Here is a 57671-nt window from a genome sequence, read left to right as displayed (position 1 = left end):
ACGACTGGCCGCTCGACGTGGACGCCATGAACGAGGCGGCCCGGGCGCTGCTGGGGGAGCACGACTTCGCCGCGTACTGCAAGCGGCGGGAGGGGGCGACCACCATCCGTACGCTGCAGGAGCTGAGCCTGGTGCGCGGGGACGACGGGATCATCACCGCCACCGTGCGGGCCGACGCGTTCTGCCACAACATGGTGCGCTCGCTGATCGGGGCCCTGCTGTTCGTGGGGGACGGCCACCGGGGGACCGACTGGCCCGGGAAGGTGCTGGCCGCCGGGGTACGGGACTCCGCCGTGCATGTCGTACGGCCGCACGGGCTGACCCTGGAGGAGGTCGGGTACCCGGCGGACGAGCTGCTGGCCGCGCGGAGCAGGGAGGCGCGGAACCGGCGGAGTCTGCCGGGGGTGCCCGGGGGCGGCTGCTGCTGACCCCGGGCGGCGGGGGACTGGGGACCCGGGTTACTGGCCGTTGGCCGCGGCGGCGGCCTGGGTCTCGCCGCGGCGGCGGATCTGTCCGTACGTGGACGTACTGAGGTCGTCGCCGGCGGTGAAGACGGTCTTGTCCTTCTCCGTCACGTCCCGGCCGTCGGTGAAGCCGGAGAGGGTGAAGTAGGTGTAGCGGCCGTAGGAGTTGGCGGTCGTCCGGCACACCGTCGTACGGCAGAAGACGGGGACGCCCTCACCGGAGAGGGAGACGATGGTGCTCACCTTGTCCCAGTCCTCCTTGACCTTGGTCGCCTGGGCCTCGGTGTCGAACAGGGCGACGCCGATGGTGGTCGCGACCTTGTCCCGGGAGTAGGTCACGCGCATGAAGCGGGTGCAGTCGTTGCTGGTGAGGAGCTTGTCGAGGGTGCCCTGGACGGCCGAGGCGCAGTCCTTCGTCGAGGCCGTGGCGCCCTTGCGGTAGACGACACCCTCGCGCTTGGTCAGCTGGGAGCCCGGGAAGAGGATGTCCGGGCTGATCGGCGCCTTGTCCTTGCCCGAGCTGGAGATGAAGTCCTTCGGGTTCAGCGGGGGCGGGGCCGAGGTCGGCGCGAACGACGGGTCCGTCTTGGCGCTGGCGCTCGGGATGCCCGCCGTGGCCGGCAGGTCGTTCGGGCCGTTCGCCGTGGTGGAGCCGTTGTCGGTGTTGACGACGGCCACCGCCACGGCGACGCCTATGCCGACCGTGGCGAGGGCGCCGCCGACGATCAGCAGGAGTCTGCGGCGCCTGTTGCGTGTTTCGGACTGCTCGGCGAGTGACGCCCAGTCCGGGGTCTGGTTACTGGAGGAACTCCACTGATTGTCCCACGGATCGCGGGAACCCCCGGGGCTCCACTGAGACCCCCCCTGCCCAAAGCTCATGGGGCGCAGTTTAGACGGGCGAGGGGAGGCCGTTGTCAGTTCCAGGTCACGCCCTGATACCGGGTTACCCCTCGGTACCGGGGCCGTTTTGACCCGTCCGGGGCCGCCCCGGTACGCTTGCCGATTGTTATGCGTATTGGCTTGGTCGCTCTCAGGCGAGAAGCCGTGCGTAGGTTCCCTGGAGCAGTTACCAGTGGGCGGCATACGGGCAGCGTTCCCGGCACTGTCGTCCCCAGCTGCACGATCGCTTCAGTGATGCCATGTGTCACCACCCATCCACTGAAGAAGAAGGCTGCGAAGTGCGTACGTACAGCCCCAAGCCCGGCGATGTGACTCGCCAGTGGCACGTCATCGACGCACAGGACATCGTCCTGGGTCGTCTGGCTACCACTGCCGCGAACCTCCTCCGTGGCAAGCACAAGCCGACCTATGCCCCTCACATGGACATGGGCGACTTCGTCATCATCATCAACGCCGACAAGGTTCACCTGTCCGGCAACAAGAAGACCCAGAAGCTGGCGTACCGCCACTCCGGCTACCCGGGTGGTCTGCGCTCCGTCCGTTACGACGAGCTGCTGGCGAAGAACCCCGAGAAGGCCGTCGAGAAGGCCATCAAGGGCATGATCCCCAAGAACACCCTGGGCCGTCAGATGCTCTCGAAGCTGAAGGTCTACTCGGGCGACCAGCACCCCCACGCTGCCCAGCAGCCGGTGCCGTTCGAGATCACCCAGGTCGCGCAGTAGTTCCGGCCACACCCCCAAACAGAAAAGATCTGAGGAGAATCGTGGCCGAGACCACTGCCGAGCAGCCGCTCGAAGAGCTTGACATCGACAGCTACACCACGGAGTCGGACGTCCCCGTCGAGGGCGAGTACACCTCCGAGTCCACGGCCTCCCGCTTCGGCGACCCGCAGCCGGCCGCCGGCCTGGGCCGTCGCAAGAACGCCATCGCCCGCGTCCGGATCGTCCCGGGCACCGGCAAGTGGAAGATCAACGGTCGCACCCTTGAGGACTACTTCCCCAACAAGGTGCACCAGCAGGAAGTCAACGAGCCCTTCAAGGTGCTGGAGCTCGAGGGCCGTTACGACGTCATCGCCCGCATCTCCGGTGGCGGTGTCTCCGGTCAGGCCGGTGCGCTCCGTCTCGGTGTCGCCCGCGCGCTGAACGAGGCCGACGTCGACAACAACCGTGGCGCCCTCAAGAAGGCCGGCTTCCTCCGCCGCGACGACCGTGCGGTCGAGCGCAAGAAGGCCGGTCTGAAGAAGGCCCGCAAGGCTCCGCAGTACAGCAAGCGCTAATCGCGCTCGCGCCGCTGGGCGCGATTCGCGTGCGTCGCGCATTGCGCGTATCGCCCCGGTGGCACGTATCCGTGCCACCGGGGCGGTTTGCTTAGCAGGGCTTTTTCGTTCATCGCAGGCTTATACACAGACTGTCGGTACAACCCCGAAAGGGGGAGGACAGTCTCAGGGGATGTACTTGGTCAGGGGAATGCCGGGACACTCGTGACCATCAGTACGAGCCGCACATTCTGAGCAATTCGGAGGACACCACAGTGGGACGACTCTTCGGCACGGACGGCGTGCGCGGTGTCGCCAACGCGGATCTGACGGCCGAGCTCGCGCTCGGACTCTCCGTCGCGGCGGCACACGTACTCGCCGAGGCGGGAACGTTCGAGGGCCACAAGCCGGTGGCGGTGGTCGGGCGGGATCCGCGAGCGTCCGGGGAGTTCCTGGAGGCGGCCGTCGTGGCCGGCCTCGCCAGCGCGGGCGTCGACGTGCTGCGCGTCGGTGTGCTGCCGACCCCCGCGGTCGCGTTCCTCACCGGCGAGCTGGGCGCCGACCTCGGCGTGATGCTCTCCGCCAGCCACAACGCCATGCCGGACAACGGCGTCAAGTTCTTCGCCCGCGGCGGTCACAAGCTCGCCGACGAGCTGGAGGACAGGATCGAGGGCGTCTACGAGGAACACCGCACCGGGGCCCCCTGGGAGCGGCCCACGGGTGCGGGCGTCGGGCGCGTCCGGTCCTACGACGACGGCTTCGGGCAGTACGTCGAGCATCTGCTCTCCGCCCTCCCCAACCGGCTCGACGGACTCAAGATCGTCCTCGACGAGGCGCACGGCGCCGCCGCCGGGGTCTCGCCGGAGGTGTTCACCCGCGCCGGCGCCGAGATCGTCACGATCGGGGCCGAGCCGGACGGGCTCAACATCAACGACGGGTGCGGGTCGACGCACCTTGGGCCGCTGAAGGCCGCAGTCCTGGAGCACGGGGCGCACCTCGGCATCGCGCACGACGGGGACGCGGACCGGTGCCTCGCGGTGGACCACGAGGGCAACGAGGTCGACGGGGACCAGATCCTCGCGGTGCTCGCGCTGGCGATGCGGGAGCGCTCCGCGCTGCGGGCCGACACGGTCGTGGCGACGGTGATGTCCAACCTCGGGTTCAAGCTGGCGCTGGAGCGGGAGGGGCTGCGCCTCGTCCAGACGGGGGTCGGGGACCGGTACGTGCTGGAGGAGATGAAGGAGCACGGGTACGCGCTCGGGGGCGAGCAGTCCGGGCACGTGATCATCTCCGACCACGCGACGACGGGTGACGGCACGCTGACGGGGCTGCTGCTGGCGGCGCGGGTCGCGCAGACCGGCCGTACGCTGCAGGAGCTGGCCGGAGTCATGGAGCGGTTGCCGCAGGTGCTCATCAACGTGCCGGACGTGGATCGGTCGCGGGTGTCCACGTCCACGGAGCTGGCGGCGGCGGTCGCCGAGGCCGAGGGTGAACTCGGGTCCACGGGGCGGGTGTTGTTGCGGCCGTCCGGGACCGAGCCGTTGGTTCGGGTGATGGTGGAGGCCGCGGACATCGAGCAGGCGCGTTCGGTTGCGGGGCGGCTTGCTGACGCGGTGAAGTCCGCGCTCGGGTAGGTCTGGGGGGCTGTGCGTTCCGGGTAGGGGCGTGGGGTTCTGTGTGTTGCGGGGCGCGGGTGATTCGTGGCTTGTCGCGCAGTTCCCCGCGCCCCTTTTCTGTGTGCCCCTGGTTATGAGGTGCTGCGTTGCCTTGACCACAGCCACTTCTGGAGGAGCAGGGTGAGGGTGCCCGCCAGGATGATGCCCAGCAGGTTCAGGAGCAGTTGCTCCGTGGAGCCCACCGTCTGCTTGGTGTCGCCGTAGGCCAGGGCCACTGCCGCGTTCGCCGCCGCCGGGACCGTGGTGACCGAGATGGCGACGCCCACCAGGGCTCCCGACTTGGCTGAGGTCAGGGAGAGGGTGCCCGCGATGCCCGCGAGGACCGCCACGATGAAGGAGAAGGCGTCGGGGGCGTAGACGAAGGCGGTGTTGGGGCGGTCGGCCTCCAGCTTCGCCTCGGTGAAGTAGCCGAGCGCGTCCATGAAGAGGCTGAAGGCGACCGTCGCCGCCATGGCCACCGCGAAGCCCACGAGCAGGGCCACCAGGGAGCGCAGGGCGAGGCGCGGATGGCGTTGGACGATGGACGTGCTGATGCCGGCCAGGGGACCGAACTCCGGGCCGACCGCCATCGCGCCGACGATCAGGATCGCGTTGTCGAGGACCACGCCGCAGGCCGCGATCATCGTGGCGAGGGTGATGAAGGCGACGTAGGTGATGGAGAGCGTCGACTCCTCGTGGGTCGCGTCCGTCAGGTGCTCCCAGAGGACCGCGTCGGCGCCCTCGCCGGGCGCGTCCTTCTCGGCCTTGTCGGCACGCTGGGAGAGCGACAGGTCGATGTTCTCGACAGCGATGGAGCCGGTGCGGTCGAGGTCCAACGCCCTTAGCTCGCCGATCAGTTCGTCGCCCGCCTCACGTGCCACGTCGCACATGACGACGTCTCCGGCGGGGTCGCGGGCGGCACCCGGCATGACGACGAGGTGGGTCGTCCCGACCGTCCTCTCGATCAGGTGCACCACCTCGTCGGTCTTGCCCGGCGGGGTGATCAGGCGCAGATGCAGCATGCCCGCAGGGTAGCCGGGACAGGTGAAGGCGCTACAGCTTGCGCAGGCTGAGGCGGCGGACCTTGTGGTCGGCGCCCTTGCGGATGATGAGGGTGGCGCGGCCCCGGGTGGGGGCGATGTTCTCGATGAGGTTGGGCTTGTTGATGGTGCGCCAGAGCGTGCGGGCGTAGTCGAGGGCGTCGTCCTCGGAGACCTGGGTGTACTTGCGGAAGTACGAGTCGGGGTTCTGGAACGCGGTCTGGCGGAGCTTCTTGAAGCGGTTGAGGTACCAGCGCTCGATGTCGTCGGCGCCGGCGTCGACGTACACGCTGAAGTCGAAGTAGTCGGCGAGACCGACGCGGGTGCGGCCGTCGCTGCCGGGGAGGGCGGGCTGCAGGACGTTCAGGCCCTCGACGATGAGGATGTCGGGGCGGCGGACCGTCAGCTTCCGGTCGGGGACGATGTCGTAGATGAGGTGGGAGTAGACGGGGGCCGTCACCTCGTCCTTGCCTGCCTTGATGTCGGCGACGAAACGGGTCAGGGCCCGGCGGTCGTACGACTCGGGGAAGCCCTTGCGGGAGACCAGGCCGCGTTCCTGGAGGTCCTTCATGGGGAGCAGGAAGCCGTCGGTGGTGACCAGTTCGACGCGCGGGTGCTCGGGCCAGCGGGCCAGGAGGGCCTGGAGGAGGCGGGCGACGGTGGACTTGCCGACGGCCACGGAGCCGGCGACGCCTATGACGAACGGGGTGCCGGACTGGGAGCCCTGCTCGCCGAGGAAGGTGTTCAGGGCGCCGCGCAGGCCGTCGGTGGCGCCCACGTAGAGGTTGAGGAGCCGGGACAGCGGCAGATAGATGTCCCGGACCTCGTCGAGGTCGATGACATCGCCCAGACCGCGCAGCTTCTCGACCTCCTCGGCGTTCAGCGGGAGCGGCGTCTTTTCGCGCAGCGCGCTCCACTCGGCACGGGTGAGGTCGACGTAGGGAGTCGCCTCCGGCCTGGGCCGGTGGGCGCTCCGCGGCAACGAGGAGACCGGTGAGATCACAGTCCATTGTTAACGGAGTTTGAACGGGGTGGCGGGGTGGGGGCCGGTGGGCTCCGTCACGCCGGGCGAAGAGGCACGGTAGGGGGTTCTCCCTTCGCTGTGCGTGAACTGCGGCGAAGGTATGGACCTGGGGTGTGGGGAGGACTAGCGTCCGGGCGGTCGGGAGGGAGCCGCCTCCCGGTCGACCAGGGGGAAATGGGGGATGGGGATGGCTTTTGGCGTGCGTCTGCGGTTACGGGACGCCGTTCGACGGGGGTCTGCGCGCGGGGACGCGGAGCTCGCCGGACGGGTGTGCAGCGAACTCTCGGCGGACCTGCCGGACGAGGATCTGGGCGAGCACCTCGACGACGCGATCGACATGTACCGAATGGGCAGCAAGCCGCGGTGCGAGGAGGTCGAGTATCTGGGTCTGGTGCGGGAGGCCATCGACCGGATCGAGGAGGGGAGTTGAGCCAGGTCGGCGGGGTGATGCCATGAGGTGGCGGGGCGGTGTCATGAGGTGATGTCCCGCCAGGCCCTCGGGATGGCCTCCGCCACGTCGTGGGCGCTGGTGGGGGCGCCGTCGGCGGCGTAGCGGCCTGCCAGGCCGTGGAGGTACGCCGCCGCGCTCGCCGCGTCCAGGGGGGAGAGGCCCGCTGCCAGGAGCGAGCCTGCCAGGCCCGAGAGAACGTCGCCGCTGCCGGCGGTGGCGAGCCAGGGGGTGCCGGTTGCGTTGACGCGGACCGGGGTCGCGGGGTCCGGGGTGGCGACGAGGGTGGTGGAGCCCTTGAGGAGGACCGTGGCGTCGTAGGCGCGGGCCAGGTCGCGTACGGCGGTGAGGCGGGCGGCCTCGACCTCCTCCCGGGAGATGCCCAGGAGGGCGGCCGCCTCTCCCGCGTGCGGGGTCATCAGGGTCGGGGCCTCGCGGGTGCGGACCGTGTCGCGGTCGGCGAGGCGGAGGCCGTCCGCGTCGAGGAGGACCGGGACGTCCGAAGCGAGGGCCTCGGCGACCGGGGTCGGGTCGTCGCCCGCGCCGGGGCCCGCGACCCAGGCCTGCACCCGGCCCGCCTTCTTCGGGCCCGTGTTCGAGACGAGGGTCTCCGGGTAGCGGGCGAGGACCGCTTCGGTGGCGGCGCCCACGTAGCGGACGGCGCCCGCGCCGCCGCGCAGGGCGCCCGCGACCGCGAGGACCGCCGCGCCCGGGTAGCGGGTCGAGCCTGCCGCGATGCCCACGACTCCTCGGCGGTACTTGTCGCTCTCGCCGGTGGGGCGGGGGAGGAGGGCGGCCACGTCCGCGTGCTGGAGGGACTCCAGGGCGGGGGTGGACGGGAGGGTCTCCGCGAGGCCGATGTCGATCAGGCGGACCGAACCGGCGTACTCGCGGGCCGGGTCGATGAGGAGGCCCGGTTTGTGGGTGCCGAAGGTGACGGTGAGGTCGGCGCGGACGGCTGCGCCGTGCACCTCGCCGGTGTCCGGCTCGATGCCGCTCGGGAGGTCCACGGCGACGACCGCGGCGGGGGAGTCGGCGAGGAGGGCGGCGAGGCGGGCGGCGTCGGGGCGGAGGCCGCCCTTGCCGCCGATGCCGACGATGCCGTCCAGGACGAGGTCGGCGCGGGCGAGGGCGGTGGGGGTGGTGGTGGCGTGGGGGGTGGTCGTGGTGCCGCCCGCCCGGCGGAGGGCCTTGAGGGCGGCCGGGTGGGTGCGGTCGGGGGAGAGCAGTACGGCGGTGACGCCCGCGCCTCGCCTTGCCAGGCGGGCGGCCGCGTACAGGGCGTCGCCGCCGTTGTCGCCGCTGCCGGTGAGGACGACGACGCGGCTGCCGTACACGCGGCCGAGGAGGTCGGCGCAGGCTGTGGCCAGGCCGGCGGCGGCGCGTTGCATCAGGGCGCCGTCGGGGAGGCGGGCCATGAGGGTGCGTTCGGCTGTGCGGACGGTTTGTACACGGTGGGCTGAGCGCATGGGACGAGTCTGCCTTGCCTTTGGGGGCGGTTGGGGGTGGGCCGGGGGTTCTTGGGTGCCCCTCTGTCGTCGCTGGCCGGGGGTGGGGTCCGCTGCTCGGCGGTTGCGAGGCGCCGCCTGCGCCCACCCTCCCCCACTCTTGGCTTCGCTCGAGCGGGAGGTGCCCCCATCGCCCCAGCGGCACGATTGCCCGCAGGGGGGTGGGGGCGGGGTGGGGTGGGGAAGGGGCAGGGGCGAAGCCCCTGCTTTTTTAGGGGCGCGGGGAACTGCGCGATCAGCCACGCACGGCCCGCAGCCGCCCGATGACGCGCACCCCCGAGCCATGAGGCGCCCTAGACCGCACCCCCGAGCTACGAGGCGCCGACACCGCCCTCACCCCTCCGCGATCACCACCGCCGAGGCCACCCCCGCGTCGTGGCTCAGGGAGATGTGCCAGGACTGGACGCCCAGTTCCGAGGCGCGGGACGCGACCGTGCCGGTGACGCGGAGGCGGGGTTGGCCGGAGGGTTCGACGTAGACCTCCGCGTCGGTCCAGCGCAGGCCGCTGGGCGCGCCGAGGGCCTTGGCCAGAGCCTCCTTCGCGGCGAAGCGGGCCGCGAGGGAGGCGATGCCCCGGCGTTCGCCGCTGGGGAGGAGGAGCTCGCTCGGGAGGAAGAGGCGGTCGGCCATGCTGGGCGTGCGCTCCAGCGAGGCACGGAAACGGTCGATCTCGGCGACGTCGATGCCGACTCCGATGATGGGCATGATCCGCACCCTAGCCCCAGCGGCGCGGGCCCCGGCCGCTCACTCCACCGTCACCGACTTCGCCAGGTTCCGCGGCTGGTCCACCTCGTTGCCCCGGGCCGTGGCCAGTTCGCAGGCGAAGACCTGGAGGGGGACCGTGGCGACCAGGGGCTGGAGCAGCGTCGGGGTCGCCGGGACGCGGATCAGGTGGTCGGCGTACGGGACCACCGTCTCGTCGCCCTCCTCCGCGATGACGATCGTGCGGGCACCCCGCGCGCGGATCTCCTGGATGTTGGAGACGATCTTGTCGTGGAGCAGGGAGCGGCCCGCCGGGGAGGGGACCACGACGACCACCGGGAGGTCCTCCTCGATCAGGGCGATCGGACCGTGCTTCAGCTCGCCCGCCGCGAAGCCCTCCGCGTGCATGTAGGCCAACTCCTTGAGCTTCAGGGCGCCTTCGAGGGCGACGGGATAGCCCACGTGCCGGCCCAGGAAGAGGACCGTGTTCTTGTCGGCCAGGGTGCGCGCCAACTCCCGTACCGGCTCCATCGTTTCGAGGACCCGCTCCACCTCGTGGGAGATACGGGACAGGTCGCGGATCACGGCCCGGATCTCGTCGCCCCACTTGGTGCCGCGTACCTGGCCGAGATACAGGGCGACCAGATAGCAGGCCACCAGCTGCGTCAGGAACGCCTTCGTCGAGGCGACCGCGACCTCCGGGCCCGCGTGGGTGTAGAGGACCGCGTCGGACTCGCGGGGGATCGTCGAGCCGTTGGTGTTGCAGATGGCGAGGACCCGGGCGCCCTGCTCGCGGGCGTGCCGCAGCGCCATCAGCGTGTCCATGGTCTCGCCGGACTGGGAGATGGCGATGACCAGGGTGCGCGGTCCGAGGATCGGGTCCCGGTAGCGGAACTCGCTGGCCAGCTCCACCTCGCAGGGGATGCGGGTCCAGTGCTCGATGGCGTACTTGGCGATGAGGCCCGCGTGGAACGCCGTACCGCACGCCACGATGACCACCTTGTCCAGCTCGCGCAGTTCCCGGTCGGGGATGCGGACCTCGTCCAGGGAGAGCGAGCCCGCCGCGTCGATCCGGCCGAGGAGCGTGTCGGCGACCGCCTTGGGCTGTTCGGCGATCTCCTTGAGCATGAAGTAGTCGTAGCCGCCCTTCTCCGCCGCCGACACGTCCCAGTCGACGTGGTACGGGCGGACGTCGGCGGGGCGGCCGTCGAAGGTGGTCACCGTCACGCCGTCGCGGCGCAGTTCGACGACCTGGTCCTGGCCCAGCTCGATCGCCGAGCGGGTGTGGGCGATGAACGCGGCGACGTCGGAGGCGAGGAAGGCCTCGCCCTCGCCGACGCCGACCACCAGGGGTGAGTTGCGGCGGGCGCCCACGACCACGTCCGGCGCGTCTGCGTGCACCGCGACCAGCGTGAACGCGCCCTCCAGGCGGCGGCACACCAGCCGCATCGCCTCCGCGAGGTCGTCGCAGGAGGAGAACTCCTCGGCGAGGAGGTGGGCGACGACCTCGGTGTCCGTCTCGGACGTCAGGGTGTGGCCCCGCTCGGCCAGTTCGGTGCGCAGCGCGGCGAAGTTCTCGATGATGCCGTTGTGGACGACGGCGACGCGGCCCGCGTTGTCGAGGTGCGGGTGGGCGTTGGTGTCCGTGGGGCCGCCGTGGGTGGCCCAGCGGGTGTGGCCGATGCCGGTCGAACCGGTCGGCAGGGGGCGGCCGACCAGCTCTTTCTCCAGGTTGACCAGTTTCCCGGCCTTCTTCGCGGCGGCGAGGCCCCCGTCGGCCGCCACCGCCACGCCGGCGGAGTCGTACCCGCGGTACTCCAGCCGCTTCAGTCCGGCGAGGACCACGTCGAGGGCGGACTGCGAGCCGATGTATCCCACGATTCCGCACATAGCAACCCCTGTGTCGTGCCGTTTGCGACCTGTCGTGTGTCGTGGGTGACTGTACGTGACAAGGGGGTGGCGGGTGAATGAGGCGGGTTCGGGGTGGGGGTTCTGAGCGTCGCGGGGTGCGGGTTCGTCGTGGCTGGTCGCGCCCACGCGGCGGAGCCGCAGAGTGATACAGCCCCGCGCCCCTACGGGGCGCTTCCGGTGGCTCTGCGACACTGGGGCTGACATGAGTGAGACAGCACCTGTGCCGCACGCGCCTCTTCGGGCCCGTGCGGAGATCGATCTGGACGCCCTGCGGGCCAATGTGCGGACGCTGCGCGCGTCGGCGCCGGGCGCCGAGCTGATGGCCGTCGTCAAGTCGGACGCCTACGGCCACGGGGCGGTCCGGTGTGCGCGCGCCGCGGTCGAGGCCGGGGCGACCTGGCTGGGGACGGCCACGCCCGAGGAGGCGTTGGCGCTGCGCGCGGCGGGGCTGCCGGGTCGGCTGATGTGCTGGCTCTGGGCGCCGGGCGGGCCCTGGCGCGAGGCGGTCGAGGCGGATCTCGACGTCGCGGTCAGCGGGTTGTGGGCACTGCGGGAGGTCACCGACGCGGCCCGGCAGGCGGGCCTGCGCGCCCGGGTGCAGCTCAAGGCCGACACCGGGCTCGGGCGCAACGGCTGCCAGCCCGAGGACTGGCCGGAATTGGTCGCCGAGGCGCTGCGGGCGGAGGCCGAGGGGCTCGTGAAAATCACCGGGCTCTGGTCGCACCTCGCGTGCGCCGACGAGCCGGGGCACCCCTCCATCGACGCCCAGCTCACCCGCTTCCGCGAGATGGTCGCGTTCGCCGAGGGCCGGGGCGTCCGCCCCGAGGTACGGCACATCGCCAACTCGCCCGCCACACTCACCCGGCCGGACGCGCACTTCGACCTCGTCCGGACGGGCATCGCCGTCTACGGCATCTCGCCCAGCCCGGAACTGGGCAGTTCGGCCGACCTCGGGCTGCGGCCGGTGATGCGGCTCAGCGCCTCGCTCGCGCTCGTCAAGCACGTCTCCGGGGGCCACGGCGTCAGCTACGGCCACCACTACGTCACGCCCGGCGCCACGACCCTCGGTCTGGTCCCCGTCGGCTACGCGGACGGCATCCCCCGGCACGCCTCCGGCAGCGGGCCCGTCCTGGTCGGCGGCAAGTGGCGCACGGTCGCGGGCCGGGTCGCCATGGACCAGTTCGTCGTCGACCTCGGCGGGGACGAACCCGCCGCCGGGGACGAGGTCGTGCTGTTCGGGTCCGGTGACGGCGGTGAACCGACCGCCGAGGACTGGGCGAAGGCGGCCGGGACCATCGCGTACGAGATCGTGACGCGCATCGGAACCCGCGTTCCACGCGTCTACGTCGACACGGGTGAGTGAGCGGGCGCGGACGACCGGGGCCCGTGAGGATGGGAATCCCGGGCACCTGAGCAGCAGCGAGCGCACGAGTAGGCGCACGAGTAAGTGAAAGACGAACGAGACGGGTAACTCCGTACAGGCGTGCGGAGCGACAGTGGTACCGGACAGGTCGGCGAAGAGGAGCGGGACGTGAGCGAGAGCAGCGCCGAGGCCGTGGAGGCCGTCGCGAGCGCGGCCGCCGCCACGGCCGCGTCCGGCGACGGGATCTGGCGCAGAGCCGGGGTCGCGGGGGCGGCGATAGGCGTCGTCGCGGCGGGCGCGGCGGCCGGTGTCGCCATAGAGCGGCTCACCGTCGGGCGCGGCATGCGCCGGAAGGCCCGCCTGGCGCTCGACTCCACCGGCCCGTACGGGGCGCTGCGCGGCGTCCCCGGCAAGGCGGTCGCCGACGACGGCACCGAGCTGTACTACGAGGTCGACGACGTCGAGCCCGAGGCGGGCCTGTCGCCCCGCAGACGCCGTCTCTTCGGCCGCAAGGCCCCGGCCCCCGTCACCGTAGTCTTCAGCCACGGCTACTGCCTCAACCAGGACTCCTGGCACTTCCAGCGGGCCGCGCTGCGCGGGGTCGTGCGGACCGTGCACTGGGACCAGCGCAGCCACGGCCGCTCCGAGCGCGGGGTGTCCGGGGTGCGCGACGGGCTGCCGGTCACCATCGACCAGCTGGGCCGCGACCTCAAGGCCGTCATCGACGCGGCGGTCCCCGAGGGGCCCATCGTGCTGGTCGGCCACTCCATGGGCGGCATGACCGTGATGGCGCTGGCCGCGCACTACCCGGAGCTGATCCGCGAGCGGGTCGTCGCCGTCGCGCTGGTCGGTACGTCGTCGGGGCGGCTCGGCGAGGTCAACTTCGGGCTGCCCGTCGCCGGCGTCAACGCGGTGCGGCGGGTGCTGCCGGGGGTGCTGAGGGCGCTCGGGCAGCAGGCCGCGCTGGTGGAGCGGGGGCGGCGGGCGACGGCCGATCTGTTCGCCGGGATCATCAAGCGGTACTCGTTCGCGTCGCGGGACGTCGACCCGGCGGTCGCGCGGTTCGCCGAACGGATGATCGAGGGCACGCCCATCGACGTCGTCGCCGAGTTCTATCCGGCGTTCACCGAGCACGACAAGACCGAGGCGCTGGTGGCCTTCGCCGAGCTGCCGGTGCTCGTGCTGGCCGGGGTCAAGGACCTCGTCACACCGAGCGAGCACAGCGAGGCGATCGCCGATCTGCTGCCGGACGCGGAGCTGGTGCTCGTGCCGGACGCGGGGCACCTGGTGATGCTGGAGCACCCCGAGGTGGTGACCGACCGGCTGGCCGACCTGCTCACCCGCGCGGGGGCCGTGCCGGCGGGGGCTACCGTAAGTGGTTATGGAAGCGCCAGCAGCACCGCACGGCCCGGGTGAGTCCGGGTCCTCCAGTTCCTTCGGGTCCTCCGGGTCTTCCGGGGCGCCTCTTCAGATCACCGTCCAGTCGCCCGAGCAGATGCTGGAGCTGGGCCGTCGCCTGGCCAAGCTCCTGCGCGCGGGTGATCTCGTGATGCTCAACGGGGAGTTGGGCGCCGGGAAGACGACGCTCACCAGAGGGCTCGGGGAGGGGCTCGGGGTGCGCGGGGCCGTCACCTCGCCGACCTTCGTCATCGCCCGGGTGCATCCGTCGCTCGGGGAGGGGCCGCCGCTCGTCCATGTCGACGCGTATCGCCTGGGCGGCGGGCTGGACGAGATGGAGGACCTCGATCTCGATGTCTCGCTGTCGGATTCGGTGATCGTCGTGGAGTGGGGCGAGGGCAAGGTCGAGGAGTTGACCGACGACCGGCTGAATGTCGTCATCCATCGGGCGGTCGGGGACACGACGGACGAGGTACGGCACGTGACGGTCACCGGTCTGGGCGAACGTTGGGCCTCCGTCGAACTGGGTGTGCTGTCGGCGTGACGCTGCGCCGATCGTTCCGACGAGCTGTCGGCAAAGTGTTGCGTCGGTCGTCCCCCGCGTGGTCACATGGTAACCAGTCCTTGGTTAGGTCTACCTAACTTGGTTCGCCGTGGCACCCAGGAGGCGTCCATGTCGACAGCGCAGCGTGAGCCGGTTCCGTCCGGGGTGGCCGGGGTGTCGATGCGGGATCTTCTGGCTGCTTGTGCGGCGGCGAAGGTGGTTTCCACGCCGCCGCCGGCTCCGCCCGTGGCTCCGCCGGTCAAGCGGGATGTGCGGCGGGGTGTGGGTGAACGGTGCCGCAAGGTCGCGTAGCCGTGGGGCGCGTTCGGAGGGGTGGTTGCGGTTGTGGCGCGGCTGCAGGTTCGGTGGGGGTTCTCGCGCAGTTCCCCGCGCCCCTGAAACTCGCCGGCGGCCAGCCAGCCGGCGATTAAGAGGGACCCCCTACTCCACCACGACCACCTTTGTGCCGATGCCCGCGAATTCCCACATCGCCTTGCCATCCTTGCGGGACTCTCGGATGCCGCCCGTCTTGGTGGTGGGGTCGGGGCGGGGGGTGGAGCCGTCGACGGCCGCGCTGAAGCCCACGGAGATGCCGTCGACCGAGGCGAAGCGGACGACGTGTTCGATCGGGGTGCCGTCGGAGCCGGTGACGGCGGCGGAGCGGGACGAGACGGTGTACGTGGCGGGGGTGGGGTCGACCGTGCTCGGGGTGACCTCGAACGTGCGGGTGACCTTCTCGTTGGCGCCGACCAGCCAGACGCGATCTTCGTCGAGGGAGTAGACGACCCGCTCGCCGGCGCCCGAGTCCTCGGGGAGCACCTCGTCCGTGTCCTTCTCACCCTTGCCGGGGGTCTTGGACTGCTTGGCCTTCGGGGACTCCGATGCGGACGGTTTCCCCAGGTCGTCCGGCGCTTTCGCCGACGCCTGGTAGGTGAGGAAACCGACTGCGGCGATGGCCGCCGCGGTGAGCCCGGCCACGAATCCCGAGCTGCTACTGGCCACCTTCTGCGCCCACCTCTCGTACCCACGTACGCCCTTGAAGTACGTCTGTGCTGTGACGGTAGCAGCAGGGGGAGCGTGCACCGGGTCGGCCGTGGCCCGGGCCGAAGCGCCGTAGGCTGTTTGCGTGCTCTTGCTCGCTCTGGATACCGCCACCCCCGCCGTCACCGTCGCGCTGCACGACGGGACGGACGTCGTCGCCGCGTCGAGTCAGGTGGACGCGCGACGCCACGGGGAACTGCTGCTGCCCGCCGTCGACCGGGTCCTCGCCGAGGCGGGCACCCGTCTGGGCGCCGTCACCGGCATCGTCGTGGGCATCGGTCCCGGCCCGTACACCGGGCTGCGCGTCGGCCTCATGACCGCCGACACCTTCGGCCTCGCCCTCGGGGTCCCCGTCCACGGCCTGTGCACCCTCGACGGGCTCGCGTACGCGGCCGGGGTCGAGGGGACGGTCGAGGGGCCGTTCGTGGTCGCCACCGACGCCCGGCGCAAGGAGGTGTACTGGGCGCGGTACGAGGACGCGCGGACGAGAGCGACCGAGCCGGCCGTCGACCGGCCCGCCGAGATCGCGGAGCTGGTGACCGGGCTTCCCGCCGTCGGGGCGGGCGCGCTGCTGTACCCCGACACCTTCAGCGACGCCCGCGCGCCCGAGCACGTCTCCGCCGCCTCCCTCGCGGCGCTGGCGGCGGAGCGGCTGGCCAAGGGTGAGGAGCTGGAGCCGCCCCGGCCGCTGTACCTGCGCCGGCCCGACGCCCAGGTCCCCAAGAACTACAAGGTGGTCACCCCCAAGTGACGACCCCGGTGCTGCGCGAGATGCGCTGGTGGGACATCGAGCCCGTCCTGGAGCTGGAGAAGGACCTCTTCCCCGAGGACGCCTGGTCCCGGGGCATGTTCTGGTCGGACCTCGCCCACGCGCGGGGCCCCAACGCCACCCGGCGCTACGTGGTGGCGGTGGCCCCGGACGAGGGCGCGGACGGTGGTGGTGAAGGGCGGATCATCGGCTACGGGGGCCTGGCCTCCGCCGGGGACACCGCCGACGTCCAGACCATCGCCGTCGCCCGGGAACACTGGGGCACCGGCCTCGGCGCGACGATCCTCACCGAGCTGCTGCGGGCCGCCACCGCCTTCGAGTGCGCCCAGGTGATGCTCGAATGCCGGGTCGACAACGTCCGCGCCCAGAAGCTCTACGAACGCTTCGGCTTCGAGGCGATCGGCTTCCGCCGCGGCTACTACCAGCCGGGGAACGTGGACGCGCTGGTCATGCGCCTCAACGACCCTTCCACATCCGTACAAGGAACCGAGATCAATGGCTAGGGATGGCAAGGTCAATGGCTGACGAACCGCTGGTCCTGGGGATCGAGACCTCCTGCGACGAGACCGGCGTCGGCATCGTGCGCGGGACGACCCTGCTGGCCGACGCGATCGCGTCGAGCGTCGATGAGCACGCCCGGTTCGGCGGCGTGGTGCCCGAGGTCGCCTCCCGCGCGCACCTGGAGGCGATGGTCCCGACCATCGACCGCGCGCTGAAGGAAGCGGGGGTGAGCGCGAAGGACCTCGACGGCATCGCCGTCACCGCAGGTCCCGGCCTCGCGGGCGCGCTCCTGGTGGGCGTCTCGGCCGCCAAGGCGTACGCGTACGCGCTGGGCAAGCCGCTCTACGGGGTGAACCACCTCGCCTCCCACATCTGCGTCGACCAGTTGGAACACGGGGCGCTGCCCGAGCCGACGATGGCGCTGCTGGTGTCGGGCGGCCACTCGTCGCTGCTGCTGTCGACGGACATCACGTCGGACGTCCGGCCGATGGGTGCGACGATCGACGACGCGGCGGGGGAGGCCTTCGACAAGATCGCTCGTGTGCTGAATCTCGGGTTCCCGGGCGGGCCGGTCATCGACCGGTACGCGAAGGAGGGGGACCCCGAGGCCATCGCCTTCCCACGCGGGCTGACCGGGCCCCGCGACCCCGCCTACGACTTCTCCTTCTCCGGACTGAAGACCGCCGTGGCCCGCTGGATCGAGGCCAAGCGGGCGGCCGGGGAGGACGTTCCGGTGCGCGACGTCGCCGCGTCCTTCCAGGAGGCCGTGGTGGACGTGCTGACGAGGAAGGCCGTGCGCGCCTGCCGGGACGAGGGGGTCGACCACCTGATGATCGGCGGCGGTGTCGCCGCCAACTCCCGCCTCCGGGTACTCGCCCAGGAACGCTGCGAGGCGGCCGGCATCCGACTCCGGGTGCCCCGGCCCAAGTTGTGCACGGACAACGGGGCGATGGTGGCCGCGCTGGGCGCGGAGATGGTCGCGCGGGGGCGCTCCGCTTCGGACTGGGATCTGTCGGCGGACTCTTCGTTGCCGGTGACGGATCCGCATGTGCCGGGGAGTGCGGTCGGGCATGCGCACGACCACGGGCACGATCACGTTCACGAGGTCAGCAAGGAGAACCTGTACTCGTGACCGTCGCGCTGATGTGGGAGGCACGGGCGGTGGCCGGGCGAGGGGACGAGCTCCTCGCCTGGGCGCGGGCCCAGGAGCTTCCCCTACGGCCGTTGCGGCGCGAGACGTTCCGGGCGCCGCAGGACCGGGTGCTCGTCATCACGTGGTGGGACGCGGAGTACGACGCGGAGCTGCCCGAACTGCCGGAGCCCGGCGGGGAGTTGGTCAGTCGGGCGGTGCACCGGTGGCGGTTCGAGTCGCTGGGGGCGTGAGGCCGCGTCGGTGCCGGCGTTCGCCGAGGCGGTCGAAGGCGTAGAAGAGGACGGGTAGGCAGGCCAGCGGGACGCCCAGGAGCATCAGATACGTGTGCGTCGGCCGGTCGGTGAAGAGCAGCCAGCCGTCGATGACGAACATGGCGGCCATGACCACGGCGCTCGCGATGGCCGTCCGCTGCGATGCCGTACGCCGTCGTGCGCCGCGTGCGATGCGTTCCTCCGCATCAGGCCGTGTGTCCATGGAGGTCAGCCCGAGTCGCAGGGCCGTGGCGCCCAGGTCGGCGATCTCCGCGATCGGGTCGGTCAGTTGGTACTCGTCGACGTGCAGGAGGCGGACTCGGGTTCCGTCGGTCGCGTAGAGGTATCCCGACCAGCGAGGGCTGCCCCACCTGTTGGCCTCGACCCGGATGCCGTAGATCTCCGACCAGGCCCAGCTGCGGGTGCGGAGCGCTCCGCGTACGGTGACGCCGTCGGCCGTGACGGACGTACGGGCCCTGAACTGCTCCAGCGCCACGCGGGTGGCGATGAGCAGCCAGGCCGTCACGGCCAGCGCGTCCCCGCTCGACGGGCCCAGCGTCATCATCGAGTTCGCCGACATGGCGATGATCAGCGCCGCCGCGGCCATGGTGACGAGGAGGGCGGGGTGTATGCCTCTCCGTCTTCGGTACTCCCGGTCGATTTCGTTGCTCATCGGGTCGTTATAGCCCCTCGCCGTGAACGCCGGGTAAGAGGGGCGCCGCGTGTACTGAGGGGGGAGTACGCGGCCGTTCGATGGACAGTACCGTGAGCGGGCCGTCACTCTGGGTTGATGGTGCACGGTGTGGAGTGGGCTGCGCAGGGGCCGGGTGGTGAGCCCGAGTCGTCGGACAGCATGCGGGCGTTCGGGGCGGTGGTCCAGGCGCTGCGGGAGCATGCGGGGTTGAGCCGGGAGGAGTTCGGGGCGCGGGTCCATTTGTCCAAACACTCGGTGGCTTCGATCGAGTTGGGGCGACGGCTGGCGGATCAGCGGTTCGTGGAACTGGCGGAGGGGGCCACGGGCAACACGGGGGCGGTGCGGGGTGCGTTTCGGCATATGGCTCGACAGCCGGGGTTGGCGGCGTGGTTCAGGACGTGGGCGCGGCTTGAGCGAGAGGCGGTGAGCCTCGACACCTACGAATGCCGCATCCTGCCGGGGCTGTTGCAGTCGGAGGGGTACGTCCGGGCTGCGTTCGCCAACAACATCCCGTTGGTCGGGGAAGACGTGATGGAAACGCAGGTCCAGGCCCGATTGGAGCGGCAGCAGCTTCTGCGAGAGCGCCCCAACGTGTCGTTCAACTTCATCATCGACGAGGCCGTGTTGCGGAGCCGCCTCGGTGGTCCGGAAGTCATGAAGGGCGCGCTGGACCACGTTCTCACCTGGGCGGGCGCCCGCAACGTGCATGTGCAGATCATGCCGATGGCTTTCGAGGCACACGCCTGTCTCGCTGGCCCGCTCCGGCTGCTGGAGACGGGGGACGGGAGGCGGTACGCGTACACCGAAGGGCAACAGCACAGCCAGCTGATCGTGGACGTAAAAGAGGTCGTTACCCTTGGCCAGCGGTATGCGACACTGCGTTCGCAGGCCCTGCCGCCCGGGGACTCCATGGACCTGCTGAGGAGCATCCGAGGAGCGCTATGAGCAACGATCTCACCTGGTTCAAGAGCAGCTATAGCAGCCCGCAGGCCGACGACTGTGTCGAAGTCGCCCCCACCCCCACCACCATCCACATCCGCGACTCCAAAGACATCACCCGCCCCCACCTCGGCCTCGGCCCCGCCGCCTGGGCCGCGTTCGTCGCGCACGCGGCCCAGGCGGACTGAACCTCAGCTCTCCACGGCCCTGACCTCCGTCTCGCAGTGCAGGCGGCGGTCTGGGCCCACCTCGCGTACCGGGCCGTCCAGCGTCAGCGTCACCCGGTGGCGGATGTCCGCGCTCGACGCGCCCAACCTCAGTTCCAGGGCGCCCGGTTCGACCACACGTCGCCCCGCCCGGTCCGTGAACGACGAGACGTCGGGGTGGAAGCGGAACCGCACGCGGGCGGCGCCCCCGGGCGCCAACTCCAGCCGCTGGTAGGCGATCAGGCGGGTGTCGGGGCGGGTCACCGAGGCCACCGGGTCGTGCAGGTAGAGCTGGACGACCTCCGCGCCCGCCCGGTCACCCGTGTTGCGGACCGTTACCGACACGTCGTGCCCCTCATCCCCCGCACCCTCGTCCGCGAAGTCCGTCCAGGCGAACGTCGTGTACGCGCGGCCGTGCCCGAAGGGATACAGCGGCGTCGGGTCGAGGTTGCTCGCCCCGCCGACCAGGCCGAGCGGCGGCTGGAGGTACGTCCACGGCTGGCCCCCGGGGCGGTTCGGGACGCTCACCGGGAGGCGGCCGGAGGGGGAGACACGGCCCGACAGCACGCCCGCGACCGCCGGACCGCCCTCCTCCCCGGGGAAGAACGCCTGGACCACGCCCGCCAGCCGCCCGTGCCAGCGGCCCAGCGCGTACGGGCGCCCGGTGAGCAGGAGCGCCACCACCGGCGTACCCGTGGCGATCAGCGTGTCCAGCAACTCCGCCTGGACTCCCGGCAACCGGAGGTCCTCCGCGTCGCAGCCCTCGCCCGACGTGCCCCGGCCGAAGAGGCCCGCCCGGTCGCCGAGGACCGCCACGCAGACGTCCGCCTCCGAGGCCCGCGCGACCGCCTCGGGGAAGCCGCCGGTGTCGTCGCCGTCGACGTCGCTGCCCGCCGCGTACGTGATCTTCGCGTCGGGGAGTTCGGTGCGCAGGGCGTCCAGGACCGTGGGGATCTCGATGCCCAGGGGGGTGCCGGGGTGGGCGGGGAGGACGTGGGAGGGGAAGGAGTAGCAGCCGAGCATGGCCAGGGGGTCGTCGGCGCGGGGGCCCACGACCGCGATGCGGATGTCCGGCGCCAACGGCAGGACCGCGTCCGGATTGTCCAGGAGCACCACCGACTCCTCGGCCAGGCGGCGGGCCAGGGCGCGGTTCGCCGTCGAGTCCAGGTCGATCCGGTCGGTGGTGGCCGGCTCAGGGGCCCAGTCCTCGTCCAGCAGGCCCAGCTCGCACTTCTGGAGCAGGACCCGGTGGGCGGCGCGGTCGACCAGGGACTCGGGGATCTCGCCCGCGCGGACCGCCTCCACGAGCGGCTCGCCGTAGCAGCGCAGGGTGGGCAGCTCGACGTCGATGCCGGCGGCGAGGGCCGCGTGGGCCGCCTCCGCGCGGTTTCCGGCCACGCGGTGGTTGGTCTCCAGGAAGCCGACGCCGAAGTAGTCGGAGACGACCGTGCCGGTGAAACCCCAGGCGTCGCGCAGGAGTTCGGTCAGCAGTCCCGGGTCCGCCGAGACGGGAACACCGTCCGTCTCCGTGTACGCCGCCATCACCGAGCGGGCGCCGCCCTCGCGCAGGGCCATCTCGAAGGGCGGCAGGGTCACGTCCGCGAACTCCCGCACCCCGGCCCGTACGGGCGCGTGGTTGCGGGCGCCGACGGACGCCGCGTATCCGGCGAAGTGCTTCAGCGTGGCCACGATCCCGGCCGACTCCAGGCCGCGCACGTACGCCGTGCCGATGGTGCCCACCAGATACGGGTCCTCGCCGATCGTCTCCTCGACCCGTCCCCAGCGCGGGTCCCGGACCACGTCCAGGACGGGCGACAGGCCCTGGTGGATGCCGACGGAGGCCAGGTCGCGGCCGATGTGCCGGGCCATCTCCTCCACGAGCGGGGGATCGAAGGTCGCGCCCCAGGCGAGGGGGACCGGGTAGGCGGTGGCGCGCCAGGCCGTGAAGCCGGCCAGGCACTCCTCGTGCGCGACGGCCGGGATGCCGAAGCGGTTCGCGGCCATGATGCGGCGCTGGGCGCGGGCCAGTGCTCGCGCGCCCAGCGCCGGGTCGACGGGGGCCGTGCCGAAGGTGCGGGTGAGCTGGCCGAGGCCCCGGGTGATCAGCTCGTCGAAGTCGAAGGCCTCCCGCATCTCCTCCTCGTCGGGGGCGATGTCCTCGCCGTTCGAGTCGGCCTTCACCCACACGCCGTACAGCTGGGCGGTCTTCTCCTCCAGGGTCATCCGGGAGAGCAGATCCTCGACCCGCTCGGCGGCGGGCAGGGCGCGGTCACGCCAAGGGGTGGTCATGAAACTCCTGTCAGGGGTCGGTGAGTTTCAGAAGCCGTGCGGGCTCGAAGCGCTGACGTCACTTGCCGCCCACACCCATCAACCCGCCCACCAGCGCCCGTCGCGCCACCAGGTAGACGGCGAAGATCGGGATGCCGGAGAGGACGACCGAGGCGAGCACGGCGGGGATGTTGACGCCGAACTGGCTGACGTAGTTGAACAGTCCGAGCGTGAGGACCCGGGGGCCGTCGGACTGGGTGAAGATCAGCGGGAAGAGGAAGCCGTTCCACGCCTGGAGCGCCGAGAAGATGACGACCGTGCTGATGCCGCCCTTGGCGAGCGGGATCGTCAGCTGGAAGAGCATCCGGAGCGGGGACGCCCCGTCCAGGGCCATCGCCTCGTACAGGTCCTCGGAGACGTCCCGGAGGGTGCCCACCAGGACCAGGACCGAGACCGGCATCGCGAAGGCCGCCGTCGGGAGGATGACGGCCAGGAGGGTGTCGTAGAGGTCGAGTTTGGCGATCAACAAATACAACGGGACGACCACTGCCTGGGCCGGGATCGCCACGCCCAGCAGGAAGAGGCGGAAGGCCGCGTTCGACCAGCGGTCGCGGGTGCGGACGGCCGCGTACGCGAGCGGGATGGACAGGGCCAGGACGATGCCCACGACCGACACCGCGACGATCGCCGTGTTGCTCAGGAGATGACCGAAGCCGCTGGTCAGGACGGTGTTGTAGTTGTCGAGGGTCGGGTCCGTGGGAGGCTTGAGGGGGTTGCCCGTCAATGCCTTGTCCGCCCCCGTGAGGGACGCCGACAGCATCGCGTAGATCGGGATCAGGACGATGACCAGCCAGACGAAGGCGCCCAGGCCCGCCACCGGGTTGGCGCGCCGCGTCCAGTGCCTGCGGCGGCGAGGGGCCTGCGTCACCGGGTCCCCGTTCGGCTGCCGGGTCCTCGTGGGGCGCGCCAGTGTGTCGTGTGACATTTTGTGCCGTCACATCCCTTCGCGGGTGCTGCGCATGGCGCCGAAGCCCGTCAGCCGGACCAGGACCAGGGAGAGGCCCGTCGCGGCGATGACCAGGAAGGACGCGATGGCGCTGGCGTAGCCGAAGTCGTACGTCTTGAAGCCCGCCTCGTACATCAGGTACGGCAGGATCGCGGTGTCCGTGCCGGGGCCGCCCTTGGTGAGGATCAGCACCGTCTCGAAGTACGTCAGGGAGCCGACGACCATCAGGACCGTGGACGTGGTGATCGTGTGGCGCAGCTGCGGGAGCGTGATCGAGAAGAACTGGCGGTAGCGGCCGGCGCCGTCGATGGCCGCCGCCTGGTAGAGGACCTCGGGGATCTGGCGGGCCCCGCCCTGGTAGATCAGGGTGTGGAAGGGGATGAACTGCCAGCCGCCGACGAAGACGATCGCGAGGAACGCGCCGCCCTGCGAGCCGAGGGTGTCCCTCTGGATGATGCCGAAGTTCGGGTCGAGCAGGGCGTAGAACAGGATCGCGATGGCGGTGGAGGAGAGCAGGAACGGGACGAAGAAGACCGCGGAGAGGATCGCCCGGTTGCGCTGCCGGCCCGCCGCCCAGACACCGAGGAGCAGGGCGACGACCGTCTGGAAGACCCAGCTGGCGACGGTGAGGACGACTGTCAGCCACAGGGACTGTGTCATCCGGGGGTCGTCAAGGAGCTTCTTCCAGTTGTCGAGGCCCACGGGCCGGGGGTCGCCGAGGCCGTCCCAGCTGGTGAAGGAGAGGTAGAGGGCCAGCGCCATCGGGACGACGGCGAAGAAGGTGAAGAAGAGGACGCCGGGCAGGGCCCAGGCGGCGTGCGGGCGGCCGGTGCGGCTCGTACGCCGGCCCGCCCGGTGCGCCTGCCCCGTCCGTGGCGCCGGGGTCTTCTCGACCGTGACGGTCACTTCAGCTCCTTGCAGGCCGTCACGAACTCGCTCGGCGAGGACTGGCCCGCGAACAGCTTGCCTATCTCCGTGTGCATCTTGGTGCCGAGGCCGTCGCCGAGCGCCTGGTCCCAGGAGAGCGTGAAGGCCGGGGCCTTCTGCACCATGTCGTACTGGAACTTCGCGTACTCGGGGTTGGGGGAGGAGGCGAGCAGCTCGGCCGCGTTGGAGGTGGTCGGCACGTCGCCGTTGTCGATGAGCGCCTGCGCGTACTCCTTCGACGCGCAGTCCTTGAGGAAGCCGACGGCGAGGTCCTTGTTCTTCGTACGGGCGTTGATCGACCAGTAGTTGGTGGGGTTGCCGACGACGTTGCGGACGTCACCGGTGCCGCCCTCGACGGTCGGGAAGGCGGCCCAGCCCAGGTTGCTCTTGGCGAAGTCCGGGAACTTGCCGAGCTGTGTGGAGTACTCCCACGAGCCCATCAGGTGCATGGCCGCCTTGCCGCGCGCGAAGACCGCGGGGGCGCCGCCGTTGACGTACGACACCGAGGTGAACTTGGAGCCGAAGGCGCCGTCGTCGATCAGCTCCTTGACCAGTTCGGCGGCCTTGAGGACGGCCGGGTCGCCCCAGCCCTCGGCGTCGCCCTCCTGGATGCGCTTGAAGACCTCGGGGCCGCCGATCCGGTCGACCAGGTACTCCAGCCACATCAGCTCGGGCCAGACGTCGGAGCCGCCGAGCGCGAAGGGGGTGATCTTTGCCTTCTTCAACTTGGCGTTGATGTCGAGCAGTTGGTCCCAGGTGGTGGGTGGCTGGAGCTTGTGCTCGGCGAAGACGGACTTGTTGTAGAAGAGGATCACCGGCTGCATGCCGCGCATCGGGATGCCGTAGTGGCGGCCCCCCAGGTCGCCGGCCGCGAGGACCGAGGGCAGGAAGCCGGACTTGAGGACCGGGTCGCCCTCGATGATGTCGGTGAGGTCGACGAGCTTGTCCGCCTCCTCGTACGGCTTGATGGAGCCGCCGCCCCAGTTGAAGAAGATGTCCGGCGCGCTCGGGGAGCCCATGGCCGTGCGGAGCTTGGGGGAGTAGTCGGAGCCGGGGACCTTCTGGAGCTTGATGGTGCCGCCGGCCTTCTTCGCCGCGGCCGACTTGTTGAACCGGTCGACGCCCGCCTGCTGGACCTTCACCGCGTCGTCGCCGTACACGAACGCGGTGAGCGTCTTGCCGTCACCGCCGCCCGAGCCGCCGCCGGAGCCGCAGGCGGTGAGACCGGCCCCGAGGCCGGCGGTGAGCAACGAGGCGGACCCCGCGCCGAGGAACCAGCGCCTGCTGAACGAACGGCCGCCTGCGCCGCCGGTGACCTGGCCTCTACTCGACTCCATGGGAGCACCCTTCGCGAATGTTTCGGGTGTTACTTCGAATGTTCCGGGAACGTATGGCGGTCGAAAGGGTTCGTCAAGGGGTCGCGCAGGGATACGATCCCGCACATGAAGCCCGCGAAGCCCGAGGAAATCCAGACAAGAGCACGCGCGTCGCACTCCACGCAGACCGCGACGCTCGCCGAGATCGCCCGCCAGGCCGGCGTCTCGGCTCCGACTGTTTCGAAGGTGCTCAACGGCCGCGCGGACGTCGCGCCCGCGACCCGCACCCGTGTCGAGGACCTGCTGCGCGAGTACGGCTACCGCCGCCGACGCGCCGAGGCGACCCGGTCCCCCCTCATCGACCTGGTCTTCCACGAGCTGGAGAGCGCCTGGGCCATGGAGGTCATCCGGGGCGTGGAGAACATCGCGCGCGAGGAGGGCCTGAGCGTCGTCCTCTCCGAGAGCGCGGGGCGGCTCACCCCCGGCCGCACCTGGGCCGACCAGGTCGCCGCCCGCCGCCCGCACGGGGTCGTGCTGGTCCTGTCGGGGCTGGACGAATCCCAGCGTGCCCTGCTCACCAGCCGTTCCATCCCGTTCGTGGTGATGGACCCGGCGGGCGACCCGGGCGACGACGTGCCCTCGATCGGCGCCACCAACTGGCAGGGTGGCCTGGCCGCCACCCGTCATCTGGTCGAACTCGGCCACCGGCGCATCGGCGCCATCAGCGGACCCTCGCGGATGATGTGCAGCCGCGCCCGGGTCGACGGCTACCGGGCCGCCCTGGAGACCGCCGGGCTGCCGGTCGCCGCCGACCTGATCAAGGCCGGGGACTTCCACCACGAGACCGGCTACCGGCTGGGGCTGGAACTGCTGCGCCGCCCCGACCGCCCGACCGCCGTCTTCGCCGGCAACGACCTCCAGGCCCTCGGCCTCTACGAGGCGGCCCGCGAACTGGGCCTGCGCATCCCGGAGGACCTCAGCGTCGTCGGCTTCGACGACCTGCCGGTGGCCCGCTGGGTGGGGCCCCCGCTGACGACCGTGCGCCAGCCCCTGATGGAGATGGCCGAGGCGGCGGCCCGCCTGGTGCTGGACCTGGGGCGCCAGGACGGGGCTCCCTCGGCGGCGACGAGGGTGGAACTGGCGACGAGCCTGGTGGTGCGCAGCAGCACGGGGGTGCCGCCGCTCGTGCCGTGAAGGGCCGGCGGAGCCGCCCTTCAGGGGCGCGGGGACTGCGCGACAAGCCACGACGGCGCAACAGCCGGCCGCGGACCGTACTCGGCAGACGCATGTCCGGAAGTTGATGTATTGACGGTTGAGGCATCCCCTTCCACACTCCTCCGAAGTCAATCGGTTGCACCACCGAAACTTTCGGAGGCACCCGCAATGAGACCCTCCCTGAGCGGCCTGCTCACCGGCCTGGCCACCGTCGCCGCCCTCCTGCTCGCCGCCCCTGCCGCCCACGCGGCCGACCCACCCCTGCGAGACCTCGCCACCGCCAAGAACAAGGTGATCGGCACCGCCGTGACCGGCTCGAAACTCACCGGCACCTACGGCGAGATCGCGGGCCGGGAGTTCAACTGGCTCACCCCCGGCAACGCCATGAAGTGGGGCTCCGTGGAGCCGACGCGGGGCAACTTCAACTGGACCGAGGCCGACCAGATCGTCGACTTCGCCGAGGCCCACGACCAGGACGTACGCGGCCACACCCTCGTCTGGCACAGCCAGAACCCCAGCTGGCTCGACAACGGCACCTGGACACCCGCACAGCTCAGCCAGCTGATGAACGACCACATCGCCCTCGAAGTCGGCCGCTACAAGGGCCGCCTCGCCGCCTGGGACGTGGTGAACGAGCCGTTCAACGAGGACGGCACCTACCGCCAGACCCTCTGGTACAACGGCCTCGGCGCCGACTACATCGCCCAGGCCCTGACCGCCGCCCGCGCCGCCGACCCGGCCGCCAAGCTCTACATCAACGACTACAACGTCGAGGGCGTCAACGCGAAGAGCACAGCCCTCTACAACCTGGTCAGGGACCTGAAGGCGCGCGGTGTACCGATCGACGGGGTGGGGTTGCAGGCGCACCTGATCCTCGGTCAGGTCCCGTCCACGCTCCAGCAGAACATCCAGCGCTTCGCCGACCTGGGCGTGGACGTCGCCATCACCGAACTCGACATCCGGATGCAACTCCCGTCCACGGCGGCCAAGCTGGCCCAGCAGCGCACCGAGTACGACGCCGTGGTGAAGGCCTGCGTCGCCGTGACCCGCTGCACCGGCGTGACGGTCTGGGGCTTCACCGACTCCGACTCCTGGATCCCGGACACCTTCCCGGGGCAGGGCGCGGCGACCCCGTACGACGAGAACTACGCACCGAAGCCCGCGTACTACGGCATCGCGACGGCGCTCGGCGGCACGGTGACCGAGCCACCGGTACCCACCGGCTGCTCGGCGGCGTACAGCGTCCCGAACCAGTGGAACACCGGCTTCACCGGCCAGGTGACCATCAGCTGCGCCGCCGGATCCTCGCTCTCCTCCTGGCGGGTCGCCTGGACGTTCGGGGCGGGGCAGCAGGTCGGCCAGGCATGGAACGCGAACTGCGTCCAGACCGGCACGGCCGTCAGCTGCTCCAACGCCTCCTGGAACGGGAGCGTGCCGAGCGGCGGTTCGGTGAGCTTCGGCTTCAACGGAACCTGGAGCGGGAGCAATCCGGTGCCCACGGTGACCCTGGGCTGAGAGCGGCTGCCGAGTACTCCCGAGGATTGCAGAGGACTGCAGAGGACTGAGAAGTCTGAGAATTTCCGAAGGAAAGGCGGCATGAGGTTCTGCTCGTAACAATTCGGACGTAAGTTCCTGTGCGTGAATGGTGAAGAAAGCGCGTTCGGGGGCGGCAGCGGGGACCCGGCCCGACGGCGGCGTCGGCTGAGAATCGCCGGGTGCCTGCTTGCCGGGGTCCTCGTGGTCGGGGCGGGCGGGGCGGGTTGGGCGTTCTGGCGGCTGAACGACAACATCGCGAGCGTCGACATCGACGCCGCCCTCGGCGACAACCGCCCCGCGAAGATCCGTTCCACCCCGGAGCGCTCCGCGTCGGATCCGTCCGCGTCGGCCACCCCCGAGGCCCTGCCGAGCGGCGCCCTGAACATCCTCGTCCTCGGCTCCGACTCCCGCAGCGGCAAGGAGAACGCGAAGCTCGGCGGCGGCGACGAGGGTGCCGGGGCCCGCTCGGACACGGCGATGGTCGTCCACGTCGACGAGGGGCGCACCGGGGCGACGGTCGTCAGCATCCCCCGCGACACCCTCGTCACCCGCCCGTCCTGCCCGCTGGAGTCGGGCGGTTCGACGGCGGTGGCGTACAACGTGATGTTCAACAGCGCGTACGCGGTCGGCGGGCCGGTCTGCGCGGTCAAGACGGTCGAGTCGATGACGGACGTCCGCATGGACCACTACATCGAGATCGACTTCGCCGGCTTCGCGAAGCTCGTCGACGCCCTCGGCGGCGTCACGGTCACCACGGACGAGGACATCGACGACGAGGACAGCCATCTGACCCTGGACGCCGGCACTCACCACCTGGACGGCGAACAGGCCCTCGCCCTGGCCCGCACCCGCCACGGCATCGGCGACGGCAGCGACCTCGGCCGCATCGGTCTCCAGCAGACACTGGTCAAGGCCCTGCTGGACCAGATCTCCTCGACCGACCTCCTGACCAACCCCGCGCAGCTTTACCGGGCCGCCGACGCGATCACCGGAAGCCTGACGACGGACACCGGCCTGGACTCGCTGGGGGAGCTGATGAGCTTGGGCAAGAGCCTGAAGGGCCTGACCTCGGCCGACACGGAGACCGTGATGATGCCGGTGGTCACGGCCGCGTACGACCGCAACCGGGTGGTGGCGGACGAGCCGGAGGCGAGCCGGCTGTGGGAGTCGCTGAGGTAGCGGACGCGGCGGGATGGGCGGTGGGGTCGACGCCGGGATGGGCGGCGGGGTCGGCGGCGGAATCAGCGGCCGGGTCGGCGGCGGGAAAGTTTTTCTGAAGAAGTTCGTCGGCCGTGTCGATCCGGGGTGCGGTCGTTCGACGCATGGGTGAGAGTCGGGGACAGGCCCCGCCCGCCGATGCCGTAGGAGTCACCATGCCGCGCTATCTGTCGCTGGTTCAGATCGACGAGAAGACCGCCCCCGCCGAGGGGCCCAGCCCCGAGCTGATGCAGCGGATGGGGGAGCTGCTGGAGGAGATCACCAAGGCGGGGGTCATGCTCGACACCGCCGGGCTGACGCCGACCGCGCAGGGGGCGCGCGTGCACTGGGAGGGCGGCAGGATCTCCGTCACGGACGGGCCGTTCACCGAGTCCAAGGAGGTCGTCGGCGGCTATGCGCTGATGCAGTGCAAGGACATGGCCGAGGCGATCGAGTGGACCAAGCGGTTCCTGAAGGTGCACGAGGAGTACTGGACGGTGACGTGCGAGGTGCGGGAGATCATGGAGGGCTGAGCCCGCCTGGCGAGGCCGCTTCTCGGGCGCCTGGGACGTCGTGTCTGATGGTGGGCTGTGACCTCACAGCCCACCACGCCCACGCCCAAGGACCCGGACCCGGACACGGCCATCGAGACCGTCTTCCGGATCGAGTCGCCCAGAGTCATCGCCGGTGTCGCGCGGATCGTGCGGGACGTCGGGATCGCGGAGGAGTTGGCGCAGGACGCGCTGGTCGCCGCGCTGGAGCGGTGGCCGAGGGACGGGGTGCCGGACAATCCGGGCGCCTGGCTCATGGCGACGGCCAAGCACCGGGCGATCGACCTCGTACGCCGCCGGGAGCGGTACGCGCGCAAGCTCGCGGAGGTCGGGCGGGACCTGGAGGCGGCGGGACCGTACCTCGACCAGCCGTCCGACCCGGACGACATCGACGACGACCTGCTCCGCCTGGTCTTCACGGCCTGCCACCCGGTGCTGTCCGCCGAGGCCCGCATCGCCCTCACCCTGCGCCTCCTCGGCGGCCTGACCACCACCGAGATCGCCCGCGCCTTCCTGACCTCCGAGCCGACGCTCGCCCAGCGCATCGTCCGCGCCAAGCGCACGCTGGCCACGAGGAACGTCGCCTTCGAGGTGCCGTACGGCCCCGACCGCGAGGCCCGCCTCGACTCCGTCCTGGAGGTCATCTACCTGATCTTCAACGAGGGGTACGCGGCCACCGCGGGCGACGACCTGCTGCGCCCGGCGCTCTGCGAGGACGCCCTGCGACTGGCGCGGGTCCTGGCCCAGTTGATGCCCAAGGAACCCGAGGTGCACGGCCTGGTGGCCCTGCTGGAGCTCCAGGAGTCGCGGGCGGCCGCCCGCACGGGGCCCGCCGGGGAGCCGGTCCTCCTGCGGGACCAGGACCGCCGCCGCTGGAATCGCCTCCTCATCGCCCGGGGCTTCACCGCCCTCGGTCGCGCCACCGCCGCCGCGGGCGGGGCACCGGGCCCGTACGCCCTCCAGGCGGCCATCGCCGCGTGCCACGCCCAGGCGTACACCTACGAGGAGACGGACTGGCCGAGGATCGCCACGCTGTACGCCCTGCTGGCCGCCCGCGCCCCGTCCCCCGTGGTCGAACTGAACCGCGCGGTCGCCGTCTCCATGGCCGAGGGCCCCGGCCCCGCGCTGGAGATCGTGGACAGCCTCGCCGCCGAACCCGCCCTGCGTGACTACCACTTGCTGCCGAGCGTGCGCGGAGACCTGCTCCGGCGCCTGGGCCGCACGGAGGAGGCCCGCGCGGAGTTCCTACGGGCGGCCGACCTGACCCACAACGCGCGCGAGCGGGCGCTGATGCTGGCGCGGGCGCGAGAGGAGTGAACGGGCGGACGAAAGGCGGTTGAGAGGCGGGTGAGGGCGGCTGGTAGGCAGCGGGACGTGGAGCGGGTGGGTGGCGCACCGAGGGCCGCGGGCGGGGCATGCACGCGTGAGGGCCGCGGGCGGGGCAACCACGCGCGGCTGCTCCGTCTGCGGGGCGCGAGTCCCGCGTGGCGGGGCGAGGTGAGCAGCGCGGCGGTGCCGTGAGGCGCTGCCCGGGAGCCGCACGACGGGCTGCCACGGACCGCGACGGCGGCCACGCCTACGGGGCCGGCCGCCGGCCACGGTTACGGGGCCGGCCGCGTGGCCGGTAACGGCGATGGCGCGGACGGGCGCCGGCACCTCCGGCTCCCCGGCCCGTCTGACCCCTCCGGTGCCTCCGGTGCCTCCGGCACCCCTCGGCACTCCCCGCGCCTCCGGCACCCTCGGCACCCCCCCGGCCCCTCGGCACCTCCGGGCCCTCGGCACCTCCGGGCCCTCGGCACCTCCGGGCCCTCGGCACCTCCGGGCCCTCGGCACCTCCGGGCCCTCGGCACCTCCGGGCCCTCCGGCCCTCTGGGGCCCCCGGCACCCCGGCGCCCCCGGCGCCCTCGGCACCCTCGGCACCCCCGGCGGAGCCCCCCCGCGGAGCCGGGACCCCTACGCCGGGTGGCCGATCAGCATCGTCGGGGCGCCTGCGACGCGGGTCAGGAAGACCGTCGCCGCGTTGCGGCCCTGCGGCTTGACCTTCCTGCGCAGCTCCTCCGGCTCCACGGCCGACCCCCGCTTCTTCACGGTGAGGATGCCGACCTCGCGCTCCCGCAGCAGCGCCTTCAACTTCTTCACGTTGAAGGGCAGCCGGTCGGTGATCTCATACGCCACCGCGTACGGGGTGACATGGTGCTCGTCGGCGGTGACGTAGGCGATCGTGGGGTCGATCAGCCCGCCCGCCAGCTCCTCCGCGACCTCGGCGACCAGGTGGGCGCGGATCACGGCGCCGTCGGGCTCGTACAGGTACCGGCCCACCGGACGGACCGGGGGGTCGGGCAGCATCGTGTCGGGCGTGGCGCGGATGCCGGCCTCGGCGGGCAGCAGCATCGCCCGCCGCGCCCCCGGCGTCCCGTCCGCGCGGAACCAGAGCACGGCCTCCTTCACGTCCCCGCCGTCCGAGATCCACTCGGCCTCGGCCGCCGGGGGGATCGCCTCGTGCGGGATGCCGGGCGCGATCTTCAGCGCGCCGAGCGGAGCCTTCAACGCGGCGGACACGGCCCAGGACAGGGGCGGGGAGTAGGCCTCCGGGTCGAAGATCCGGCCGCGCTTGGAGGAACGCCGGGCGGGGTCGACGAACACGGCGTCGTACCCGGCCGTGTCCACCTCCGTCACATCCGCCTCGCGCACCTCGACCAGCTCGGCGAGCCCGAGCGCGTCGGCGTTGGCGCGGGCCACCGCCACGGTCAGCGGGTCGCGGTCGACGGCCAGCACCCGGATCCCGGCCCGCGCGAACGCGATCGCGTCCCCGCCGATCCCGCAGCACAGGTCGGCGACCGACCGCACGCCCAGCGCCCGGAAACACTCGGCCCGGTACGTCGCCACGCTCGTCCTGGTCGACTGCTCGACCCCGTTCGCCGTGAAGAACATCCGCTCGGCGTCCGCCGCGCCGAACTTCGCCACCGCCCGCTGCCGCAGCCGGGCCTGCGCCAGCGCCGCCGAGACCAGGTCCGCCGGGTGGTCGCGGCGCAGCCGGGTCGCCACGGCCAGCTCCCGCGCGGGCTCGGTGTCGCGCACTTCGTCGAGGAGGGCGCGGCCCTCGGGGGTGAGGAGGGGGGTGAGGAAGGCGGCGGGGTCGAGGTCGTTCACCGGGACATTGTCGGTCAGGGGGACGGGGTGGCGGCCGGGGGGAGGGTGGTGTGGGCCAGTCGGTGGATGGTCGGGCGACGGTGGCGGTGTCGGGGCGGTGGAGGCGGGGCGCCCTGCGAGGATGCGGCGCCATGCGATTCGTACGACAAAATGATGTAAAGGGCGCGAAACGGGTGATCGGGAGGGGGTGGGGCGGCGTCCGGGGCGGCATCGCTCTCCTCGCCGTCGCGGCCGTGATGTCGGGATGCGGCGGGGGAGACGCCGAGAAGGCCTCGGAGCAGGGCTCCTCCGGACGGCGAGATAGCGCCGAGGCCGAGGCCGGGGCGACCTCCGGAACCGCCGGGCCCGCGCATGGCCAGCAGCGCGGGGCGCGGCAGCACGGGGCGCGGCAGCACGGGCAGCGCCACCTGGACGCGCCCGCCGCCCGGGCCCTGGACGCGTACGCCGGGAAGGTGCGCCGGGCGCACGCCGCGCGGGTCGCCGCCGCGAAGCGCTGGGGGCTGGCGAAGGTGCCGCTGACCGCGCCCGCGCCGCCGGCGCGGAAGCCGGAGCTCAGGACCCGCAAGGGATTCGAGGTCGACGGCCATGTCGAGGACAGCCTTCCCCCGGTCTTCACCACCGTCCCCACCCGTCACAAGGTCGTCTTCCTCACCATCGACGACGGCGCCGAGAAGGACCCCGCGTTCCTGCGGATGATGACCGACCTGCGGATCCCGTACACCGCCTTCCTCAGCGACTACCTGATCAAGGAGGACTACGGCTACTTCGAGCGGATGCGGGACCGTGGCGTCGCCCTCCACAACCACACCCTCCGCCACCGGCATCTGCCCGCGCTCTCCTACGCCGCCCAGAAGCGGGAGATCTGCGGGATGCAGGACGTGCTCGAGATGCGGTACGGGACCCGGCCCACCCTCTTCCGGCCGCCGTACGGCAGCTACGACCGGGACACCCTCCGCGCCGCCGCGACCTGCGGCGTCGAGGCTGTCCCCCTGTGGAACGAGGAGGTCTTCGTCGACCGCTGGGACTACCGCGAGTCGGACCGCGAACTCCGCCCCGGCGACATCGTCCTCAGCCACTTCCGGGGCCCGTCCGACTGGAAGGGCACCATGCCCGACATGATCCGCCGCTTCCTGAACCTGATCACCGCCGAGGGGTACGCGGTGGCGAGGCTGGAGGACTACCTGTGAGGGCCGACGGGGAGGGGCGCGGGGCACACCGAAGGATGCGCCGGGGAGCACGCCTCCCACCGGCCCGCCCGCCGGCGGCCCGCACCCTGGCCGCTCTCGCCGCTCTCGCCGCACTGCTCCTGGCCGGCTGCGCGACCGCCCCCACAGCCCCCGACCCCGGCGCGGGCGGATCGGCGAACCCCCGTCTCTCCGTCTCGCGCTCCGGCGCACACGCCCCCGCCAAGCCCACTCCCGCGATCCCCACCCCCACCACCCCTCACCCTGGCGCACACGCCCCCGCCCGCTCGCTCCCCCACCCCTCAGTGCCCCCTCACCGCCGCTGGGGCCTGGACGCCCCCCTCGCCGCCGCGCCGCAGCCCCCCGACCGGTCGTCGGCCCCCCGCGCGGCCGCACCGGGGCTGCTGCCCGTCGTCGATCGCGTCCCCACCCGGGACAAGGTCGTCTTCCTCACCTACGACGACGGGGCCGAGCGGGACCCCCGGTTCGTCGACATGGTGCGTGAGTTGCGGCTGCCGGTGAGCATGTTCCTGACGGACAGCGTCGTGGGCCCGGGATACGGGCACTTCGCGCGGCTGCGGGCCGTCGGCGCGACCGTGCAGAACCACACGCTCGACCACACCGCCCTGCGCGGCCTGCCGTACGCCGGACAGCGCGCCGAGATCTGCGGCCAGCAGAACAAGCTCAAGCAGCGCTTCGGCGTCCGGCCGACCCTCTTCCGCCCGCCCTACGGCGTCCACGACACCACCACGCTCCGCGCCGCCGCCGACTGCGGCCTCTCCGCGGTCGTCCTGTGGCGCGCGTCCATGCAGATCCACGACCTGCGCTACGCCGTCGGCGACCGCCTCCGCCCCGGCGACATCGTCCTCGCCGGTTTCCGGGGCCCGGATCAGCTGCAAGGCACCACCCTCACGGAGATGACGACCCGGCTGCTGCGCCGCGTCCAGGAGCAGGGACTGACCGTCGGCCGCCTGGAGGACTACCTCTGACGCCCCGCCGCAACCCGCTCGATTAGCAGTCCGCTTGACCGAGTGCTAATCGCGGTCATAGTCTCAGGTCTGGCACTCCCCCCTGGAGAGTGCCAACAACGCGACGGGCAGGTCCGGCACCCGCGACGACGGATCCACCTGGTCGCCACCTCAGACAGTCAACCCCGTGATCTCCGAAGGGGGAGGTCGGATCGTGACGACCACCAGCTCCAAGGTTGCCATCAAGCCGCTCGAGGACCGCATCGTGGTCCAGCCGCTCGACGCCGAGCAGACCACCGCCTCTGGCCTGGTCATCCCGGACACCGCGAAGGAGAAGCCCCAGGAGGGCGTCGTCCTCGCCGTGGGTCCGGGTCGCTTCGAGGACGGCCAGCGGCTGCCGCTCGACGTCTCCGTCGGCGACATCGTGCTGTACAGCAAGTACGGCGGCACCGAGGTGAAGTACAACGGCGAGGAGTACCTCGTCCTCTCGGCTCGCGACGTGCTCGCGATCGTCGAGAAGTAGTTCACCCGCTTCCTCGCGAAGCACCTTGCTTTTGAGCTGCGCCCTTGGCCCCCGCGACCACTAATCAGCCGGGCGTCGGGGGCGCAGTTCGTTTCACCCACGTTTTCCGAGAGGGCTGAACCGCTCCCATGGCGAAGATCCTGAAGTTCGACGAGGACGCCCGTCGCGCCCTCGAGCGCGGCGTCAACAAGCTTGCCGACACGGTCAAGGTGACGATCGGCCCCAAGGGCCGCAACGTCGTCATCGACAAGAAGTTCGGCGCCCCCACCATCACCAACGACGGTGTGACCATCGCCCGCGAGGTCGAGGTCGAGGACCCGTACGAGAACCTCGGCGTCCAGCTGGTGAAGGAGGTGGCGACCAAGACCAACGACGTAGCGGGTGACGGTACGACCACCGCCACCGTGCTGGCCCAGGCGCTCGTCCGCGAGGGCCTGCGCAACGTCGCCGCCGGTGCCTCCCCGGCCGCCCTGAAGAAGGGCATCGACGCCGCGGTCAAGGCCGTGTCCGAGGAGCTCCTCGCGACCGCCCGCCCGATCGACGAGAAGTCCGACATCGCGGCCGTCGCCGGTCTGTCCGCCCAGGACCAGCAGGTCGGCGAGCTCATCGCCGAGGCGATGGACAAGGTCGGCAAGGACGGTGTCATCACCGTCGAGGAGTCCAACACCTTCGGTCTGGAGCTGGACTTCACCGAGGGCATGGCCTTCGACAAGGGCTACCTGTCGCCGTACTTCGTCACCGACCAGGAGCGTATGGAGGCCGTCCTCGACGACCCGTACATCCTCATCCACCAGGGCAAGATCGGCGCCATCGCCGACCTGCTGCCCCTGCTGGAGAAGGTCATCCAGTCCAACGCCTCGCGGCCGCTGCTGATCATCGCCGAGGACGTCGAGGGCGAGGCCCTGTCGACCCTCGTCGTCAACAAGATCCGCGGCACCTTCAACGCGGTCGCCGTCAAGGCCCCCGGCTTCGGCGACCGTCGCAAGGCGATGCTCCAGGACATGGCGACGCTGACCGGCGCCGAGGTCATCTCCGAAGAGGTCGGCCTCAAGCTCGACCAGGTCGGTCTCGACGTGCTCGGCTCCGCCCGCCGCGTCACCGTCACCAAGGACGACACCACGATCGTCGACGGCGCCGGTGACTCCGGTGCCGTGCAGGGCCGCGTCGCCCAGATCAAGGCCGAGATCGAGAACACGGACTCCGACTGGGACCGCGAGAAGCTCCAGGAGCGCCTCGCGAAGCTGGCCGGCGGCGTGTGCGTCATCAAGGTCGGCGCCGCCACCGAGGTGGAGCTGAAGGAGAAGAAGCACCGTCTGGAGGACGCCATCTCCGCGACCCGCGCCGCGGTCGAGGAGGGCATCGTCTCCGGTGGTGGCTCCGCGCTCGTCCACGCCGTGAAGGTCCTCGAGGGCAACCTCGGCAAGACCGGCGACGAGGCCACGGGTGTCGCGGTCGTCCGCAAGGCCGCCGTCGAGCCGCTGCGCTGGATCGCCGAGAACGCCGGCCTGGAGGGCTACGTCATCACCTCCAAGGTCGCCGAGCTCGACAAGGGCCAGGGCTTCAACGCCGCCACCGGCGAGTACGGCGACCTGGTCAAGTCCGGCGTCATCGACCCGGTCAAGGTCACCCGCTCCGCCCTGGAGAACGCCGCCTCCATCGCCTCCCTCCTGCTCACGACCGAGACCCTGGTCGTCGAGAAGAAGGAAGAGGAGCCGGCCGACGCGGGCCACGGCCACAGTCACGGCCACTCCCACTGACGTACGACGTCGGTAAGCCGTAGGCGAGGCCCGGCACCCCCGCGAGGGGTGCCGGGCCTTCCCGCGTCACCACCCCTGCTGCGCCGGGCCGCTTCGACCGGGGTCGCTTCAGCCGGTCACTTCTCCAGGTCGTCGAGCGCGCCCAACTGCCCCATCAGGCCGAGCCGGTCGTACTCCCACCAGCCCTCGGTGATCTTCCCGTCGGGAGCACACCGGTGAATGACCGTGCCCGTCATCCGGACCGTCCGCCCCGTTGCCGCGATCCCGAGGAAGTCCCCCTTGTGGGTCGCCTCCCAGGTCCACCGCGTGCACACCCGGTCACCCTGCGCGATCTGGTCCTCCACGGTGAACGCGAAGTCGAAGCCGCGCCGCCACTCCTCGCAGGTCCGCCGGAACGCGTCCATCCCGATGGCGTCGGGCTCCCCGGAGGGCACGTGGTCGTGGTAGTCCTCCACGAGCAGATCGTCCAGCGGCGGCAGTTCGCCCTTCGTGGCGATGGTCGCGAGGAACCGCCGCGCAGTCGCCGCGTACAACTGCTCGTCGCGCACCACGTCCAGATCGGTGAACGTGGGCATCTCCTCGCACAGCGCCACCATCTCCTGGAAGATCCGCTCCGTCTCCGGCAGCCCGGAGTTGCGCATCGCCTCCTCGTACGACGGGAACTCCACGATCTCCACGAAGTGCGACCCGTCCGAGCGGTCCTTCCCGATCACGCTGTGCGTCGCGGTCCGCTTCCCCCTGGTCTGTTCCACCCAGGTGTCCATCAGCTGGTTCATCTCGTCGAACCGGCTGGTCCTGCAGTCGATGAGCTGCACGAATGTCATGACACACCGCCTCCCGACCCCCCTGGGTCCGGATGAACAGCTCCATTGTCCCGCCGGGCGGCCGCGCTCTCACCCGCTGGACACGTTCCGCCGCCCGCTACTGCGGCCCGTACTTCCGTCCCGTCTTCGAGCTGATCCCGCCCAGCAGCCCGCGCGGTACCACCTTCACCACACCCATCAGGGCCTTGTACCGGGGGTCGGGGATGGAGACGGTCCGGCCGCGGGAGAGGTCCACGAGGGCGGCGGTGACGAGCTTGTCGGCGTCGAGCCACATCCAGGAGGGGATGTTGTCGGTGCCCATGCCGGCCCGGTCGTGGAACTCGGTACGCACGAAGCCGGGGCACAGCGCCATCAGCCGCACCCCGGTGCCGGCCAGATCGCGCGCGGCACCCTGGGTGAACTGCACGACCCACGCCTTCGACGCCCCGTACGTACCGCGCGGCACGAAGGCCGCGACCGAGGCCACGTTCACCACACCGCCCCGGCCGCGCTCGCGCATGGCCTCGGTGGCCGCCGAGGTGAGGCGCAGGACCGCCTCGCAGTGCACCTTGAGCATCCGCAGCTCGTCGGCCATCGGGACGTCGAGGTAACGGCCCTTGTTGCCGAAGCCGGCGTTGTTGACCAGCAGGTCGACCGGGCTCCTGCGGTCCGCCAGCCGCCGGGCCACCGACTCGATGCCGTCGTCCGTCGCGAGGTCCGCCGTCAGCACCTCCGCCTCGATGCCGTGCCGGTCGTGCAGCTCGGTCGCCTGCTCCCGCAGCCGCTTGGTGTCACGCGCCACCAGCACCAGGTTGTGCCCGTCCGCCGCCAGCCGCCGCGCGAAGGCGGCACCGATCCCCGCGGTCGATCCCGTAATCAGAGCCGTTGTCATGGCGCAAGCGTAGTGACCGGAACTGCGCGGGTCCGCTTGCTCCACCGCACGTTCACCAGCGACTTCGCCGACGCTCCGGCGAACCCCCGCACCGCCGTGGCACCTTCACCGGCATCCCGTCCCGCACCGGCCCGTCCCCCCTGCGCCGCCACGTACTTCCGCGCGATCTCCAGCACCTCCGGATGCAAGGCCTCGCCCGCCGCCAACAGCCTCGGCAGCAGAGAGTGTTGATTGCGCGCCCTGTCGGGTGAAACGCTTGACCCAGCCCCGCTCGCCCAGATGCCGCTGGAAGTTGAGACAGGGGACGCGGCCCGACGTGACCTCCAGGACCACCTCGGAGCCGATCCGCCGGCGCTCGCCGATGAGGGCGCCGGAGACGTCGAGGCCCTCGGTGGTGAGGTTCTCGCCGAAGACCCCGCTGGGCAGGGTGCGGCCCAGCTCGTGCTCCCAGCCGTCCAGGTCCTCACGGGCGAAGGCGTAGACCGCCTGGTCGTCGCCGCCGTGGTGCTCGGTGTTGCACACCGCGTCCCCGGCCACCCCGCCGGCACCGACCCCCTTGGGTCCGGGCGCCGCCACCCGCACCGGGCGGCGGAGGGTCAAAGCGTCGACGCGATATTCAGCGCGCGGTCCAAGCCCGGCTTATGCTCGACCGCGTGATCGAGGCCCGCCATCTCCGTGTCCTGCGCGCCGTCGCCGCCACCGGCTCCTTCTCGGCGGCCGGACGGGAACTCGGCTGCACCCAGCCCGCCGTCAGCCAGCAGATGAAAGCGCTCGAATCCTCCGTCGGCACCCCGCTGCTGGTCCGCACCGGCCGTGCGATGCGGCTGACCCAGGCGGGCGAGGCCCTGGTGCGGCACGCGGCCGGCATTCTCGCCGGGCTCACCGCGGCCGAGGAGGAGGTCGCCGCCATCGCCGGGCTGCGCGCCGGACGGGTCCGCCTGGTCTCCTTCCCCAGCGGCAGCTCCACCCTCGTGCCCACCGCCCTGGCCGCCCTGCGCGCCGATCACCCCGGCACCCGGGTCTCGCTGGAGGAGGCCGAACCGCCGCGCTCGGTCGAGATGCTCCGTGACGGCGACTGCGACATCGCGCTCGCCTTCCGCTACGAGGGCGCGGCCGGAGCCGAGGAGGGGGAGTGGGACGACCTGGTCGTACGCCCGCTGCTCATGGACCGGCTCGTCGGGCTCGTCCCGCAGGGTCACCGACTGGCCCGCGCGGGCTCCATCGGCATCGGAGAACTCGCCGGGGAATCCTGGATCGCCGGCTGTCCGCGCTGCCGGGGGCAACTGGTGCGGGTCTGCGAGAGCGCGGGCTTCACGCCCCGGATCGACTTCGCGACCGACGACTACCCGGCGGTGGTCGGGCTGGTGGGCGCGGGGCTGGGGGTCGCCGTGCTGCCGGAGCTGGCCGTGGAGTCCGTACGTCCCAAGGGGGTCCGCACGGTGTCGGTCGAGCCGGTGGTGCACCGGGAGATCGTGGCGCTCACCCTGCCGGACCTGGCCCTTGTGCCCACGGTCGCGGCGACGCTGGACCGGCTGGCCGGAGCGGCCGCGCGCTAGCGCCTGGGGGCGCGGGCATCTGGTGCCCGGCGCTGAAGAAACGTTCTTTCAGGTGTCTGAACCGGTCTCGCTGCCGGACGCGGACGTCGTCACCAGCCGGTGGCGCGCCCTGCCCATGAGCTCCTCGCGCTCGTCCTCGGTCAGCCCGCCCCACACGCCGTACGGCTCACGCACCGCGAGGGCGTGTGCCGCGCACTGCGCGCGTACCGGGCATCGCATGCAGACCTCTTTGGCCGAGTTCTCACGAGCGCTCCGTGCCGCACCGCGTTCTCCTTCGGGGTGGAAGAAGAGTGAGCTGTCGACCCCACGGCAGGCCGCGAGGAGCTGCCAGTCCCACAGATCAGCGTTCGGCCCGGGAAGGCGGGAGAAATCTGCCATTGCGTGTCTCCTTGTTGCCGTTCTGGGAGGAGATGTTGCCCATGACCGTACATCGACTATCTAAGGAGATGAAAATATGACTCATTGCGAATCTAGCCTCAGACACCAATAAATGGGAACAAAAACGTCTGAATGGGGCATAGGTTGTGATGAAACGTTGAGGGTCCCCTGCGCATGTCTGCACCGTGTCCGCCCCCTCACGTAGAGTGCCGAAGGTGACCAGCCATCCCGTAACTCTTTCGAGTGACCGTCGTTGAGACGGGCGGAGGCGGTTGAAAGAACAAGCGCTCGGGCAGGCGTTCGTGTCCGCTCGTGAGTGTCGACCGCACAGGTGACGATTTCGTACCAGCCTGGAGGCTCAAGGTGACGCGCATCAGCTGCGGAGGACGGTCATGACATCCGTCCTCGTCTGCGACGACTCCCCGCTTGCCCGAGAGGCGCTGCGCCGTGCGGTGGCGACCGTGCCCGGCGTCGAGCGCGTGACCACGGCGGCCAACGGCGAGGAAGTCCTCCGCCGCTGGGGGGCCGACCGCTCGGACCTGATTCTGATGGACGTACGCATGCCCGGTCTGGGCGGCGTCGAGACCGTACGGCGGCTGCTGTCCGCCGACCCCGGGGCGCGCATCATCATGCTCACCGTCGCCGAGGACCTGGACGGCGTGGCCCTCGCGGTCGCCGCCGGAGCGCGGGGCTACCTGCACAAGGACGCCTCCCGCGCGGAGCTGCGCGCCACGGTGACCCAGGCCCTCGCCGACCCGACCTGGCGGCTCGCCCCGCGTCGGCTGCGCTCGGCCGAGATGGGTGCCGCGCCGACGCTCACCGCCCGCGAGATCCAGGTCCTGGAGGGCATGAGTCACGGCCGTTCCAACGCCGAGATCGGTCGCGAGCTGTTCCTCTCCGAGGACACGGTCAAGACCCACGCCCGGCGCCTGTTCAAGAAGCTCGGCGCCTCGGACCGCGCGCACGCGGTGGCGCTCGGCTTCCGCTGGGGTCTGGTCCGCTGAGTGGACCGTGCCGGGGGTGGTCCCCCACGAGGGAGGAGCCCCGCCTGCCGCACGGCGGGCGGGGGCGACGAGACGATCCGCCGGGTGCCCGCTGCTCGTTTCGCCGCGGATGCCGCATCCTTGAGGTGTGGAGTTCCTAGGGGAGCAGTCGAACGAGCGGGAGGGGAGGGCGCAGGAGATGAGTTCCGGCGCGCCTGCTCATAACGCTTCGGTGCACAACCATGGACGTGGCGCCACGGACCGGACGGCCGCAAGGCACCATGGACCGATGCGCGACGACGAGACGACAGTGATCGGTGCGCTCGTGCATCGCGCGGTCGACGGGGACGAGCAGGCCACGCACGATCTGCTCGCCCATGTCCACCCCTTGGCGCTGCGCTACTGCCGCACCCGGCTGTCCCGGCTGCCGGGCGACGCGCGGCACTTCGTGGAGGACCTGGCGCAGGAGGTCTGCGTCGCCGTCCTCCTCGCGCTGCCGCGCTACAAGGACACCGGAAGGCCGTTCGAGGCGTTCGTCTTCGCCATCGCCGGCCACAAGGTCGCCGACCTGCAACGGGCCGCGATGCGCCACCCCGGGTCGACGGCCGTCCCCTCGGACGAGATGCCGGAGCGCCCCGACGACTCCCTCGGCCCCGAGGAGCGCGCCCTGCTCAGCAGCGACGCCGAGTGGGCCAAGAAGCTCCTGGCCAACCTCCCGGAGAACCAGCGCGAGCTGCTGCTGCTGCGGATCGCGGTGGGGCTCACGGCCGAGGAGACCGGACAGATGCTGGGGATGTCGCCGGGCGCGGTCCGGGTGGCCCAGCACCGGGCGCTGAGCAGACTCCGGGCACTGGCCGAGCAGTGACCGTACGGCTCCCAGGGCGCCCCGCATGAACAGGCGGGGCGCCTTTTCCGTACGAATATACGAAGCCCGGCCGTACTTCGTACCGTGGAATGTGTGCCCCGCGCTTCCCGTTAGCATGGACATCCGCACCGATCAAGGCCATTTGGGGAAGGTGTCATGACTGCCAACGTCGACGGAGTGCCCGATAAATTCGCGACGCTCGGGCTGACCTACGACGACGTGCTGCTGCTGCCGGGCGCGTCGGACATGGCACCCGACGAGATCGACACCGCCTCGTACGTCTCCAAGAACGTGCGGGTGAACATCCCGCTGCTCTCGGCCGCGATGGACAAGGTCACCGAGTCCCGCATGGCCATCGCCATGGCCCGCCAGGGCGGCGTCGGCGTGCTGCACCGCAACCTCTCCATCGAGGACCAGGCCAACCAGGTCGACCTGGTGAAGCGCTCCGAGTCCGGCATGGTGGCCGACCCGATCACCGTGCACCCGGACGCCACGCTCGCCGAGGCCGACGCGCTCTGCGCCAAGTTCCGCATCAGCGGCGTCCCGGTGACCGACGGCAACAAGAAGCTGCTCGGCATCGTCACCAACCGCGACATGGCCTTCGAGACCGACCGCACGCAGCGGGTCCGCGAGGTCATGACGCCGATGCCGCTGGTCACCGGCAAGGTCGGCATCTCCGGCGTCGAGGCCATGGAGCTGCTGCGCAAGCACAAGATCGAGAAGCTTCCACTGGTCGACGACGCGGGCATCCTCAAGGGCCTCATCACGGTCAAGGACTTCGTCAAGGCCGAGAAGTACCCGCACGCGGCCAAGGACGGCGAGGGCCGCCTCCTCGTCGGCGCGGCCGTCGGTGTCGCCGGCGACGCCTTCGAGCGCGCCCAGGCCCTCATCGAGAACGGCGTCGACTTCATCGTCGTCGACACCGCCCACGGCCACTCCCGCCTGGTCGGCGACATGGTCGCCAAGATCAAGTCGAACTCCTCCGGTGTCGACGTCATCGGCGGCAACATCGCCACGCGTGACGGCGCGCAGGCCCTGATCGACGCCGGCGTGGACGGCATCAAGGTAGGCGTCGGCCCCGGCTCCATCTGTACGACCCGTGTCGTCGCCGGCATCGGCGTCCCGCAGGTCACCGCCATCTACGAGGCCTCCCTCGCCGCCAAGGAGGCCGGTATCCCGGTCATCGGCGACGGTGGCCTGCAGTACTCCGGCGACATCGCCAAGGCCCTGGTCGCGGGTGCCGACACCGTGATGCTCGGCTCGCTGCTCGCGGGCTGCGCCGAGTCGCCGGGCGAGCTGATGTTCATCAACGGCAAGCAGTTCAAGTCGTACCGCGGCATGGGCTCGCTGGGCGCCATGCAGTCGCGCGGCGACCGCAAGTCGTTCTCCAAGGACCGCTACTTCCAGGAGGGCGTCGCCTCCGACGAGCAGCTCGTCCCCGAGGGCATCGAGGGCCAGGTGCCCTACCGCGGCCCGCTCTCCTCGGTCGTCCACCAGCTGGTCGGCGGCCTGCGCCAGTCGATGTTCTACGTCGGCGGACGCACCGTCCCGGACCTCCAGGCCAACGGCCGGTTCGTCCGGATCACCTCCGCGGGCCTCAAGGAGAGCCACCCGCACGACATCCAGATGACCGTCGAGGCGCCGAACTACAGCCGTAAGTAGACAGCGGACCTGGTGAGGGCGGCCTCGGTGCATCCGGGGCCGCCCTCGTCGTGCCCGTCGGCGATACTGGTAGACGCTGAACGCATCAGGGAAAGGCCACAGACGTGACTGAGATCGAGATCGGGCGCGGCAAGCGCGGCCGCCGGGCGTACGCCTTCGACGACATCGCCGTCGTCCCCAGCCGCCGTACGCGGGACCCGAAGGAGGTCTCGATCGCCTGGCAGATCGACGCCTACCGCTTCGAGCTGCCGTTCCTGGCCGCCCCCATGGACTCGGTCGTCTCCCCGGCCACCGCGATCCGCATCGGCGAGCTGGGCGGCCTCGGCGTCCTCAACCTCGAAGGGCTCTGGACCCGGTACGAGGACCCGCAGCCGCTGCTCGACGAGATCACCGGCCTGCCCGACGAGGCCGCGACCCGTCGCCTCCAGGAGATCTACGCCGCTCCCATCAAGGAGGAGCTGATCGGGCAGCGCATCAAGGAGGTGCGCGACTCCGGCGTCGTGACCGCCGCCGCGCTCTCCCCGCAGCGCACCGCCCAGTTCTCCAAGGCCGTCGTGGACGCGGGCGTCGACATCTTCGTCATCCGCGGGACGACCGTGTCGGCGGAGCACGTCTCCGGCTCGCACGAGCCGCTGAACCTGAAGCAGTTCATCTACGAGCTGGACGTCCCCGTGATCGTCGGCGGCTGCGCCACCTACACGGCCGCCCTGCACCTGATGCGGACCGGCGCGGCCGGCGTCCTCGTCGGCTTCGGCGGCGGCGCCGCGCACACCACGCGCAACGTGCTCGGCATCCGGGTCCCGATGGCCACGGCGGTCGCCGATGTCGCCGCCGCCCGCCGGGACTACATGGATGAGTCCGGCGGCCGGTACGTGCACGTCATCGCGGACGGCGGTGTCGGCTGGTCCGGCGACATCCCGAAGGCGATCGCCTGTGGCGCGGACGCCGTGATGATGGGTTCGCCGCTGGCCCGCGCCACGGACGCGCCCGGCAAGGGCAACCACTGGGGCATGGAGGCGGTGAACGAGGAGCTGCCGCGCGGCAAGAAGGTCGACCTCGGCACCGTGGGCACGGTCGAGGAGGTCCTCACCGGGCCCTCGCACACGCCCGACGGCTCCATGAACCTCTTCGGGGCGCTGCGGCGGGCGATGGCCACCACCGGGTACAGCGAGCTCAAGGAGTTCCAGCGCGTCGAGGTGACGGTGGCGGACTCGACGCACATGCGATGACGCTGCGCTCGGCTTGAGCGGGGCTTGAGGGCTCGGTTGCCTTGGGGTGACCGGGCCCTTTTGCGTGCCCAAGTGGGGCGGTGGGGGCGTGAGTTGTGGGGGTGGGGGCGCGCGGTTGCGTGTGGGGCGAATGTGGGCCGAACGGGCGTAGCCGGGCGATAGCGTTCGTGTCCGGCGCCCCAGCTTGGCTGGGAGCCCCCTTCCAAGGACACGATCCGGACCCCGCCCTCGGGGCCCGGCCCGATTCCGACGGACCGCCTACCGGGTCAATGGGCGGTGTCGTGGAAGGGGGCGCCCATGGGACGTCACCGCAAGCCCACTCGCTGGGACCGGATCCGTCTTCGGATGGTGAAGTGCCGGAGGAGGTGGATCTTGCGGCTTTTCGGATGGTGAGCGGCCGCCCCCACACCAACTAGGGGCGGACACTCCGTGAACCATCCAGGAGCCTGCCGCAGTGACCGCTGCGGTGGGCTCCACTTTTCTTGTTGTGGAAGGTAAGCGGCCGCCCCCACACAAGCTAGGGGCGGACACTCCGTGAACCATCCAGGAGCTCGTCGCAGTGCCCTCTGCGGCGGGCTCCACCTGTTTCCGTACGGTACCGGTGGAGGCGGTCGGCTGCCAGCGGCCCCGGAGGTCAGGGCTGTGCCGTGCGCCCCCTCTCACAACCTGTGCGCTGCCCCTGTGGGTGTGGCCCCCCGGGTGTCCAGCAGGAGTTGGGCCTTCACCGACAGGCCCTGGAGGTCGTACGTGCGGTGCTGCTGGAGGAGGATCGTCAGGTCGGCGTCGGCGGTGGCCTCGTAGAGGGAGTCGGCGCGGGGGATGGGGCGGTCGAGGACGCTCCAGGTGGGGACGTGCGGGTCGTGGTAGCTGACGTGGGCGCCGAGTTCGATGAGGCGGCGGGCGATCTCGTCGGCGGGAGTGCCCTGTTGGTCGGGGACGTCGGGCTTGTAGGTGACGCCGAGCAGGAGGACGCGGGCGCCTCGGGCCGACTTGCCGTGCTCGTTGAGGAGGGTGGCGGCGCGCTGGACGACGTACTGGGGCATGCGGTGGTTGACGCGCTGGGCCAGCTCGACCATGCGGAGCGAGCGGGGGGCGTGGCCCGCGAGGTCCTGGGGGAGGGCGTGGCCGCCGACGCCGGGGCCGGGGCGGAAGGCCTGGAAGCCGAAGGGCTTGGTCTCGGCGCAGCGGATGACGTCCCAGAGGTCGACGTTCAGGTCGTTGCAGAGGGCGGCCATCTCGTTGACCAGGGCGATGTTGACGTGGCGGTAGTTGGTCTCCAGGAGGTGGACCGTCTCCGCCTCGCGCAGGCCACGCGCGCGTACCACCTTGTCGGTGAGGCGGCCGTAGAAGGCGGCCGCCGACTCCGTGCAGGCGGGGGTGAGGCCGCCGATCACCTTGGGGATGTTGGCGGGGCCGTAGGCGCGGTTGCCCGGGTCCACGCGCGCGGGGGAGTAGGCGAGGTGGAAGTCGCGGCCGGCGCGTAGTCCGGAGCCCTCTTCGAGGAGGGGGCGCAGGAGTTCACCGGTGGTGCCTGGGGGGACCGGGGACTCCAGGATGACCGTGGTGTGCGGGCGCAGCCGGGCGGCCAGGGTGCGGGCGGCCTCCTCGACCTGGGTGAGGTCGAGGGCGCCGTCGGCGCCGAGGGGGGTGGGCGCGCAGATGACCGCCGTACGGACGCGGCCGAGTTCGGCGGGGCTGGTCGTGGGCTTGAAGCCGCGGGCCAGCATGCGGCGCAGTTCGCCGGGGGTGAGCGAGCCGGAGTCGGGGCCGGTGCGGTAACCGAGCGTGGCGATGCCGGCGGCGACGGCGGCCTGGGCCAGCGGCAGCCCCAACTGGCCGAGTCCGATCACGGCGAGATCTGCGGGCATGGCGGGGCCGTCCTTCCCAGTAACCGAAGCGGGACAGACGCGCAAGCCCGGTGGTCTGGATGAGCGAGCGCAATGTCACATTAGGCGGAAATATGACCGATATGCGGGATTGGGGGAGTGTTTTTCTGTGCGCGTCCTGCGGAGTTATCCACAGGCTGGGGGCCGGTGGTGGCCGAACTCGGGCAACGCGGTCAGAATTTTGGGCAGGGGATGCGAGAGGGACGAAAGAGCTGGGTCTCGCCTGACGGGCATGGACGGATGAGGCCGACGCGACGGACAGCGGGAGGCAGCGGTGAGGACAGCGGCACTGGGACCGGCGCAGCGCGCCGAGTCACTGGCGGATATGGCCGAGGGCGAGCTGGACGTGCTGGTCGTGGGTGGTGGCGTGGTCGGTGCGGGCACAGCCCTGGACGCCGTGACCCGCGGTCTGTCCACGGGCCTGGTCGAGGCGCGTGACTGGGCGTCGGGTACCTCCAGTCGGTCCAGCAAGCTGATCCACGGCGGTCTGCGCTATCTGGAGATGCTCGATTTCGCCCTCGTCCGCGAGGCTCTGAAGGAGCGTGGGCTGCTGCTGGAGCGGCTGGCCCCCCATCTGGTGAAGCCGGTTCCCTTCCTCTATCCCTTGCAGCACAAGGGATGGGAGCGGTGGTACGCCGGCTCGGGCGTCGCGCTGTACGACGGGATGTCCATGGCACGCGGACACGGGCGCGGGCTCCCGATCCACCGTCACCTGACCCGTCACCACGCCCTGCGTATCGCGCCCTGCTTGAAGAAGGACGCGCTCGTCGGGGCGCTGCAGTACTACGACGCCCAGATGGACGACGCGCGGTACGTGGCCACCATGGTCCGCACGGCCGCGTCGTACGGGGCGAAGGTCGCCAACCGCGCGCGGGTGAGCGGGTTCCTGCGGGAGGGCGAGCGGGTCGTCGGGGCCAAGGTGCAGGACGTCGAGGGCGGCGGGGAGTACGAGATCCGCGCCCGGCAGGTCGTGAACGCGACCGGGGTGTGGACCGACGACACCCAGGCGATGGTGGGCGAGCGCGGGCAGTTCCACGTCCGGGCCTCCAAGGGCATCCATCTGGTGGTACCGAAGGACCGGATCCACTCCACGACCGGGCTGATCCTGCGGACCGAGAAGTCCGTCCTGTTCGTCATCCCCTGGGGGCGGCACTGGATCGTGGGCACGACGGACACCGACTGGGACCTCGACAAGGCGCATCCGGCGGCGTCCAGCGCGGACATCGACTATCTGCTGGAGCACGTGAACTCGGTCCTGGCGGTGCCGCTGACGCGGGACGACGTGCAGGGGGTGTACGCCGGGCTGCGGCCGCTGCTCGCGGGGGAGTCCGACGCCACCAGCAAGCTCTCGCGGGAGCACATCGTGGCGCATCCGGTGCCGGGGCTGGTGGTCGTGGCCGGCGGCAAGTACACGACCTACCGGGTCATGGCCAAGGACGCCGTGGACGCCGCCGTGCACGGGCTCGACCAGCGGGTCGCGGAATGCGTCACCGAGGACGTGCCGCTGCTGGGCGCGGAGGGGTACCGGGCGTTGTGGAACGCGCGTGCGCGGATCGCGGCGAGCACCGGGCTGCACGTGGTGCGGGTGGAGCATCTGCTGAACCGGTACGGGTCGGCGACCGAGGAGGTGCTCGAACTGATCGCGGAGGATCCGTCATTGGGGGAGCCGCTGCACGCGGCCGACGACTATCTGCGGGCCGAGGTGGTGTACGCGGCCTCGCACGAGGGGGCGCGGCATCTCGACGACGTGCTCACGCGGCGCACGCGGATCTCGATCGAGACGTTCGACCGGGGGACGCGGAGTGCGCGCGAGGCGGCGGAGTTGATGGCACCCGTGCTCGGGTGGGACAAGGACCAGATCGAGCGGGAGGTTCAGCACTATGAGAAGAGGGTGGAGGCGGAGCGGGAGTCGCAGCGGCAGCCGGACGACTTGACCGCGGATGCGGCGCGGTTGGGGGCGCCGGACATCGTGCCGCTGTAGTCGGGCCGCCCCCGCCACCTCGGGGGCTGCGCCCCCGGACCGGGAATCGGGGCCCCGTTGTGAAGTGTGGGCGGGCGCGGTGAGGGGCTTGGAGGTGGGGTGGCCGGTTGAGGGGGGCCCTGGGCGTGGGGCGGTTGGCGGGTGGGTGACAATGGAGGCTCTGTCAGGGCGGGTTGTATGAGGGGACGCATGTCGGAGGCGGAGCGGGCTGGGGAATCCCGTCAGGACAAGGACGCACGTCTCCTCGCCGGGCGGTACCGGCTGGGAGGGGTCCTCGGTCGCGGCGGTATGGGCACGGTGTGGCGTGCCGAGGACGAGACGTTGGGCCGTACGGTCGCCGTCAAGGAGTTGAGGTTCCCGTCGAGCATCGACGCGGACGAGAAGCGGCGGCTGATCACGCGTACGTTGCGCGAGGCCAAGGCGATCGCGCGGATCCGCAACAACGCCGCGGTGACGGTGTTCGACGTCGTCCACGAGGACGATCGGCCGTGGATCGTGATGGAGCTCGTCGAGGGCAAGTCGCTCGCCGAGGTCATCCGTGAGGACGGCGTCCTCGAACCGAGGCGGGCCGCCGAGGTGGGGCTCGCCATCCTCGACGTGCTGCGCGCCGCGCACCGCGAGGGCATCCTGCACCGGGACGTGAAGCCGTCGAACGTGCTCATCGACAAGCGCGACGGCCGGGTCGTCCTCACCGACTTCGGTATCGCGCAGGTCGAGGGCGACCCCTCCATCACCTCGACCGGCATGCTCGTGGGCGCTCCCTCGTACATCTCGCCGGAGCGGGCGCGCGGGCACAAGCCCGGGCCGGCCGCCGACCTGTGGTCCCTCGGCGGTCTGCTCTACGCGGCGGTCGAGGGGGTGCCGCCCTACGACAAGGGGTCGGCCATAGCGACGCTGACCGCGGTGATGACCGAGCCGGTGCCGCCGCCGAAGCGTGCCGGGGCGCTGAAGGACGTCATCTTCGGCCTGCTCACCAAGGACCCCGAGCGGCGCCTCGACGACGCCGGCGCACGGGCCATGCTCAACAGCGTGATCCACGCGCCCGATGTCAAGGACGTCGATCCGGTGGACGCCACGCGGGTCGTGCCGTTGCCGCCGGTGCCGGAGGAGCGCTCGAAGAAGGGCGGTTCCGGTGGCGGCGGGGCCGGGGCCGGCGGCAAGAACGGGGGTGGCGAGCGGGCTCGCGCGCCTCGGTGGTCGATGCGCAAGGGGACGGCTGGGGCCGCGGCCGGGACGGCGGCTGCCGGTACTGGTTCCGGTTCCGGTGCCGGTGTCGCGCGGGAGGCTTCCGGTGGGCCTTCGGGCGGTGCCTCCGGTGCCGCTTCCGGTGCGGCCGGTGTGAAGTCCTCGGCCTCGGCTCCGGCGGCCGTGACGACGCGGTCCGCTTCCGTCGGGGTGTCCACCGGTGCCGACAGCGCGAAGGCCGGCGGGGGCGCGGCGCAGGCGGCGGGCAAGTCGGCGTCGGGGGTGCCCGGACCGCGGGTCGGCGGCGCCGGTCAGGGGGCCGGTGCCGGTGCGGGTGCGGGCAACTCCGTCTCGGCGGGGCGGACTTCGGGGTGGCCCCAGATGCCGCCGCCGGATCTGCCGCCGCGGCCGGTGCCCAGGGCGCCCATCACGGACGTGGTGTCACGGCGGACGCTCGCGGTCATCGCGGTGGCCGTGGTCCTCGCCGTCCTCGGGACCGTGCTGGCGCTCAGCCTCGGTGGGGACGGCGGCAGTTCGACCGACAGCAAGGGGGCCGACACCAAGGCGGCCGCGTCCAGCGGGGCGGCGTCGGGGAGCGACGCCGACAGCAAGGACGCGGACAAGGGCACCGACGCCGACGAGGCCAAGGGGTCCGACCCCAGCCCGGACGGGGAGTCGACGGAGGAGGCCGACGGTTCGAGCGGGTCCGGGGGCAGTTCGCCGAGCCCCTCGGGCGGGTCGAACGGATCGGTCAGCGGTGACGGCTCGGGCTCGGGTTCGGGCTCGGGCGACATCGCGACCGACACGTACAAGAGCGCTCAGGGGTTCTCGATCGGGCTGCCCGACGGGTGGAAGTACCAGTCCACGGACGCCGCGGGCGCCCGTTTCTCCGGTCCCGACGGTCAGCGGCTGCTCGTCGGGTGGACGTCCACGCCGAAGAGCGACCCGGTCGCGGACTGGAAGAACCAGGAACGCTACATGACGCGTCCGCAGTACGAGCGGATCCGAATAGAGGCGGTGGACTACCGGGGCTGGAACGCGGCCGACTGGGAGTTCACCTATGTGGAGAGCGGTACGAAGAACCGGTCGATCGACCGGGGGTTCGTCGTCGACTCGCGGCAGGGGTACGCGCTGATGTACACCGCGAAGGCCGCGAAGTGGAGCGGTGAGCTGCGCAAGGACACGTGGCGGACGTTCACGAAGACCTTCCAGCCGAAGTCCTGAGGTGCCCGGCGCCTCGCCGCAGGGGCGCGTATGGCCGGGTGTTGTGCGCCGGTGTGTGCGGCGCGGTGGCTCTGTGCGGCTCCGTGCTTCGGTTCGGCGCGCCGTACGGGGGCGTGCGGGTGCGCGGGCCGGGGCGAGTCGCCTCGGTATGAGCTCGGCTTCGGATGTTGTGCCCGCCGGGTGAGTTCGGGGACGGGTCTTCCGGGGAAGATCGGATGCGTTCGAGCGCATTCGAGACGAACGAGATATCGCATCGAGTCAATGAGAGTTGCCTCCGGCACGTATCGTGAAGGGCTGCGGACCGTACGCAATCCAGAGCGGAACGGGTCGCTGGGCGAGCGGAATTGACCAACCGGGCGGCCGGGGGAGGGCATTGTGGACGAATACGCGGGGCGAGTACTCGCCGACCGCTATCGCCTGCCGCTGCCGCCCTCCGACGAGTACGAACTCGCCGCCGAGATACGGGCCTTCGACACCTACAGCGGACAGGAAGTCCTGGTCCGGCAGGTGCCGTTGCCCGAGGTGGTCGAGGCGGAGATGCTCGACTCGGACGGTCTGCCCGAGGGGTACGTCGCACGGGACGGCGGGGCGCGCCGGGGTGCGGCTCGGGCCACGCGCGGGTCCACCGACCCCGCCGTACGGCGGGCCATCGAGGCCGCGCAGGCCGCCGCGCAGATCCCCGACCACCCCCGGCTCGACCAGGTCTTCGACGTGTTCGCCGAAGGCGGCTCGTTGTGGATAGTGAGCGAACTGGTGTCCGCCCGGACCCTGGAGACGCTGCTCGCCGAGCAGCCGTTGACGCCGTACCGCGCGGCGGAGGTCGCCGCCGACGTGCTCACCGCGCTGCGGGCACTGCACGCGCACGGCTGGGTCCACCGGAACATCACCGCCCGCACGGTACTGGTCTGCGACGACGGCCGGGTGATGCTGACCGGGCTGGCCGTCGGGGCCGCGGAAGAGGCGCTGTGCGGGTACGACCCGGTGCCCGCGCGGGAGTTCGAGGACAGGCCGCCCGCGTCGTCCCCCGTCGGTGGCGCGGGGTCGTCTGCCGTGGGGCCGGGTGGAGGGCAGGGGCCACGGCAGGTTCCGGTGCCGCCCGGCGGGGTGCGGGACGTCCGGCGTGACTCGGTGCCGCCCGGCGGTGTCCCCGGGGCCCGCGGCGGCGCACTGCCCGGAGGCGGCGGCGGTACGTTCGGCGGCGCGCGCGGTGGTGGGTCTGGTGGTGTGGTCCACGGCGGTGGGCCCGGTGGCGCGGTCGAGGATCCCGAGGCCGCGCGGCGGGCCGCGATAGAGGCGCGGGCGGGGAGCGCGGCTCCGGGGGCGGATCCCTCCGGGGGACAGCGCGCGCTGGAGGCCGGCGGGGACGCGCGGGCGGCGCGGGCGGGTGCCATCGCGGCGTACCGGGCTGGTGCCCGGGCCGCGGCCCGGGTGCAGGACGACCAACGCGGCGGGCCGGGCACGGGGTTGCCCGCGCAACGGCCGGCACCGCAGGACGGGACGTCGGAGGCAGGACGAGACAGCGGCCCGACGTCCGGTGCGGCGACGCGCCCGGTGCCGCTCCACCAGATCGCCGACCCCTACGGCGTCCTCGCGAACGGCGGACCCACGAGCGCCTGGCACGGAGCCCTGCCGCGCGGGGGAGCGGACGCGTCCGGTGCGGGCGACCGCCGTGGGGCCGACAGCGGTACGGCCGACAGCAGGACGACCGGCGGCGGAGCCCTCGGCGGCTACGGTGCCCACGGCGGGGCCACGCCCGGCGATGCGCCGTACGGTGGCGGAGCGGTCGGCGGCGGAACGATCGGCTACGGCACGGGCGGTGGTGCGTACGCCGACGCCGCGCCCGGCGCCCCGGTTCCCGTGGGTGTGACGGATGCCGTGCCCTGGGACGGTGGTGGGGCCGGGGCCGCTCCTCGGCGGGGGCCCGCGACCGCGCTCGCGGCCGAGCGCGCACGCCAGGCGCGGATGGCCCTGGTGGGGCCGGTCACGGAGCGATGGGCGCCGGAGCAGGCCGGACCGGTGCACGAGAACTGGCAGTTGGCCGCGCCGATCGGACCGGCCACGGATCTGTGGGCGCTCGGGGCGCTGCTGTTCCGGGCCGTGCAGGGGCATGCGCCGTACCCGGAGGAGAACACCGCCGAGCTGGTGCAGTTGGTGTGCGCCGAGCCGCCCGCGTTCGCCGAGGAGTGCGGACCGCTGCGGCCGGTCGTGGAGTCGCTGCTGCGGCAGGACCCCACCGAGCGGCTGGACTTCGAGGAACTGCGCGGCTGGTTGCGCTCCCTGGTGCGGTCGGCGCCCGAACCCGAGGCCGGTGCGCACGTCGTGCCCGCGCCGCCCGTCGACGCGAGCCGGCTGCCGATCGTACGGCGGCGGGGCGAACTCGTCCGCAGACGGCGGGCCGGGCTGCCCGCGACCAGCGCGCACGCCCGCCACAAGCGCACTCGGCAGGACAGTCGGCCCCAGGCCCGCAAGCTGGGCCGGAACCTGCTCCTGCTGATCCTGCTCGCGCTGGCCGCCGCCATCACGTACGCCATGGTGTTCATGCCGAAGGCCACGCCGAGCAGTGAGGGCGCTGACACCGGCAGCCGTACGGACAGTGTCGGGCAGCCGAGTTCGGCGCCGGAGGCGAGCGGCGACTCCCGGCCCGGTCAGAACTCGAGCTCACTCGACGGTGGCGAGGAGAGCCAGAGCGACACGAGCCCCTCGCCGTCGGAGTCGTCCGGGTCCACGCAGACGCAGACCGGCGATCCCGAGGTCGCCCAGGGGTTCACCCTGCGCAAGGACCCCGAGGGGTTCCAGGTCGCCGTGGCCACCGGCTGGGACCGTGCCGGCCGGAACGGCCGCGGCCAGATCGTCTACTCCCAGGGCGGCTTCGAGCTGATCCTCGTTCCCGGGCGGGACAGCACGGGGACGTACGGCAGCGATCCGCTGAAGTACCAGCGTGAGGACGAGCGCGAGTTGCAGCCCTTCCGCGACTCGTCCTGGGCCACCTCCACCGGCATGCGGCTGATCGAGGTGGGCGGGGTGACCTCGGCCGAGGGGCAGTTCACCTGGCAGGACTCCGAGGGGCGCGGCGTCTTCGTACGCAACCTCGTGATCCTGCTCGACGGGCGGTACCACGTGGTGCAGGTGCGCGGGCCGGAGGCGGAGCGGGACGAGGTCACCCGGCTGTACGAGCAGGCGGCGGCCACGTACAAGGCGACCGGCTGAGCGGTCGGCTGAGTGACCACCTGAGCCATCAGCCGACCGGCGGGCCGACCGTCGGCGTGCGTCGGGGAGTTGACATGCGTCGGGGCGGTCGGCTGTTCGGCGCGTCGGCTGTTCGGGTCGGCGGCGGAAGGTTGCGTTCCGTTCGCGGAAGCGAGAACCGTCACAGTGCGGTCTCTGTGCGGCCCGGCCGGTTCCCCGGGTCGCGGGCCGCTCCCTACTCTGACCCTGTCAAGAACATTGCGGGGCAACGTGAATCAGATGCAGGGCCAGCTCCTCGCGGAGCGCTACCGGCTCGTCGACACGATCGGCAGCGGTGGCATGGGACGGGTCTGGCGTGCGCACGATGAGGTGCTGCACCGGGCGGTCGCGGTCAAGGAGTTGACGGCCGCGCTGTACGTCTCGGAGAGCGAGCAGGCCATCCTGTTGCGGCGGACCCGGGCCGAGGCGCGCGCGGCCGCGCGGATCAACCACTCGGCCGTCGTCACCGTGCACGACGTGCTGGAGCACGACAACCGCCCGTGGATCGTCATGGAGTTGGTCGAGGGCGTCTCGCTGGCCGACGCCGTGCGGGACCGGGGGCGGGTGGAGGCGCGCGAGGCGGCGCGCATCGGTGTGTGGGTGCTGCGCGCGCTGCGGGCCGCCCACCGGGCCGGTGTGCTGCACCGCGATGTGAAGCCGGGGAACGTGCTGCTCGCCGAGGACGGCCGGGTCATGCTCACCGACTTCGGAATCGCGCAGGTCGAGGGTGACACCACCATCACCCGGACCGGCGAGATCGTCGGTTCCGTCGACTACATCGCCCCCGAGAGGGTGCGCGGGCAGGAGCCCGGGCCCGCCTCCGATCTGTGGTCCCTGGGCGCCACCCTCTACACGGCGGTGGCTGGCAAGTCGCCGTTCCGGCGCACCACTCCGCTCACCACCATGCAGGCCGTGGTGAGCGAGGAGGCCGAGGAACCGGCGGACGCCGGGGCGTTGGGGCCCGTCATCACCGCGCTGCTGTGCAAGGACCCCGCCGTGCGTCCCGGTCCCGACGAGGCCGAGCAGATGCTCACCGAGGCGGCGGAGGGGCGGCGACCCCGGGAGGCGCAGGCGTATCTGGCGACTCGGGAGCATGCGGGAGGTGCGGGGGCCGGATCGGAGGGCTCGGGCGACCCGGAGGGGGCGGGCCCCGGCGGGGTGGTGGGCTGGGGGCGTGCGCCGGGCTCGGGAGGAGTGAGTGGTACCGGTGCAGCGAGTGGTGCCAGTGGAACTAGCGGAACCAGTGGTCTGGGTGGAACCAGTGGCGTCGGGGGAACGAATGGTGCCGGTGGCGTAGATGTGCCCGGTGCGCAGGGTGTGCACGGTGCGCAGGCTACGTCCGGCGCCGACAGGGGCCCCGGCGGCAGCGGTGTGCCGGATGCGCGTGCCTACGGCGCGGAGGGCGCGTCGGGGGCGCGGGGTGCGTACGGCGGTGGTGCGCAGGGGGCGGAGTACTCCACCGGGGCTGTTGGCGGCTGGGGTGGCGGGACCGGTGGCTTCGGTGGGGCCGGGGCGTCGGCCGCTCCGGCGTCCGGCGTCTATCGGATGAACTCCACCGTGCCCTCCGCTCCGACCGCCCAGCGGCGCCGCCGAGGCCGTACGGTCGCCCTCGTGTTGCTGCTGGCGGTGCTGGTCGGAGGCGGCGGTGCCGTCGCGACGCACTACGCGGGCGGGTGGTTCGCCGGGAGTGGCTCCACCACGGACGGATCGGGCGGGTCGGAGGACGGGGGCCAGACGGCCGACGGGGTGCCCGAGGGGTGGGAGCGGGTCGAGGACCCGCAGGGCTTCAGCCTCGCGCTGCCCAAGGGGTGGAAGCGGCAGGTGGAGGGCACGCAGATCGACTACACGCCCGACGGCGGTGAGCACTTCCTCCGGATCGCCGTGGACGACTCGCCGGACTTCGACAGCCCGTACCACCACCAGCTCGACCTGGAGGAACAGGTGCGGACGCGGCCGCAGTACCAGCGGGTGAAGCTGGAGGAGAACATCTTCCGCGACCGGCCGGGCGCGCTGTGGGACTTCACCTGGACCGCGCCGGCGAAGGACACGGAGTTCCCCGGGCCGCGCCGGGCGATCGAGCAGATGTACCTCTCCCGCGACGGTGTCGAGTACACGATCTACATGTCCTCGCCCGCGGCGGACTGGAAGACGGCCGAGAAGCAGTTCTACGCGGTGCTGCGCAGCTGGCGGCCGGCGTAGCGGTGAGCCCCGGCGGGCCGCCGGCCGAGGTGGGTCTGCCGACGTGGTCCGAGGCGCGCCCGCGCCCACCGCCCCGCGCCCACCGGCCTGCCCAACGCCCGCCGACCGCCCCGCCACCGCCGGATCGCCCAACGTCCGCCGACCGCCCCGCCACCGCCGGATCGCCCAACGTCCGCCGACCGCCCCGCCACCGCCGGATCGCCCAACGTCCGCCGACCGCCCCGCCACCGCCGGATCGC

The 57671-nt window shown here is 71.6% G+C and carries 49 protein-coding genes and 1 pseudogene (1 of these 50 running past the window's edge); 32 read left to right on the top strand and 18 right to left on the bottom strand.

The window, feature by feature from the left end:
- Positions 1-428 carry the end of a tRNA pseudouridine(38-40) synthase TruA gene (gene truA / locus PUR53_RS09965; RefSeq protein ID WP_329908032.1) on the top strand. Its footprint begins 436 nt before the window's first position, so only the last 428 of its 864 coding nucleotides appear in the window; the start codon falls outside the window, past its left edge; the stop codon is at positions 426-428.
- 30 nt (positions 429-458) lie between these two features.
- Here truA and PUR53_RS09960 read toward each other — a convergent pair whose 3' ends face one another.
- A complete protein-coding gene (locus tag PUR53_RS09960; RefSeq protein ID WP_329898565.1) occupies positions 459-1343 on the bottom strand; it encodes a hypothetical protein in 885 nt (294 codons plus the stop codon).
- A gap of 299 nt (positions 1344-1642) precedes the next feature.
- On the opposite strand from PUR53_RS09960, the gene rplM reads away from it, so the two are divergent.
- The 3 genes from rplM to glmM all read left to right on the top strand — a co-directional run bounded on the left by rplM (position 1643) and on the right by glmM (position 4253).
- Entirely contained in the window at positions 1643-2086 is a 444-nt protein-coding gene (rplM, locus tag PUR53_RS09955) for a 50S ribosomal protein L13 (RefSeq protein WP_045559465.1), read from the top strand.
- A gap of 41 nt (positions 2087-2127) precedes the next feature.
- Positions 2128-2640: a 30S ribosomal protein S9 gene (gene rpsI, locus PUR53_RS09950; protein ID WP_329898566.1), complete on the top strand. Its 513-nt coding sequence runs from the start codon at positions 2128-2130 to the stop codon at positions 2638-2640.
- A 254-nt stretch (positions 2641-2894) separates the two neighbouring features.
- Entirely contained in the window at positions 2895-4253 is a 1359-nt protein-coding gene (glmM, locus tag PUR53_RS09945; RefSeq protein WP_329898567.1) for a phosphoglucosamine mutase, read from the top strand.
- Between the two features lie 113 nt (positions 4254-4366).
- On the opposite strand, the gene PUR53_RS09940 is transcribed toward glmM, so the two are convergent.
- The gene (locus tag PUR53_RS09940) at positions 4367-5296 is read right to left on the bottom strand and encodes a DUF389 domain-containing protein (RefSeq protein WP_329898568.1); all 930 of its coding nucleotides are present in this window, start codon (positions 5294-5296) and stop codon (positions 4367-4369) included.
- A 31-nt stretch (positions 5297-5327) separates the two neighbouring features.
- A complete protein-coding gene (coaA, locus tag PUR53_RS09935; protein WP_239756743.1) occupies positions 5328-6317 on the bottom strand; it encodes a type I pantothenate kinase in 990 nt (329 codons plus the stop codon).
- Positions 6318-6606: 289 nt separating this feature from the next.
- On the opposite strand from coaA, the gene PUR53_RS09930 reads away from it, so the two are divergent.
- The gene (locus tag PUR53_RS09930; RefSeq protein ID WP_329898569.1) at positions 6607-6768 is read left to right on the top strand and encodes a hypothetical protein; all 162 of its coding nucleotides are present in this window, start codon (positions 6607-6609) and stop codon (positions 6766-6768) included.
- A 41-nt stretch (positions 6769-6809) separates the two neighbouring features.
- Here the strand turns inward: PUR53_RS09930 and PUR53_RS09925 are convergent, their stop codons facing one another.
- From PUR53_RS09925 to glmS, 3 genes are all read right to left on the bottom strand, one after another.
- Complete coding sequence (locus PUR53_RS09925; RefSeq protein WP_329908031.1) at positions 6810-8255, bottom strand: NAD(P)H-hydrate dehydratase; 1446 nt, start codon at positions 8253-8255, stop codon at positions 6810-6812.
- A 372-nt stretch (positions 8256-8627) separates the two neighbouring features.
- Complete coding sequence (locus tag PUR53_RS09920) at positions 8628-8999, bottom strand: holo-ACP synthase (protein ID WP_033528399.1); 372 nt, start codon at positions 8997-8999, stop codon at positions 8628-8630.
- Positions 9000-9038: 39 nt separating this feature from the next.
- Positions 9039-10886 carry a glutamine--fructose-6-phosphate transaminase (isomerizing) gene (gene glmS / locus PUR53_RS09915; RefSeq protein WP_329898571.1) on the bottom strand — a complete coding sequence of 616 codons (1848 nt, stop codon included), beginning with the start codon at positions 10884-10886 and terminating at the stop codon, positions 9039-9041.
- A 223-nt stretch (positions 10887-11109) separates the two neighbouring features.
- Here glmS and alr point away from each other — a divergent pair, with 223 nt between their 5' ends.
- The 3 genes from alr to tsaE all read left to right on the top strand — a co-directional run bounded on the left by alr (position 11110) and on the right by tsaE (position 14212).
- Positions 11110-12270: an alanine racemase gene (gene alr / locus PUR53_RS09910; RefSeq protein ID WP_329898572.1), complete on the top strand. Its 1161-nt coding sequence runs from the start codon at positions 11110-11112 to the stop codon at positions 12268-12270.
- A gap of 168 nt (positions 12271-12438) precedes the next feature.
- Entirely contained in the window at positions 12439-13686 is a 1248-nt protein-coding gene (locus PUR53_RS09905; RefSeq protein WP_329898573.1) for an alpha/beta fold hydrolase, read from the top strand.
- On the top strand, positions 13652-14212 hold the full coding sequence (tsaE, locus tag PUR53_RS09900; protein WP_329898574.1) for a tRNA (adenosine(37)-N6)-threonylcarbamoyltransferase complex ATPase subunit type 1 TsaE: 561 nt from the start codon (positions 13652-13654) through the stop codon (positions 14210-14212). Before PUR53_RS09905 ends, tsaE begins: the two co-directional genes overlap by 35 nt.
- A gap of 441 nt (positions 14213-14653) precedes the next feature.
- Here tsaE and PUR53_RS09895 read toward each other — a convergent pair whose 3' ends face one another.
- Complete coding sequence (locus tag PUR53_RS09895) at positions 14654-15214, bottom strand: L,D-transpeptidase (protein WP_329908030.1); 561 nt, start codon at positions 15212-15214, stop codon at positions 14654-14656.
- A gap of 124 nt (positions 15215-15338) precedes the next feature.
- On the opposite strand from PUR53_RS09895, the gene tsaB reads away from it, so the two are divergent.
- The 4 genes from tsaB to PUR53_RS09875 are packed head-to-tail and all read left to right on the top strand — an operon-like array spanning position 15339 to position 17906.
- Positions 15339-16004: a tRNA (adenosine(37)-N6)-threonylcarbamoyltransferase complex dimerization subunit type 1 TsaB gene (gene tsaB, locus PUR53_RS09890; protein WP_329908028.1), complete on the top strand. Its 666-nt coding sequence runs from the start codon at positions 15339-15341 to the stop codon at positions 16002-16004.
- Positions 16001-16525, top strand: a complete 525-nt coding sequence (gene rimI / locus PUR53_RS09885; protein WP_329908026.1) for a ribosomal protein S18-alanine N-acetyltransferase — start codon at positions 16001-16003, stop codon at positions 16523-16525. The genes tsaB and rimI overlap by 4 nt, the downstream gene beginning before the upstream one ends.
- A 14-nt stretch (positions 16526-16539) precedes the next feature.
- On the top strand, positions 16540-17655 hold the full coding sequence (gene tsaD / locus PUR53_RS09880; RefSeq protein ID WP_443078183.1) for a tRNA (adenosine(37)-N6)-threonylcarbamoyltransferase complex transferase subunit TsaD: 1116 nt from the start codon (positions 16540-16542) through the stop codon (positions 17653-17655).
- Entirely contained in the window at positions 17652-17906 is a 255-nt protein-coding gene (locus PUR53_RS09875) for a hypothetical protein (RefSeq protein ID WP_329898578.1), read from the top strand. The genes tsaD and PUR53_RS09875 overlap by 4 nt, the downstream gene beginning before the upstream one ends.
- On the opposite strand, the gene PUR53_RS09870 is transcribed toward PUR53_RS09875, so the two are convergent.
- Positions 17860-18600: a PH domain-containing protein gene (locus PUR53_RS09870; protein ID WP_329908024.1), complete on the bottom strand. Its 741-nt coding sequence runs from the start codon at positions 18598-18600 to the stop codon at positions 17860-17862. The genes PUR53_RS09875 and PUR53_RS09870 overlap by 47 nt on opposite strands.
- A gap of 117 nt (positions 18601-18717) precedes the next feature.
- On the opposite strand from PUR53_RS09870, the gene PUR53_RS09865 reads away from it, so the two are divergent.
- On the top strand, positions 18718-19566 hold the full coding sequence (locus PUR53_RS09865; protein WP_329898580.1) for a helix-turn-helix domain-containing protein: 849 nt from the start codon (positions 18718-18720) through the stop codon (positions 19564-19566).
- Positions 19563-19748, top strand: a complete 186-nt coding sequence (locus PUR53_RS09860) for a DUF397 domain-containing protein (RefSeq protein WP_329908022.1) — start codon at positions 19563-19565, stop codon at positions 19746-19748. The genes PUR53_RS09865 and PUR53_RS09860 overlap by 4 nt, the downstream gene beginning before the upstream one ends.
- 3 nt (positions 19749-19751) lie before the next feature.
- Here the strand turns inward: PUR53_RS09860 and PUR53_RS09855 are convergent, their stop codons facing one another.
- From PUR53_RS09855 to PUR53_RS09840, 4 genes are read right to left on the bottom strand one after another with little or no spacing between them, the layout of a single operon-like run.
- On the bottom strand, positions 19752-22055 hold the full coding sequence (locus PUR53_RS09855; protein ID WP_329908021.1) for a glycoside hydrolase family 3 N-terminal domain-containing protein: 2304 nt from the start codon (positions 22053-22055) through the stop codon (positions 19752-19754).
- Between the two features lie 58 nt (positions 22056-22113).
- Positions 22114-23019: a carbohydrate ABC transporter permease gene (locus PUR53_RS09850; RefSeq protein ID WP_329898583.1), complete on the bottom strand. Its 906-nt coding sequence runs from the start codon at positions 23017-23019 to the stop codon at positions 22114-22116.
- Between the two features lie 9 nt (positions 23020-23028).
- Positions 23029-23946 (bottom strand): carbohydrate ABC transporter permease, encoded by a 918-nt coding sequence (locus tag PUR53_RS09845; protein WP_329908020.1) that lies wholly within the window; start codon positions 23944-23946, stop codon positions 23029-23031.
- Positions 23943-25304 (bottom strand): ABC transporter substrate-binding protein, encoded by a 1362-nt coding sequence (locus PUR53_RS09840; RefSeq protein WP_329908018.1) that lies wholly within the window; start codon positions 25302-25304, stop codon positions 23943-23945. Before PUR53_RS09840 ends, PUR53_RS09845 begins: the two co-directional genes overlap by 4 nt.
- 105 nt (positions 25305-25409) lie before the next feature.
- Here PUR53_RS09840 and PUR53_RS09835 point away from each other — a divergent pair, with 105 nt between their 5' ends.
- The 5 genes from PUR53_RS09835 (at position 25410) to PUR53_RS09815 (ending at position 31099) form a co-directional block, all read left to right on the top strand.
- Complete coding sequence (locus PUR53_RS09835; protein WP_329898586.1) at positions 25410-26477, top strand: LacI family DNA-binding transcriptional regulator; 1068 nt, start codon at positions 25410-25412, stop codon at positions 26475-26477.
- 189 nt (positions 26478-26666) lie between these two features.
- Positions 26667-28013, top strand: a complete 1347-nt coding sequence (locus PUR53_RS09830) for an endo-1,4-beta-xylanase (protein ID WP_329908017.1) — start codon at positions 26667-26669, stop codon at positions 28011-28013.
- Between the two features lie 123 nt (positions 28014-28136).
- Positions 28137-29213: an LCP family protein gene (locus PUR53_RS09825; RefSeq protein WP_329898588.1), complete on the top strand. Its 1077-nt coding sequence runs from the start codon at positions 28137-28139 to the stop codon at positions 29211-29213.
- 194 nt (positions 29214-29407) lie between these two features.
- Positions 29408-29764, top strand: a complete 357-nt coding sequence (locus tag PUR53_RS09820; protein WP_329898589.1) for a YciI family protein — start codon at positions 29408-29410, stop codon at positions 29762-29764.
- A gap of 57 nt (positions 29765-29821) precedes the next feature.
- Positions 29822-31099: an RNA polymerase sigma factor gene (locus PUR53_RS09815; protein WP_329908016.1), complete on the top strand. Its 1278-nt coding sequence runs from the start codon at positions 29822-29824 to the stop codon at positions 31097-31099.
- Between the two features lie 636 nt (positions 31100-31735).
- Here the strand turns inward: PUR53_RS09815 and PUR53_RS09810 are convergent.
- Positions 31736-32932 (bottom strand): class I SAM-dependent methyltransferase, encoded by a 1197-nt coding sequence (locus PUR53_RS09810; RefSeq protein WP_329908015.1) that lies wholly within the window; start codon positions 32930-32932, stop codon positions 31736-31738.
- Between the two features lie 131 nt (positions 32933-33063).
- Here PUR53_RS09810 and PUR53_RS09805 point away from each other — a divergent pair, with 131 nt between their 5' ends.
- The 4 genes from PUR53_RS09805 (at position 33064) to groL (ending at position 37364) form a co-directional block, all read left to right on the top strand.
- Positions 33064-34119 carry a polysaccharide deacetylase family protein gene (locus PUR53_RS09805; RefSeq protein ID WP_329908013.1) on the top strand — a complete coding sequence of 352 codons (1056 nt, stop codon included), beginning with the start codon at positions 33064-33066 and terminating at the stop codon, positions 34117-34119.
- Between the two features lie 35 nt (positions 34120-34154).
- Entirely contained in the window at positions 34155-35105 is a 951-nt protein-coding gene (locus PUR53_RS09800; RefSeq protein WP_329908011.1) for a polysaccharide deacetylase family protein, read from the top strand.
- A 193-nt stretch (positions 35106-35298) separates the two neighbouring features.
- On the top strand, positions 35299-35607 hold the full coding sequence (gene groES / locus PUR53_RS09795) for a co-chaperone GroES (protein WP_033527131.1): 309 nt from the start codon (positions 35299-35301) through the stop codon (positions 35605-35607).
- A gap of 128 nt (positions 35608-35735) precedes the next feature.
- Positions 35736-37364: a chaperonin GroEL gene (gene groL / locus PUR53_RS09790; RefSeq protein ID WP_329908010.1), complete on the top strand. Its 1629-nt coding sequence runs from the start codon at positions 35736-35738 to the stop codon at positions 37362-37364.
- A gap of 116 nt (positions 37365-37480) precedes the next feature.
- Here the strand turns inward: groL and PUR53_RS09785 are convergent, their stop codons facing one another.
- The 3 genes and pseudogenes from PUR53_RS09785 to PUR53_RS09775 all read right to left on the bottom strand — a co-directional run.
- Positions 37481-38188, bottom strand: a complete 708-nt coding sequence (locus PUR53_RS09785) for an ester cyclase (RefSeq protein ID WP_329908009.1) — start codon at positions 38186-38188, stop codon at positions 37481-37483.
- A gap of 97 nt (positions 38189-38285) precedes the next feature.
- Positions 38286-39059 (bottom strand): SDR family NAD(P)-dependent oxidoreductase, encoded by a 774-nt coding sequence (locus tag PUR53_RS09780; protein WP_329908008.1) that lies wholly within the window; start codon positions 39057-39059, stop codon positions 38286-38288.
- Positions 39056-39686: pseudogene (locus tag PUR53_RS09775) on the bottom strand (MOSC domain-containing protein); the annotation flags it as partial. The pseudogene PUR53_RS09775 and the gene PUR53_RS09780, both read right to left, overlap by 4 nt.
- A gap of 26 nt (positions 39687-39712) precedes the next feature.
- Here PUR53_RS09775 and PUR53_RS09770 point away from each other — a divergent pair.
- Positions 39713-40615 (top strand): LysR family transcriptional regulator, encoded by a 903-nt coding sequence (locus PUR53_RS09770; RefSeq protein WP_329898597.1) that lies wholly within the window; start codon positions 39713-39715, stop codon positions 40613-40615.
- Between the two features lie 48 nt (positions 40616-40663).
- Here PUR53_RS09770 and PUR53_RS09765 read toward each other — a convergent pair whose 3' ends face one another.
- Positions 40664-40993: a WhiB family transcriptional regulator gene (locus PUR53_RS09765; RefSeq protein WP_329898598.1), complete on the bottom strand. Its 330-nt coding sequence runs from the start codon at positions 40991-40993 to the stop codon at positions 40664-40666.
- 392 nt (positions 40994-41385) lie between these two features.
- Between PUR53_RS09765 and PUR53_RS09760 the strand changes: the two genes are divergently transcribed.
- The 4 genes from PUR53_RS09760 (at position 41386) to PUR53_RS09745 (ending at position 45732) form a co-directional block, all read left to right on the top strand.
- Positions 41386-41997: a response regulator transcription factor gene (locus tag PUR53_RS09760; protein ID WP_003948568.1), complete on the top strand. Its 612-nt coding sequence runs from the start codon at positions 41386-41388 to the stop codon at positions 41995-41997.
- A 268-nt stretch (positions 41998-42265) separates the two neighbouring features.
- Positions 42266-42841, top strand: a complete 576-nt coding sequence (locus PUR53_RS09755; RefSeq protein WP_005481141.1) for a sigma-70 family RNA polymerase sigma factor — start codon at positions 42266-42268, stop codon at positions 42839-42841.
- A 156-nt stretch (positions 42842-42997) separates the two neighbouring features.
- Positions 42998-44503, top strand: coding sequence for an IMP dehydrogenase (gene guaB / locus PUR53_RS09750; protein ID WP_329898599.1), 1506 nt, complete (start codon positions 42998-43000; stop codon positions 44501-44503).
- Between the two features lie 104 nt (positions 44504-44607).
- Positions 44608-45732, top strand: a complete 1125-nt coding sequence (locus PUR53_RS09745) for a GuaB3 family IMP dehydrogenase-related protein (RefSeq protein ID WP_319239157.1) — start codon at positions 44608-44610, stop codon at positions 45730-45732.
- Positions 45733-46391: 659 nt separating this feature from the next.
- Here PUR53_RS09745 and PUR53_RS09740 read toward each other — a convergent pair.
- Positions 46392-47600: a nucleotide sugar dehydrogenase gene (locus PUR53_RS09740; RefSeq protein WP_329898600.1), complete on the bottom strand. Its 1209-nt coding sequence runs from the start codon at positions 47598-47600 to the stop codon at positions 46392-46394.
- Between the two features lie 292 nt (positions 47601-47892).
- Here PUR53_RS09740 and PUR53_RS09735 point away from each other — a divergent pair, with 292 nt between their 5' ends.
- The 4 genes from PUR53_RS09735 to PUR53_RS09720 all read left to right on the top strand — a co-directional run bounded on the left by PUR53_RS09735 (position 47893) and on the right by PUR53_RS09720 (position 57432).
- The gene (locus PUR53_RS09735) at positions 47893-49599 is read left to right on the top strand and encodes a glycerol-3-phosphate dehydrogenase/oxidase (RefSeq protein WP_329898601.1); all 1707 of its coding nucleotides are present in this window, start codon (positions 47893-47895) and stop codon (positions 49597-49599) included.
- Positions 49600-49788: 189 nt separating this feature from the next.
- Positions 49789-52008: a serine/threonine-protein kinase gene (locus tag PUR53_RS09730; RefSeq protein WP_329908007.1), complete on the top strand. Its 2220-nt coding sequence runs from the start codon at positions 49789-49791 to the stop codon at positions 52006-52008.
- Between the two features lie 375 nt (positions 52009-52383).
- Entirely contained in the window at positions 52384-55215 is a 2832-nt protein-coding gene (locus PUR53_RS09725; protein WP_329908006.1) for a protein kinase domain-containing protein, read from the top strand.
- A gap of 258 nt (positions 55216-55473) precedes the next feature.
- Complete coding sequence (locus PUR53_RS09720; protein ID WP_329908035.1) at positions 55474-57432, top strand: serine/threonine-protein kinase; 1959 nt, start codon at positions 55474-55476, stop codon at positions 57430-57432.
- Positions 57433-57671 lie beyond the last annotated feature (239 nt).

The organism is Streptomyces sp. SP18BB07 (assembly GCF_036322545.1).
In the GTDB taxonomy this organism is placed as follows: Bacteria; Actinomycetota; Actinomycetes; order Streptomycetales; family Streptomycetaceae; genus Streptomyces; species Streptomyces deccanensis.
This window is presented reverse-complemented; position numbering and strand designations above follow the sequence as displayed.

Excerpts from the sequence above, each read along its gene's own strand:
- PUR53_RS09940 (WP_329898568.1), bottom strand. The coding sequence starts at position 5,296 with ATGCTGCATCTGCGCCTGATCACCCCGCCGGGCAAGACCGACGAGGTG.
- PUR53_RS09960 (WP_329898565.1), bottom strand. The coding sequence starts at position 1,343 with ATGAGCTTTGGGCAGGGGGGGTCTCAGTGGAGCCCCGGGGGTTCCCGC.
- PUR53_RS09920 (WP_033528399.1), bottom strand. The coding sequence starts at position 8,999 with ATGCCCATCATCGGAGTCGGCATCGACGTCGCCGAGATCGACCGTTTC.
- PUR53_RS09765 (WP_329898598.1), bottom strand. The coding sequence starts at position 40,993 with ATGGCAGATTTCTCCCGCCTTCCCGGGCCGAACGCTGATCTGTGGGAC.
- PUR53_RS09865 (WP_329898580.1), top strand. The coding sequence starts at position 18,718 with ATGGTGCACGGTGTGGAGTGGGCTGCGCAGGGGCCGGGTGGTGAGCCC.
- PUR53_RS09800 (WP_329908011.1), top strand. The coding sequence starts at position 34,155 with ATGCGCCGGGGAGCACGCCTCCCACCGGCCCGCCCGCCGGCGGCCCGC.
- PUR53_RS09760 (WP_003948568.1), top strand. The coding sequence starts at position 41,386 with ATGACATCCGTCCTCGTCTGCGACGACTCCCCGCTTGCCCGAGAGGCG.
- PUR53_RS09720 (WP_329908035.1), top strand. The coding sequence starts at position 55,474 with ATGCAGGGCCAGCTCCTCGCGGAGCGCTACCGGCTCGTCGACACGATC.
- PUR53_RS09830 (WP_329908017.1), top strand. The coding sequence starts at position 26,667 with ATGAGACCCTCCCTGAGCGGCCTGCTCACCGGCCTGGCCACCGTCGCC.
- PUR53_RS09860 (WP_329908022.1), top strand. The coding sequence starts at position 19,563 with ATGAGCAACGATCTCACCTGGTTCAAGAGCAGCTATAGCAGCCCGCAG.
- PUR53_RS09755 (WP_005481141.1), top strand. The coding sequence starts at position 42,266 with ATGCGCGACGACGAGACGACAGTGATCGGTGCGCTCGTGCATCGCGCG.
- PUR53_RS09925 (WP_329908031.1), bottom strand. The coding sequence starts at position 8,255 with ATGCGCTCAGCCCACCGTGTACAAACCGTCCGCACAGCCGAACGCACC.
- PUR53_RS09870 (WP_329908024.1), bottom strand. The coding sequence starts at position 18,600 with ATGAGCAACGAAATCGACCGGGAGTACCGAAGACGGAGAGGCATACAC.
- tsaD (WP_443078183.1), top strand. The coding sequence starts at position 16,540 with ATGGCTGACGAACCGCTGGTCCTGGGGATCGAGACCTCCTGCGACGAG.
- groL (WP_329908010.1), top strand. The coding sequence starts at position 35,736 with ATGGCGAAGATCCTGAAGTTCGACGAGGACGCCCGTCGCGCCCTCGAG.
- PUR53_RS09840 (WP_329908018.1), bottom strand. The coding sequence starts at position 25,304 with ATGGAGTCGAGTAGAGGCCAGGTCACCGGCGGCGCAGGCGGCCGTTCG.
- PUR53_RS09780 (WP_329908008.1), bottom strand. The coding sequence starts at position 39,059 with ATGACAACGGCTCTGATTACGGGATCGACCGCGGGGATCGGTGCCGCC.
- PUR53_RS09730 (WP_329908007.1), top strand. The coding sequence starts at position 49,789 with ATGTCGGAGGCGGAGCGGGCTGGGGAATCCCGTCAGGACAAGGACGCA.
- alr (WP_329898572.1), top strand. The coding sequence starts at position 11,110 with ATGAGTGAGACAGCACCTGTGCCGCACGCGCCTCTTCGGGCCCGTGCG.
- glmS (WP_329898571.1), bottom strand. The coding sequence starts at position 10,886 with ATGTGCGGAATCGTGGGATACATCGGCTCGCAGTCCGCCCTCGACGTG.
- tsaE (WP_329898574.1), top strand. The coding sequence starts at position 13,652 with ATGGAAGCGCCAGCAGCACCGCACGGCCCGGGTGAGTCCGGGTCCTCC.
- PUR53_RS09805 (WP_329908013.1), top strand. The coding sequence starts at position 33,064 with ATGCGATTCGTACGACAAAATGATGTAAAGGGCGCGAAACGGGTGATC.
- PUR53_RS09835 (WP_329898586.1), top strand. The coding sequence starts at position 25,410 with ATGAAGCCCGCGAAGCCCGAGGAAATCCAGACAAGAGCACGCGCGTCG.
- PUR53_RS09820 (WP_329898589.1), top strand. The coding sequence starts at position 29,408 with ATGCCGCGCTATCTGTCGCTGGTTCAGATCGACGAGAAGACCGCCCCC.
- guaB (WP_329898599.1), top strand. The coding sequence starts at position 42,998 with ATGACTGCCAACGTCGACGGAGTGCCCGATAAATTCGCGACGCTCGGG.
- PUR53_RS09740 (WP_329898600.1), bottom strand. The coding sequence starts at position 47,600 with ATGCCCGCAGATCTCGCCGTGATCGGACTCGGCCAGTTGGGGCTGCCG.
- PUR53_RS09855 (WP_329908021.1), bottom strand. The coding sequence starts at position 22,055 with ATGACCACCCCTTGGCGTGACCGCGCCCTGCCCGCCGCCGAGCGGGTC.
- PUR53_RS09850 (WP_329898583.1), bottom strand. The coding sequence starts at position 23,019 with ATGTCACACGACACACTGGCGCGCCCCACGAGGACCCGGCAGCCGAAC.
- PUR53_RS09785 (WP_329908009.1), bottom strand. The coding sequence starts at position 38,188 with ATGACATTCGTGCAGCTCATCGACTGCAGGACCAGCCGGTTCGACGAG.